The 56658-nt window shown below is 62.0% G+C and carries 52 protein-coding genes (2 of these 52 cut by a window edge); 21 read left to right on the top strand and 31 right to left on the bottom strand.

Translation table 11 applies throughout. The annotated features are described in order from the left end of the window. Together BLQ55_RS10320 and pdxH are read left to right on the top strand one after the other, a co-directional pair. Positions 1-534: the 3' portion of an OmpA family protein gene (locus BLQ55_RS10320; RefSeq protein ID WP_092253703.1), read on the top strand. The gene continues 603 nt to the left of window position 1, outside the view; the window shows 534 of its 1137 coding nt (coding positions 604-1137); its start codon lies beyond the left edge, outside the window; the stop codon is at positions 532-534. A gap of 24 nt (positions 535-558) precedes the next feature. Next, on the top strand, positions 559-1206 hold the full coding sequence (gene pdxH, locus BLQ55_RS10315; protein ID WP_092205462.1) for a pyridoxamine 5'-phosphate oxidase: 648 nt from the start codon (positions 559-561) through the stop codon (positions 1204-1206). Here the strand turns inward: pdxH and BLQ55_RS10310 are convergent. Then, positions 1154-1438, bottom strand: coding sequence for a hypothetical protein (locus BLQ55_RS10310; RefSeq protein WP_092253700.1), 285 nt, complete (start codon positions 1436-1438; stop codon positions 1154-1156). The two genes, pdxH and BLQ55_RS10310, sit on opposite strands and share 53 nt — an antisense overlap. Before the next feature lie 171 nt (positions 1439-1609). On the opposite strand from BLQ55_RS10310, the gene BLQ55_RS10305 reads away from it, so the two are divergent. Further along, complete coding sequence (locus BLQ55_RS10305; RefSeq protein ID WP_047228399.1) at positions 1610-2074, top strand: outer membrane lipoprotein; 465 nt, start codon at positions 1610-1612, stop codon at positions 2072-2074. Between the two features lie 214 nt (positions 2075-2288). Here BLQ55_RS10305 and nhaA read toward each other — a convergent pair whose 3' ends face one another. Continuing rightward, complete coding sequence (gene nhaA / locus BLQ55_RS10300) at positions 2289-3476, bottom strand: Na+/H+ antiporter NhaA (protein ID WP_092203981.1); 1188 nt, start codon at positions 3474-3476, stop codon at positions 2289-2291. 269 nt (positions 3477-3745) lie between these two features. Here nhaA and BLQ55_RS10295 point away from each other — a divergent pair, with 269 nt between their 5' ends. Then, positions 3746-4840, top strand: coding sequence for a PLP-dependent cysteine synthase family protein (locus BLQ55_RS10295; protein WP_092253698.1), 1095 nt, complete (start codon positions 3746-3748; stop codon positions 4838-4840). A 123-nt stretch (positions 4841-4963) separates the two neighbouring features. On the opposite strand, the gene BLQ55_RS10290 is transcribed toward BLQ55_RS10295, so the two are convergent. The 3 genes from BLQ55_RS10290 to BLQ55_RS10280 all read right to left on the bottom strand — a co-directional run bounded on the left by BLQ55_RS10290 (position 4964) and on the right by BLQ55_RS10280 (position 7986). Next, a complete protein-coding gene (locus BLQ55_RS10290) occupies positions 4964-6577 on the bottom strand; it encodes an NAD(P)/FAD-dependent oxidoreductase (protein WP_092203977.1) in 1614 nt (537 codons plus the stop codon). Positions 6578-6650: 73 nt separating this feature from the next. Then, positions 6651-7325 (bottom strand): COG3650 family protein, encoded by a 675-nt coding sequence (locus BLQ55_RS10285; RefSeq protein WP_092203985.1) that lies wholly within the window; start codon positions 7323-7325, stop codon positions 6651-6653. A 61-nt stretch (positions 7326-7386) separates the two neighbouring features. Then, positions 7387-7986, bottom strand: coding sequence for a short chain dehydrogenase (locus tag BLQ55_RS10280; RefSeq protein WP_092253696.1), 600 nt, complete (start codon positions 7984-7986; stop codon positions 7387-7389). Between the two features lie 104 nt (positions 7987-8090). Between BLQ55_RS10280 and BLQ55_RS10275 the strand changes: the two genes are divergently transcribed. Then, positions 8091-9005: a LysR family transcriptional regulator gene (locus BLQ55_RS10275; protein ID WP_092203973.1), complete on the top strand. Its 915-nt coding sequence runs from the start codon at positions 8091-8093 to the stop codon at positions 9003-9005. A 133-nt stretch (positions 9006-9138) separates the two neighbouring features. Here BLQ55_RS10275 and BLQ55_RS10270 read toward each other — a convergent pair whose 3' ends face one another. From BLQ55_RS10270 to BLQ55_RS10230, 9 genes are all read right to left on the bottom strand, one after another. Then, a complete protein-coding gene (locus BLQ55_RS10270) occupies positions 9139-9618 on the bottom strand; it encodes a DoxX family protein (protein ID WP_092253694.1) in 480 nt (159 codons plus the stop codon). Then, on the bottom strand, positions 9615-10373 hold the full coding sequence (locus BLQ55_RS10265) for an HvfC/BufC N-terminal domain-containing protein (protein WP_092253692.1): 759 nt from the start codon (positions 10371-10373) through the stop codon (positions 9615-9617). The genes BLQ55_RS10270 and BLQ55_RS10265 overlap by 4 nt, the downstream gene beginning before the upstream one ends. Further along, positions 10370-11239 (bottom strand): MNIO family bufferin maturase, encoded by an 870-nt coding sequence (locus BLQ55_RS10260; protein ID WP_092253690.1) that lies wholly within the window; start codon positions 11237-11239, stop codon positions 10370-10372. The genes BLQ55_RS10265 and BLQ55_RS10260 overlap by 4 nt, the downstream gene beginning before the upstream one ends. A gap of 25 nt (positions 11240-11264) precedes the next feature. After that, positions 11265-11570, bottom strand: coding sequence for a BufA1 family periplasmic bufferin-type metallophore (locus BLQ55_RS10255; protein WP_092203965.1), 306 nt, complete (start codon positions 11568-11570; stop codon positions 11265-11267). Positions 11571-11847: 277 nt separating this feature from the next. Further along, complete coding sequence (locus BLQ55_RS10250; RefSeq protein ID WP_003184675.1) at positions 11848-12549, bottom strand: ABC transporter ATP-binding protein; 702 nt, start codon at positions 12547-12549, stop codon at positions 11848-11850. Next, positions 12550-13317, bottom strand: coding sequence for a high-affinity branched-chain amino acid ABC transporter ATP-binding protein LivG (livG, locus tag BLQ55_RS10245; RefSeq protein ID WP_060738896.1), 768 nt, complete (start codon positions 13315-13317; stop codon positions 12550-12552). Next, positions 13314-14570, bottom strand: a complete 1257-nt coding sequence (locus BLQ55_RS10240) for a high-affinity branched-chain amino acid ABC transporter permease LivM (protein ID WP_060738895.1) — start codon at positions 14568-14570, stop codon at positions 13314-13316. The genes livG and BLQ55_RS10240 overlap by 4 nt, the downstream gene beginning before the upstream one ends. Then, positions 14567-15490, bottom strand: a complete 924-nt coding sequence (gene livH, locus BLQ55_RS10235; protein WP_060738894.1) for a high-affinity branched-chain amino acid ABC transporter permease LivH — start codon at positions 15488-15490, stop codon at positions 14567-14569. The genes BLQ55_RS10240 and livH overlap by 4 nt, the downstream gene beginning before the upstream one ends. Before the next feature lie 230 nt (positions 15491-15720). Then, on the bottom strand, positions 15721-16848 hold the full coding sequence (locus BLQ55_RS10230; protein WP_092203963.1) for a branched-chain amino acid ABC transporter substrate-binding protein: 1128 nt from the start codon (positions 16846-16848) through the stop codon (positions 15721-15723). A 340-nt stretch (positions 16849-17188) separates the two neighbouring features. On the opposite strand from BLQ55_RS10230, the gene BLQ55_RS10225 reads away from it, so the two are divergent. Next, positions 17189-17494, top strand: a complete 306-nt coding sequence (locus BLQ55_RS10225) for a DUF2288 domain-containing protein (protein WP_092203961.1) — start codon at positions 17189-17191, stop codon at positions 17492-17494. 274 nt (positions 17495-17768) lie between these two features. Here the strand turns inward: BLQ55_RS10225 and BLQ55_RS10220 are convergent, their stop codons facing one another. Next, complete coding sequence (locus BLQ55_RS10220) at positions 17769-19946, bottom strand: hypothetical protein (RefSeq protein ID WP_092203959.1); 2178 nt, start codon at positions 19944-19946, stop codon at positions 17769-17771. Between the two features lie 360 nt (positions 19947-20306). Here BLQ55_RS10220 and BLQ55_RS10215 point away from each other — a divergent pair, with 360 nt between their 5' ends. Beyond that, positions 20307-21656, top strand: a complete 1350-nt coding sequence (locus BLQ55_RS10215) for a spinster family MFS transporter (RefSeq protein ID WP_092203957.1) — start codon at positions 20307-20309, stop codon at positions 21654-21656. Between the two features lie 133 nt (positions 21657-21789). Here the strand turns inward: BLQ55_RS10215 and BLQ55_RS10210 are convergent, their stop codons facing one another. After that, the gene (locus BLQ55_RS10210; RefSeq protein ID WP_371128526.1) at positions 21790-23325 is read right to left on the bottom strand and encodes an MDR family MFS transporter; all 1536 of its coding nucleotides are present in this window, start codon (positions 23323-23325) and stop codon (positions 21790-21792) included. A 51-nt stretch (positions 23326-23376) separates the two neighbouring features. Continuing rightward, positions 23377-24567 (bottom strand): 4-hydroxybenzoate 3-monooxygenase, encoded by a 1191-nt coding sequence (pobA, locus tag BLQ55_RS10205; RefSeq protein ID WP_092203953.1) that lies wholly within the window; start codon positions 24565-24567, stop codon positions 23377-23379. 175 nt (positions 24568-24742) lie between these two features. Between pobA and BLQ55_RS10200 the strand changes: the two genes are divergently transcribed. Next, on the top strand, positions 24743-25636 hold the full coding sequence (locus BLQ55_RS10200) for a helix-turn-helix domain-containing protein (RefSeq protein WP_092203951.1): 894 nt from the start codon (positions 24743-24745) through the stop codon (positions 25634-25636). A 7-nt stretch (positions 25637-25643) separates the two neighbouring features. Here BLQ55_RS10200 and BLQ55_RS32140 read toward each other — a convergent pair whose 3' ends face one another. The 6 genes from BLQ55_RS32140 to arcD (BLQ55_RS10175) all read right to left on the bottom strand — a co-directional run bounded on the left by BLQ55_RS32140 (position 25644) and on the right by arcD (BLQ55_RS10175) (position 31354). Further along, complete coding sequence (locus BLQ55_RS32140; RefSeq protein ID WP_162843733.1) at positions 25644-25820, bottom strand: hypothetical protein; 177 nt, start codon at positions 25818-25820, stop codon at positions 25644-25646. Between the two features lie 234 nt (positions 25821-26054). Beyond that, a complete protein-coding gene (locus tag BLQ55_RS10195; protein ID WP_092203948.1) occupies positions 26055-26414 on the bottom strand; it encodes a DUF5064 family protein in 360 nt (119 codons plus the stop codon). Positions 26415-26477: 63 nt separating this feature from the next. Continuing rightward, complete coding sequence (gene arcC, locus BLQ55_RS10190; protein WP_092253686.1) at positions 26478-27407, bottom strand: carbamate kinase; 930 nt, start codon at positions 27405-27407, stop codon at positions 26478-26480. Between the two features lie 149 nt (positions 27408-27556). Further along, on the bottom strand, positions 27557-28567 hold the full coding sequence (locus BLQ55_RS10185; protein ID WP_060738885.1) for an ornithine carbamoyltransferase: 1011 nt from the start codon (positions 28565-28567) through the stop codon (positions 27557-27559). Between the two features lie 71 nt (positions 28568-28638). Continuing rightward, positions 28639-29895, bottom strand: coding sequence for an arginine deiminase (arcA, locus tag BLQ55_RS10180; protein WP_092203944.1), 1257 nt, complete (start codon positions 29893-29895; stop codon positions 28639-28641). A 31-nt stretch (positions 29896-29926) separates the two neighbouring features. After that, entirely contained in the window at positions 29927-31354 is a 1428-nt protein-coding gene (arcD, locus tag BLQ55_RS10175; protein WP_092203942.1) for an arginine-ornithine antiporter, read from the bottom strand. Positions 31355-31744: 390 nt separating this feature from the next. Between arcD (BLQ55_RS10175) and arcD (BLQ55_RS10170) the strand changes: the two genes are divergently transcribed. Beyond that, positions 31745-33172, top strand: coding sequence for an arginine-ornithine antiporter (gene arcD, locus BLQ55_RS10170; protein ID WP_092203940.1), 1428 nt, complete (start codon positions 31745-31747; stop codon positions 33170-33172). Positions 33173-33303: 131 nt separating this feature from the next. On the opposite strand, the gene BLQ55_RS10165 is transcribed toward arcD (BLQ55_RS10170), so the two are convergent. The 7 genes from BLQ55_RS10165 to gap form a co-directional block, all read right to left on the bottom strand. Continuing rightward, positions 33304-34659: a CoA transferase gene (locus BLQ55_RS10165; RefSeq protein WP_092253684.1), complete on the bottom strand. Its 1356-nt coding sequence runs from the start codon at positions 34657-34659 to the stop codon at positions 33304-33306. Between the two features lie 34 nt (positions 34660-34693). After that, positions 34694-35137 carry a YbaN family protein gene (locus tag BLQ55_RS10160; protein ID WP_092203936.1) on the bottom strand — a complete coding sequence of 148 codons (444 nt, stop codon included), beginning with the start codon at positions 35135-35137 and terminating at the stop codon, positions 34694-34696. A 120-nt stretch (positions 35138-35257) separates the two neighbouring features. Next, on the bottom strand, positions 35258-35848 hold the full coding sequence (locus tag BLQ55_RS10155) for a biliverdin-producing heme oxygenase (protein WP_092253682.1): 591 nt from the start codon (positions 35846-35848) through the stop codon (positions 35258-35260). Between the two features lie 169 nt (positions 35849-36017). After that, positions 36018-38612: a TonB-dependent receptor gene (locus tag BLQ55_RS10150; protein WP_092253680.1), complete on the bottom strand. Its 2595-nt coding sequence runs from the start codon at positions 38610-38612 to the stop codon at positions 36018-36020. A gap of 118 nt (positions 38613-38730) precedes the next feature. Next, positions 38731-39636 (bottom strand): FecR family protein, encoded by a 906-nt coding sequence (locus tag BLQ55_RS10145; RefSeq protein ID WP_092203930.1) that lies wholly within the window; start codon positions 39634-39636, stop codon positions 38731-38733. Between the two features lie 143 nt (positions 39637-39779). Continuing rightward, on the bottom strand, positions 39780-40286 hold the full coding sequence (locus BLQ55_RS10140) for an RNA polymerase sigma factor (RefSeq protein ID WP_092166018.1): 507 nt from the start codon (positions 40284-40286) through the stop codon (positions 39780-39782). Between the two features lie 204 nt (positions 40287-40490). Then, positions 40491-41492: a type I glyceraldehyde-3-phosphate dehydrogenase gene (gene gap, locus BLQ55_RS10135; RefSeq protein WP_092203928.1), complete on the bottom strand. Its 1002-nt coding sequence runs from the start codon at positions 41490-41492 to the stop codon at positions 40491-40493. 230 nt (positions 41493-41722) lie between these two features. On the opposite strand from gap, the gene edd reads away from it, so the two are divergent. The 11 genes from edd to BLQ55_RS10080 all read left to right on the top strand — a co-directional run bounded on the left by edd (position 41723) and on the right by BLQ55_RS10080 (position 55437). After that, positions 41723-43549, top strand: coding sequence for a phosphogluconate dehydratase (gene edd / locus BLQ55_RS10130; protein ID WP_092203926.1), 1827 nt, complete (start codon positions 41723-41725; stop codon positions 43547-43549). Next, positions 43546-44505: a glucokinase gene (locus BLQ55_RS10125; RefSeq protein ID WP_092253678.1), complete on the top strand. Its 960-nt coding sequence runs from the start codon at positions 43546-43548 to the stop codon at positions 44503-44505. Before edd ends, BLQ55_RS10125 begins: the two co-directional genes overlap by 4 nt. A 185-nt stretch (positions 44506-44690) precedes the next feature. Then, on the top strand, positions 44691-45422 hold the full coding sequence (locus BLQ55_RS10120) for a response regulator (protein WP_060738873.1): 732 nt from the start codon (positions 44691-44693) through the stop codon (positions 45420-45422). After that, positions 45412-46881, top strand: coding sequence for an ATP-binding protein (locus BLQ55_RS10115; RefSeq protein WP_092203922.1), 1470 nt, complete (start codon positions 45412-45414; stop codon positions 46879-46881). The genes BLQ55_RS10120 and BLQ55_RS10115 overlap by 11 nt, the downstream gene beginning before the upstream one ends. 226 nt (positions 46882-47107) lie before the next feature. After that, positions 47108-48367 (top strand): D-mannose isomerase, encoded by a 1260-nt coding sequence (locus BLQ55_RS10110; protein ID WP_092253676.1) that lies wholly within the window; start codon positions 47108-47110, stop codon positions 48365-48367. A 116-nt stretch (positions 48368-48483) separates the two neighbouring features. Continuing rightward, positions 48484-49785: an ABC transporter substrate-binding protein gene (locus BLQ55_RS10105; RefSeq protein WP_092203918.1), complete on the top strand. Its 1302-nt coding sequence runs from the start codon at positions 48484-48486 to the stop codon at positions 49783-49785. Positions 49786-49931: 146 nt separating this feature from the next. Then, entirely contained in the window at positions 49932-50840 is a 909-nt protein-coding gene (locus BLQ55_RS10100) for a carbohydrate ABC transporter permease (protein WP_092203916.1), read from the top strand. Then, complete coding sequence (locus BLQ55_RS10095; RefSeq protein ID WP_092253674.1) at positions 50833-51678, top strand: carbohydrate ABC transporter permease; 846 nt, start codon at positions 50833-50835, stop codon at positions 51676-51678. Before BLQ55_RS10100 ends, BLQ55_RS10095 begins: the two co-directional genes overlap by 8 nt. Positions 51679-51680: 2 nt before the next feature. After that, positions 51681-52841 (top strand): ABC transporter ATP-binding protein, encoded by a 1161-nt coding sequence (locus tag BLQ55_RS10090; protein ID WP_092253672.1) that lies wholly within the window; start codon positions 51681-51683, stop codon positions 52839-52841. A gap of 130 nt (positions 52842-52971) precedes the next feature. After that, positions 52972-54318 (top strand): carbohydrate porin, encoded by a 1347-nt coding sequence (locus BLQ55_RS10085; protein WP_092253670.1) that lies wholly within the window; start codon positions 52972-52974, stop codon positions 54316-54318. A 264-nt stretch (positions 54319-54582) separates the two neighbouring features. Then, positions 54583-55437, top strand: coding sequence for a D-hexose-6-phosphate mutarotase (locus BLQ55_RS10080; protein WP_092253668.1), 855 nt, complete (start codon positions 54583-54585; stop codon positions 55435-55437). Between the two features lie 158 nt (positions 55438-55595). On the opposite strand, the gene BLQ55_RS10075 is transcribed toward BLQ55_RS10080, so the two are convergent. Continuing rightward, positions 55596-56456 (bottom strand): MurR/RpiR family transcriptional regulator, encoded by an 861-nt coding sequence (locus BLQ55_RS10075; protein ID WP_170842276.1) that lies wholly within the window; start codon positions 56454-56456, stop codon positions 55596-55598. 196 nt (positions 56457-56652) lie between these two features. Between BLQ55_RS10075 and zwf the strand changes: the two genes are divergently transcribed. Further along, a protein-coding gene (gene zwf / locus BLQ55_RS10070) for a glucose-6-phosphate dehydrogenase (protein WP_092203908.1) crosses the window boundary here: on the top strand, positions 56653-56658 show its start. 1464 nt of this gene lie beyond the right edge of the window; only the first 6 of its 1470 coding nucleotides appear in the window; the start codon lies at positions 56653-56655; its stop codon lies beyond the right edge, outside the window.

The following is a 56658-nucleotide window of genomic DNA, read 5'->3' as shown; positions in this document are numbered from 1 at the left end:
GCCGACCCGAAGACTGCCGTGCTGATCCTTGGTCACGCCGACACCTCGGGCGCCGTACCGGCCAACCTCAAGCTCAGTCAGGAGCGTGCCCAGGCCGTGGCGGCGATTTTCCGCCTCAGTGGCCTGCAGCGTGATCGCCTGATGCTGCGTGGCATGGGCGCAGTGGCGCCACGCGCGGCCAACGACAGCGTTGAGGGGCGCGCCTTGAACCGTCGTGTGGAATTGCTGGTCACGCCGGCCAACACCATGGTTGCGCTGCTGAGCAAGTACAACATGCCGGCCCCGGCTCCAGTGACGATGGTTGCCGCCCAGGATGTGAAGCCTGCCGCCCCGGCGCCTGCGCCTGCGGCTAAAAAAGCGGTGGCCTCGACCACCAAAGCCGCAGCCAAGAAAGCACCGGCCAAGAAAGCCGCGACCAAGGTGCCTGCAAAGAAGGTCGCGGCCAAGCCCGCTACCCCAGCCAAGAAGCCCCAACCGGCCAAAGCCGCCACCGATACCAAGAAAGTCGCGGCCGCCGATACCCCCAAGCAGTGATGGGCTAACCACAAGGAATGCGCCATGACCCAAGCGCTGGCTGATATGCGCCGCGACTACACCCGCGATGGCCTGACCGAGGCGCAAGCCCCGGCCGAGCCGTTCGCCCTGTTCCACCAATGGTTCGCCGACGCGGTAAAGACCGAACAGGCCCCGGTGGAGGCCAACGCCATGACCCTGGCCACGGTGGATGAGCAGGGACGTCCGCACTGCCGGATCCTGCTGCTCAAGGGCCTGGATGCCCAGGGCTTCACGTTCTTCACCAACTACGACAGCGCCAAGGGCCAGCAACTGGCTGCGAACCCGTTTGCGGCCATGACGTTTTTCTGGCCGACCCTTGAGCGCCAGGTGCGCATCGAGGGCAAGGTGGTGAAGGTCACGGCGCAGGAATCGGACGCCTACTACCAAGTCCGTCCGCTGGGCAGCCGCTTGGGCGCCTGGGCGTCACCCCAGAGCCGGGTGATTGCCGGGCGCGGCGAACTGGAAGACCTGCTCAAGGCCACCGAGCAGCGCTTCAGCGACAGCCAGCCACACTGTCCCGAGCATTGGGGCGGTTATCGCCTGCTGCCCGAACGCATCGAGTTCTGGCAGGGCCGTCCGAGCCGCCTGCACGATCGCCTCAACTATCGCCTGCAAGGGGCGCAGTGGGCTCGCGAACGTCTGGCGCCTTAGCATCGGGATAACCTGCCGCGGCGCTCTGGAGCCATTGCGGCAGGTCGCGGCGCTTGATGCCTTGTGCCTGGGCGCGGGCCAATTGTTGCAACATGTAGGTTTTCTTTTGCCCATCCGGCCCCGCCAGTGAAAGCGCCAGATCGCGATCCACCCAGCGTTTGATCCGCACGTACAGCCACCAGTGGAAATACAAACCGGCCACGGTGGTGGCGACGATAATGAAATAATCCATGAAAAATTCCAGGGTTGATGACGCAGGTTTCGGAAATTGACGCTACTGTTTGGTGAATTTTTCGGGCGCGCCTGTATCCCACCTGAATGAAAGCAATTTTATCCCGGCGAGGCCGTGACAGGCGTCAAGCTGCGGAGTTTAATGAATCCCTGTCTTTTGGAGTTTGATGCTATGCGTAAGTCTGTTTTGCTGGTTGCTTCCTTTTCCACGATGGCGATGTTGCTCACTGGCTGTCAGTCGAGCCTGACCGGTGACTCCTACTCCCGTGACGAAGCGCGTCGCGTGCAGACGATTCGCATGGGCACGATCGAAGCCTTGCGTCCGGTCAAGATCGAAGGCACCAAGACCCCAATCGGCGGTGCGGCCGGTGCTGTGGTCGGTGGTGTAGGCGGCAGCGCCATCGGTGGTGGTCGTGGCAGCATCGTCGCTGCCGTGATCGGCGCCGTGGCGGGCGGCCTGATTGGTTCCGCCACTGAAGAAGGCCTGACTCGTACCCAGGGTGTGGAAATTACCGTTCGTGAAGATGACGGCAGCATGCGTGCCTATGTGCAGCAGGTTCAGGAAAACGAGGTGTTCCGTGTGGGTGAGCGGGTTCGTATTTCCACTGTGGATGGTACGAGTCGCGTATCGCACTAAGTGGGAGTCAGGTAAGAAAAAACGGCGCTTTCTCCTGAATGGGAAAGCGCCGTTTTTGTTTCTTGGGGCTCGATACTTGTTGGTTTTTTTGGGGGGGCATATCCGTTACCGCAGAAACGGATATACACACCAACCATACTTCTACTTGTCCATCAGTTACTGGTAGGGCCGGATATTGAGGACCCGAAACGACTTAAAGACGTGTTGGAAAGTATCAGGAAGGCAATGCCGCCCGCTTGCGACTGGCCGCTGCCGTCACCGCATAACCCAGCAACGCCGCCAGGATCGAACCGGTGAGGATCCCCATCCGGTCCATGCCAGCGTAGTCACTCACACCCGGCTCGAACGCCAGGGAGCCGACGAACAGGCTCATGGTGAAACCAATCCCGCACAGGATCGCCACGCCCAGTACCTGGCCCCAATTGGCGCCGGCGGGCAGGCTGGCGATGCCGATTTTCACGGTCAGCCAGGTCAGGCCGAAGACGCCGACGGTCTTGCCCAGCAACAGGCCGATGGCGATGCCCATCGGCACGTGATGGGTGAAGCTCTCGACGGTGACGCCGCTCAAGGACAGGCCGGCGTTGGCGAAGGCGAACAGCGGCAGGATACCGTAGGCCACCCAGGGATGCAGGGCATGTTCCAGGGTGAGCAGCGGCGAAGTCTCGGCGTTTTTCGTGCGCAGCGGAATGCAGAACGCCAGGGTGACCCCGGCCAATGTTGCATGGACACCGCTCTTGAGCACGCAGACCCAGAGGATCAGGCCCACGACCATGTAGGGCCCGAGCTTGACCACGCCCATCCGGTTCATCGCCACCAGCACGGCGATGCAGGCGGCCGCCAGCATGAGCGACAAGGTCGACAGGGCGCCGGAATAGAAGATGGCGATGATGATAATGGCGCCCAGGTCATCGATGATCGCCAGGGTCATCAGGAACAGTTTGAGCGACACCGGCACTCGCTTGCCGAGCAAGGCCAGCACGCCGAGGGCGAACGCGATGTCAGTGGCCGTCGGAATCGCCCAGCCGGCGAGGGCGGCCGGGTTGTCGCGGTTGAGAAACCAGTAGATCAGCGCCGGCACCACCATGCCGCCAATCGCCGCCGCGCCCGGCAAGACGATTTGCGACGGCTTTGATAGTTGCCCGTCGAGTACTTCACGCTTGACTTCGAGGCCGATGAGCAGGAAGAACATCGCCATCAGGCCGTCGTTGATCCACAGCAGCAGGGGTTTTGCGATCTTCAGGGCGCCCACCTGGGCGACCACCGGGGTGTCCAGCAGGCCGTTATACAACCAGGACAGCGGTGAATTGTTGATGACCAGGGCCAGTACGGCGGCGGCGATCAGCAGCAGGCCGCTGGCAGCCTCCAGTTGAAAAAAACGTGTCAGAGAATTGCGTAGAGCCACGATCGCTCTCCATGTATCGAATCAAAAAGATGGCACACCCTAACCCGTACTGTTAGTTGTTAAAACAAAAGTTATATTCTTTTTTGTTATATGTCGTTACAAGGCCTGCGCCACGCGGTCGGCAGTTACGGGTCATATTGGACCTTAGCTGTACCTGTGCGTGATGTCGGTTTTTTCCTAAGCTGTCGTCTGGTTTTTCCGAACTCCAGCCGTGCCTGCACGACCGCGTGATCTCCCCACGCTGAATACGATCAGTGAGCAAACACACCATGAACGACCATCGCCAGTGGGCTCGTGAAGCGATCCGCATCATCGAGGCCGACTTCCAGCGCAGCGCCGATACCCACCTGATTCCGCTGCCGCTGCCTGGCCTGCCGGGCATCGAGCTGTACTTCAAGGATGAGTCCAGTCATCCCACCGGCAGCCTCAAGCATCGGTTGGCCCGCTCGCTGTTTCTCTATGCGTTGTGTAACGGCTGGCTCAAGCCAGGTGCGCCAGTGATCGAGGCCTCCAGTGGCTCGACGGCGATTTCCGAGGCTTACTTCGCCAGGTTGCTGGGCCTGCCGTTCATTGCGGTGATGCCGGCGACCACCTCCAGGGAAAAAATCGCACAGATCGCTTTCTATGGCGGTCAGAGCCACCTGGTGGATGATCCTACGCAGATCTACGCCGAATCCGAGCGTCTGGCCCGCGAGCATGACGGGCATTTCATCGACCAGTTCACCTATGCCGAGCGGGCCACGGACTGGCGGGCCAATAACAACATTGCCGAATCGATCTTCCAGCAGATGCGCTTCGAGCGGCATCCGGAGCCCACATGGCTGATCTCCAGCCCCGGCACCGGCGGCACCACGGCCACCCTGGGACGCTATGTCCGTTACCGCCAGCACGGCACCCGTGTGCTGTGTGCCGACGCCGAGCGTTCGGTGTTCTTCGATTACTACCGCAGTGGCGACGCCAGCCTGCGCCTGGATTGCGGTTCACGCATCGAGGGTATCGGCCGGCCGCGAGTCGAAGCGTCGTTCCTGCCGAACGTCATCGATGCGATGGTCAAGGTGCCGGACGCCTTATCGCTGGCGGCCATGCATTACCTGGCCGGGCGTCTGGGACGACGGGTCGGCGGGTCCAGCGGCACCAACCTGATCGGCGCACTCATGGCGGCCCGGCAGATGGCGGATGCAGCGGAGTCGGGGTCGATCGTGGCGATCTTGTGTGACGGCGGCGAGCGCTACGCCACGACCTATTACGACCCGACATGGCTCAAGGCCCAAGGCTATGAGTTGAGCGGGCTGATGGACATCGTGGCGGCGAGTGTGGAGCGGGGCGAGGCACTGCCGGAGAGTGTGTTGCGGGCCAATATCTGAATCTTGAAAACCCCGGGGTCCCTTGTGGGAGCGAGCCTGCTCGCGATAGCGGTGGATCAGCCAACATCTGTGTTGAATGCCAGGCCGCCATCGCGAGCAAGCTCGCTCCCACAGGGCCAACTGTCAGGCTTCGAGGCCGAGAATGTTTCGCGCCACCGCTTCGGCAATCCGAATCCCATCCACCCCCGCCGACAGGATCCCGCCCGCATAACCGGCGCCTTCACCCGCCGGGAACAGGCCTTTGACGTTCAGGCTCTGCAGCGATTCGTTGCGGGTGATGCGCAGGGGCGATGAGGTGCGGGTTTCGATGCCTGTCAGCACGGCGTCGTGCAGCGAGTAGCCGCGAATCTGTTTCTCGAATGCCGGCAAGGCTTCGCGGATGGCTTCGATGGCGAAGTCCGGCAAGGCCAGGGCCAGATCCCCCAGGGACACCCCAGGCTTATAGGACGGTTCGACGCTGCCCAGTGCCGTAGACGGCTTGCCGGCGATGAAATCGCCCACCAGTTGCGCCGGGGCCTCGTAGTTGCTGCCGCCGAGCACGAACGCGTGGGACTCCAGGCGTTCCTGCAACTCGATACCGGCCAGCGGGCCACCCGGATAATCCACTTCCGGGGTAATGCCGACGACGATGCCAGAGTTGGCGTTGCGCTCATTGCGCGAATACTGGCTCATGCCGTTGGTGACGACGCGGTTCGGCTCGGACGTCGCCGCTACCACGGTGCCGCCCGGGCACATGCAGAAGCTGTACACCGAGCGGCCATTCTTGGCGTGGTGCACCAGTTTGTAGTCGGCGGCGCCGAGTTTCGGATGGCCGGCGTACTTGCCCAGGCGCGCGCTGTCGATCAGCGATTGCGGGTGTTCGATGCGGAAACCCACCGAGAACGGCTTGGCTTCCATGTACACGCCACGGCTGTGGAGCATACGGAACGTGTCTCGGGCGCTGTGGCCGAGGGCGAGGATCACGTGTTTCGAATGAATGCGTTCACCGCCGGCCAATTCGACGCCGACCAGTTGGCCGTCTTCGATCAGCACATCGGTGACCCGTTGCTGGAAGCGTACTTCGCCGCCCAGGGCGCGAATCTGCTCACGCATGGTTTCCACCACGCCTGTCAGGCGGAACGTGCCGATGTGCGGCTTGCTGACGTAGAGGATTTCTTCCGGCGCCCCGGCCTTGACGAATTCGTGCAGGACCTTGCGGCCAAGGAATTTCGGGTCCTTGATCTGGCTGTAGAGCTTGCCATCGGAAAACGTCCCTGCGCCGCCTTCACCGAACTGCACATTGGACTCGGGGTTGAGCACACTTTTGCGCCACAGGCCCCAGGTGTCCTTGGTGCGCTGGCGCACTTCCGGGCCGCGTTCGAGGATGATCGGCTTGAAACCCATCTGCGCCAGCAACAGGGCGGCGAAAATCCCGCACGGGCCGAAGCCGACCACGATCGGCCGCTCGTTCAAGTCGGCCGGGGCCTGGCCCACCACTTTGTAACTGACATCCGGCGCTTCGTTGACGTTACGGTCATCGGCGAACTTGCGCAGCAGGCTGGCTTCATCACGCACCGTCAGGTCGATGGTGTAGATGAAGCACAGTTCGGAGGATTTCTTGCGCGCATCGTAGCTGCGCTTGAACAGGGTGAAGTCGAGCAGGTCATCGCTGGCGATGCCCAGGCGCTGCACGATGGCAGGGCGCAGGTCTTCTTCGGGGTGATCGATTGGCAGCTTGAGTTCGGTGATTCGTAACATGGCGGGGTCCGGTTCGCGGGATGCACAACTGCACCAGGGCGTGAACCGGCGATTATAAGCCAAAAGCTGCGAATCAGTCGTCGCGCGCGCCGCCGAAGTAGGCACAGCCGCGTTGGACCTGGCCGTTGACCCGCAACTCGGCGCTCATGTGTTGCACGCTGTCGCTGACACTGTCGACACAACGCGCAGGTGTGACCCAGAGCTCGACTTTCTGGCCGTTGGCCTCGGTGCCCAGGTTGAAGCGGCCATCGCCCAATTGCTCCTCGACGTAAGGCACCGCCAGCGGCGGCTGGCCTTCGCGGTCCAGCACCAGGCCCTTGCCACTGGCCTTGAGCGTCCATTCCGGGCTGTGCCCCGCGGCGCGCAGGATCACTCGTTTGAAGTCGACGTCTTCGCAAGCCGTTCCCGAGCGCTCCAGGCGATATAGCTGTTCAACGTCCAACTGACTGTCGGTGCCGGCCGCTGCGCTGGAAACGATACGGCCACGTACATCGGCAAACAGCTTGCCCCGGTCATCGGCCAGGCTGGCGGCCTGTTGCAGCACGCTGGTGCCACCGCTGTCGTTGACGATGTAGCGGCGCTGTTCCTGGCACGGCTGGAACACCAGTTTGCCATCGGCCGCCGTGAGTTCGCCTTGCAGGCGTGTCTGGCCGGCGTGGGAGGCGCTCTGACGTGGGGTGTCGAGCAATTGGCAGCCGGTGAACAGCGGCAGGAGGGCGACAAACAGCAGGGAGCGGGCGGCACGCATCATTGGGTCTCCAGACAAGTGCCGCCACGTTACTCAGACTGATCCTGCATCACAAGGGGTGTTAGCCCACGTGAAAGGTCTGACCGGTTTGTAGGCCTTCGACGCTCTTGGCGTAGGCCAATGCCACATCCACTGCGGGTACGGGTTTGAAACCGCGGAAATAAGGCGCGTATTTGTCCATGGCTTCCAGCAGCACGTTCGGGCTCACCGTGTTGACCCGCAGGCCCCGTGGCAACTCGATTGCCGCGGCGCGCACGAAACTGTCCAGGGCGCCGTTGACCAGGGCCGCCGAAGCACCGCTCTTGATCGGGTCGTGGCTGAGCACGCCGGTGGTGAAGGTGAAGGACGCGCCGTCATTGGCGAATTCGCGACCGATCAGCAGCAGGTTGACCTGGCCCATCAGCTTGTCTTTCAAGCCCAGGGCAAAGCTGTCTTCGGTCATGTCGGCCAGGGGCGCAAAGGTGACGTTGCCGGCGGCACAGACCAGGGCGTCAAAACGGCCAGTCTTCTCGAACAGGGCGCGAATCGAGGCGCTGTCGCTGATATCCACTTGCAATTCGCCGCTGTGGCGGCCGATCCGAACGATTTCGTGGCGGGGCGACAGTTCTTTATCAATGGCCGAACCGATAGTGCCGTTGGCGCCGATCAAGAGGATTTTCATGAGCTGTTCCTTAATGGGTTGAATGAGTTTTCAGTCTAGAGGGGTTCTTTCCAGTGATAATCATGCTAATAGGCAACCTTTGGTTTTCATTTGGAAACAATCCAATGAGCGAAATGGATGACCTGGCGGCGTTCGCCGTGTTGATGGAGGCCGGCAGTTTTACCTTGGCGGCCCAGCAATTGGGGTGCAGCAAGGGCCAGTTGTCCAAGCGCATCAGCCTGTTGGAGAATCGGTTTTCGGTGGTATTGCTGCAACGCACCACTCGGCGCTTGAGCCTCACGGCGGCCGGGGCGGCGCTGTTGCCTCAGGCCCAGGCGCTGCTGGTGCAGGTGGAAAGGGCACGTCAGGCATTGGCTCGGTTGAAGGATGACATTTGCGGGCCGGTGCGTATGACGGTTCCGGTTTCGTTGGGTGAAACCTTCTTCGAGGGCTTGCTGATGGAGTTCGCTCGCACGTACCCCAATGTGCAGATCGAACTGGAGCTCAACAACGGTTACCGTGACTTGAGCCGCGATGGTTTCGACCTGGCGATCCGTTCCGACGCCGCCATCGATGAGCGGCTGGTGGCCCGGCCATTGTTGGCGTGGCACGAAATGACCTGCGCCAGCCCGGCCTACCTCGAACACTATGGCGAGCCTGAGACGCCCCAGGCCCTGGCCGAGCACCGCTGTCTGCTCAACAGTCACTACAGCGGCCGGGAAGAATGGCTCTACCACCAACAACACGAACTGTTGCGGGTCCGAGTGTCGGGACCGTTCGCCAGCAATCACTACAGCCTGCTGAAAAAAGCCGCCCTGGCCGGTGCCGGAATCGCCCGGCTGCCGTCGTACCTGCTGCATGAAGCGTTGGCGGACGGACGCCTGCATTGGCTGCTGCGCGACTACCAGACCCGGCGCATGCCGATGTACCTGGTGCACCCGTACCAGGGCGGCCTGCCCAAGCGCACCCAGGTGCTGGCCGACTATTTGATCGACTGGTTCAAGCGCAGCGGCGAGGCGCTGGATCGGCTACAGCGATAACCCGGCCATTTGATATCCCTTGTGGGAGCGAGCTTGCTCGCGAAGGCGGTGGTACATCCGGTATTCGTGCAAGCTGACCCACCGCTATCGCGAGCAAGCTCGCTCCTACAGGGGGCTGTGAGGGGATCTGTGTTCAGTCGTGGGCGTAACGCTTGGCTATCAGGTGATCGATCGACAACACCCCCGGTCCACGGGCCATCAGGTAGAGCAAGACCGCCGCCCAGGTGCCATGGGTCGGGTAGGCGTCCGGGTAGACGAACACCTGAATGGTCAAGGTCATGCCGAGCAAGGCCATTGCCGAAAAGCGTGTCGCCAGGCCAAACAGAAGCAGTACCGGGAAGACATGCTCGGCAGAGGCCGCCAGGTGCGCGGCCAGTTCCGGCGACAGCAGCGGCAGGGCATATTCGCTTTTGAACAGGGGGATGGTCGAGTCCGCCAGCCGCGGCAGAGCGATCTGGAAGGTGCCGTCGAACAGGTCGATGGCCAGTCCTTCGATTTTGGTCTGGCCGGATTTCCAGAACACGGCGGCAATCGAGAAGCGTGCGACGAAGGCGATCAGGCTGTGGGGGATTTTCTCCAGCCATTGAATGAAACCGGCAATCAGGGCGTTCATGGGGATACCTGTTCGGCTAGGAGATGGGTGATGGCCTGGTGGCGGATGAGCCCCGCCAGGGTCTGTTCCAGGTCAAGATCGATTGAGGCTTCGATGGCCGCCGTCAGGGAAGACCCTTGTTGCAGGGCTGCGATGAACCCATGGGCAGCGTGACTGATCGCAAACACCTCTACGTCCAGGCCGTTGCGCAGCACCAAGGCGTTTTGCGGGGGAAACGTTTCGAACGGTACGGGCGCCTGGTGCTGATGAGCGGCCCAGATCGTCACCACGGCGTAGGGGGATTGCAGCAGCCGCAGTGACGGGTGAAGCCCGATCTTCAGGTGCCCCGCCAGCGCGGGGGACGACAGCGCCGCCACGATTCGTTCTTGCGCCATGGGCTCGGCGTCGGCGGCATGCCAGGCTTGCACATGCAGTCGCTCCAGCCGAGCGACGTCCGCCAGGTAAGGCACACTGGCGGCGGGTTCGAAGTGTTCGATGAACTCGGCAAAGTCGCCCCCGTAGTCGTTCATCACCGGGCTGCGCGGCGGCGTCGATTGGGCATAGACCCCGGCCATGGCCCGGAAGAATTCTTCGCCCACCAGTTGCGCCACCACCGGGTAGTTGTCGGCCAGGGCGTTGATCAATGAGCTGAGCACGTTGTTGCGGTACACCGCGAAACGGCTTTCCGGGCCCGCTCCATTGGTGCTGACCAGGCCGGACGGACACGCCTTGCGCGGGTCGAGCAGGGCGGCGGCAAATGCGTGCTGGTTGCTCATGGCCGGGCTCCGGCGGCGCTCAACAGTTGATCGGCCTGGCGTGCTTCGGCCAGCAGCACCTCCCATGCCGGGACATGGTTGTCGCGTTCGATCAAGGTGGCGATCGGCCCGGTCCGCTCCAGTGCCTGGAGATACAGTTGCCAGACCGCGTGGTCGATGGGGGCGCCATGATCGTCTATCAACAAGCGCTCGCCGAGGCTGTCGGAATCTTCGGCAAAGCCGGCCAGGTGAATTTCGCCGGTCGCTTGCAGAGGCAGGGCGTCGAGGTAGGCCAATGGATCGCGGCAATGGTTGATGCACGAAACGTAGACGTTGTTCACATCCAGCAGCAGGCCGCAGCCGGTGCGACGGATCACTTCGCTCATGAACTGTGGCTCGTCGAAGGTCGAGGTTTCAAAGGCCAGGTAGGTGGCCGGATTTTCCAGTAACAGCGTGCGCTTGAGGCTGGACTGCACCTGGTCGACATGTTCGCAGACCCGGTCGAGGGTTGCTTCGTCATAGGCCAGGGGGAGCAAGTCATTGAGGAACACCGGGCCGTGGCTGGACCAGGCTAGGTGTTCGGAAAAGGATTGGGGCTGATAGCGTTCGATCAAGGCGGCCAGGCGCTGCAAATGCGCAACATCCAGCGGCTCCTCTCCACCGATCGACAGGCCGACGCCGTGCAACGACAGCGGGTACTGTTCGCGTATCAGCCCCAGGAAGTGATGAAGCGGCCCGCCGGCCACCATGTAGTTTTCCGCGTGCACCTCGAAGAAACCCAGGTCCGGTCGGGTCTGGAGCACCTCACGAAAATGCGCACTCTTGAGCCCCAACCCTGCTCTTGGCGGCAGCCGGGTATCCGTGGAGAGGGAAGGGACATTCGACATGGCGGCAGGCCTCAGGCAGAGGTGATCAGGACTTGGCTTTGAACGCTTGGAGTTGGCCGAAACCGGTGGGGGACGTCTTGCTTTCAAGGGTGGTGCAAGTGCCTTTAGGGACCGATTTCCAAGCGTTGGGCTGATAGTCCATCTTTGCGGTACCGGCGCAGGTGGTGCCGGCACCGGCGGCGCAGTTGTTCATGCCTTTGAGGGCGACGCCGAAGCATTTTTCCATGTTGTCGTCGGCTGCGTGAGCGGTCGAGACGGCAGTCATGCTCAGGGCAGAACCCAGGGCCAGGACCAAGGCAGCGGCGGACAGGGTGCGAGTCGAAGCAGTCATGGTGATTCTCCAGTCTTCAGGGAAATGAACCGGCGTTAGCGCCGGTCTGCTGAACTAGAGAAGGGAGGTGGGAAAGCGTTACAGCGCGATCTCATTATTTTTTAGATACGCGTAACCCTGTGGCGAGGGAGCTTGCTCCCGCTCGGTTGCGCAGCAACCGCAAAATCTTGGGGCCGCTGCGCAGCTCAGCGGGAGCAAGCGCCCTCGCCACAGGGGATTGCGGGCGGTCCGAGCAAAAAAAAACGGCCCGAAGGCCGTTTCTTTTACTGCGACAGACTCAACCCCCCAGATACGCCTCGCGCACTTTCGGGTCGGTCAGCAACGCCTCGCCGGTGCCTTGCATCACCACCCGGCCGTTCTCCAGCACGTACGCCCGGTCGGCGATTTTCAGCGCCTGGTTGGCGTTCTGCTCCACCAGGAACACCGTCACGCCATCCTTGCGCAGTTGCTCGATGATGTCGAAGATCTGCTGGATGATGATCGGTGCCAGGCCCAGGGAAGGCTCGTCGAGCAGCAGCAGCTTGGGTTTACTCATCAGCGCACGGCCGATGGCGAGCATTTGCTGTTCGCCGCCGGACATGGTGCCGCCGCGCTGGGTAAAGCGTTCTTTCAGGCGTGGGAAAAGGTGCAGGACCTTGTCCATTTGTTCCTGATAGTCGCCCTTGTCGGTGAAAAATCCGCCCATGGCGAGGTTTTCTTCCACGGTCAGCCGGGCAAATACCCGGCGGCCCTCAGGTACCACGGCGATGCTCTTGCGCATGATCCGCGCCGAGTCCTGGCCCACCAGTTCCTCACCCATGTAGCGGATGCTGCCGCTGTGGGCCTGGGGCGAACCGCAGAGCGTCATCAGCAGGGTGGATTTGCCGGCACCGTTGGCACCGATCAGCGTGACGATTTCGCCCTGGCGGACTTCGACGTTGACGCTGTGCAGGGCCTGGATCTTGCCGTAGAAGGTGGAAACGTTTTCGAACTGCAGCATTTACGCTTCCCCCAGGTAGGCTTTGATCACTTCAGGATTGTCGCGGATCTGTTCCGGCGTACCGTCGGCCAGGGGCGTGCCCTGGTTGATGACGACGATGTGGTCGGAAATGCTCATGACCAGCTTCATGTCGTGCTCGATCAGCAGCACGGTGACGTTGTGCTCCTCACGCAGCACGCCGATCAGGGCTTTCAGGTCTTCGGTTTCCTTGGGGTTCAGGCCGGCGGCCGGCTCGTCGAGCATGAGGATCCGCGGACGGGTCATCATGCAGCGGGCGATTTCCAGGCGCCGTTGCTGACCGTAGGCCAGGGTGCCGGCGGTACGGTTGGCGAACTCGGTGAGGTTGACCTTGTCCAGCCAGTACTCGGCGTACTCCATGGCCTCGCGTTCGCTTTTGCGGAACGCCGGGGTCTTGAACAGGCCGGCAAAGAAGTTGGTGTTCAAATGACGATGCTGGGCGATCAACAGGTTCTCGACCGCCGTCATGTCCTTGAACAGCCGCACGTTCTGGAAGGTGCGCACCACACCCTTGCGGGCGATGTGGTGGCCGGGCAGACCCTGGATCGGCTCGCCGTCCAGCAGGATGGTGCCGCCGGTGGGCTGGTAGAAGCCGGTCAGGCAGTTGAACACGGTGGTCTTGCCCGCGCCGTTGGGCCCGATCAGGGCAACCACTTGCTTCTCTTTCACGGTCAGGGCCACGCCGTTGACCGCCAGCAAACCGCCGAAGCGCATGCTCAGGTTTTCGACTTTCAGGATCTCGCGGCTCATTTGCGCAGCTCCATGTGGGGGCGTTGCATAGGCAGCAGACCTTGAGGACGCCAGATCATCATCAGCACCATCAAGGCGCCGAACATCAACATGCGGTATTCGCTGAATTCACGCATCATTTCCGGCAGCAGGATCATCACGATCGCCGCCAGGATCACGCCCAGCTGCGAGCCCATCCCGCCCAGCACCACGATGGCGAGGATGATCGCCGACTCGATGAAGGTGAAGGATTCCGGCGTCACCAGGCCTTGGCGGGCGGCGAAGAAGCTGCCGGCAAAACCGGCGAACGCAGCGCCGAGGGTAAAGGCCGACAGTTTGATCACGGTTGGGTTGAGACCCAGGGCACGGCAGGCGATTTCGTCTTCACGCAGTGCCTCCCAGGCGCGGCCGATCGGCATGCGCAGCAGGCGGTTGATGACGAACAGCGCGGCCAGGGCCAGCAACAGGGCAACCAGGTAGAGGAAGATCACCTTGTTGATCGAGTTGTATTCCAGGCCGAAGTACTCGTGGAAGGTCTGCAGCCCCTCGGCGGCTTTACGCTCGAAGGTCAGGCCGAAGAACGTCGGTTTCTCGATGTTGCTGATGCCGTTCGGGCCGCCGGTGATGTCGGTCAGGTTGCGCAGGAACAGGCGGATGATCTCGCCAAAACCCAGGGTCACGATCGCCAGGTAGTCGCCGCGCAAGCGCAGGACCGGGAAACCCAGCAGGAAACCGAAGGTGGCGGCCATCATCCCGGCGATCGGCAGGCAGATCCAGAAGCTCAGGCCGAAGTAGTGGGACAGCAGCGCGTAGCTGTAGGCGCCGACGGCGTAGAAGCCGACGTAACCCAGGTCCAGCAGGCCGGCCAGGCCTACGACGATGTTCAGGCCCAGGCCCAGCATCACGTAGATCAGGATCAGCGTGGCGATGTCCACCGCGCCGCGAGAGCCGAAGAACGGCCACACCAGGGCCACGACGATCAGGCCCAGCACGATCCAGCGCTGGGTGCTCGGCAGGGTCAGGAAGTGGCTGGCCTTGGCCGGGATCACCGGCAGGCCGGGCGAGGACTTCCACGCCGCGCTGATCTGTGTGCTGAACAGCACGCGCACGAACATCAGCAGCGAGCACACGGCGATGGTCGCCAGGATCGCCGGGCTGGTGCCGTGCACTTCCAGGTTGATGCCGACGATGGTCAGTTTAAGACCCAGTACCGGGTAGGCCACGGCCCAGACCAGCAGGGCGCTGAAAAGCGCCGATTTGAGATGCCTAGTCATACTTTCTCAACCTCCGGGCGGCCCAGGATGCCGGTCGGCCGGAATAACAGAACCAGAACCAACAAGCCGAACGCCACGACGTCCTTGTACTGGTCGCCGAAGATGTCGGCGCCAAAGGCTTCCGCCACGCCCAGCACCAGCCCGCCGAGCATCGCCCCGGGGATGCTGCCGATGCCGCCCAGTACCGCGGCGGTGAAGGCTTTCAGGCCCACGAGGAAGCCGGCGTTGGGGTTGATCACGCCGTATTGCATGCTCAACAGCACCGCGGCGATGGCCGCCAGGGCCGCACCGATGACGAAGGTCAGGGCGATGATGTTGTTGGTGTTGATGCCCAGCAGATTGGCCATCTTGATGTCCTCGGCACAGGCGCGACAGGCGCGGCCGAGGCGGGAACGGGAGATGAACAGCGTGAGGCCGAGCATGGCGACCAGGGTCACCACGAACACCACGATTTGCATGTAGGAAATCAGCACTTCATGTGCCCCGCCTGGCCCGATGGCAAAGTTGCCCGGGATCAGGTTGGGAATGGATTTGTCCTTGGAGTCTTGCGAAAGCAGTACCGTGTTCTGCAGGAAGATCGACATGCCGATGGCGGAGATCAGCGGGATCAGACGGTTGCTGCCGCGCAGGGGGCGGTAGGCGATCCGTTCGATGCTGTAGCCATAGGAGCTGGTGACGACGATGCTCGCGAGAAACGCCGCGGTCATCAACAGCGGGACACTGTCGAGTCCCATCATGCTCAGCCCGGCGATGGCGATGAACGCCACGTAGGAGCCGATCATGTACACCTCGCCGTGGGCGAAGTTGATCATTCCAATGATGCCGTAGACCATCGTGTAGCCGATGGCGATCAAGGCATACGTGCTGCCAACGGTCAGGCCGTTAACCAGCTGCTGGAAGAAGTGATAGATGTCAGGCATTACAGCGCTCCTAAAAACCTGATACGCATTTCACTGGTGGAGTCATTTTCCCGCCCGGGCCCCGTGGATCTGCATCCACTTCGAACACGAGGTTTGCCAGCGAACCGCTGATGACGGTTTTGAGATTTTCAGGTGGGGAGGCTGGCGGATCACGCCAGCGCGGCCCAATACATTTAAAACAAAGCCCACGGCACGCCGTGGGCTTTATTGGCAGTCAGTCAGGCTAGGCCTTACTGAGGCGAAGCTTCGGTTTTAGGTTTGCCGAAATGCCACTCGTAGACCACAAACTTGAAGTCCTTCAGGTCGCCCTTCGCGTCGAAGCTCAGGTCGCCCGTTGGTGTCTTGAAGGTGCCGGCGTGGATGGCTTCGGCCACTTTGCCCGCGTCTTCGCTCTTGGCTGTGGTGATGGCCTGGGCAATCACCTGGACAGCGGAGTAGGACGGGAACACGAACGGACCGCTCGGGTCTTCTTTCTTGGCCTTGAACGCGTCAGCCAGGGCAACGTTGGCCGGATCCTGGTCGAAGGATTTCGGCAGGGTCACCAGCAGGCCTTCGGAGGATTCCTTGGCGATTTGCGAGATGGAGTCGTTACCCACGCCTTCCGGACCCATGAACTTGGCCTTCAGGCCTTTTTCCTGGGCTTGACGCAGGATCAGGCCCAGCTCCGGGTGGTAGCCGCCGTAGTAGACGAAATCGACGTTGGCTTGCTTGAGCTTGGCGATCATCGAGGAGAAGTCCTTGTCGCCGGCGTTCACGCCTTCGAAGACGGCCACTTTCACGCCTTTGCCTTCGAGGGTTTTCTTCACGGCGCTGGCGATGCCTTCACCGTACTGCTGCTTGTCGTGCAGGACCGCAACGATCTTCGGCTTGACGTGGTCGGCGATGTAGTTGCCGGCCGCAGGGCCTTGGGCGCTGTCCAGGCCGATGGTGCGGAAGATCATCTTGTAGCCGCGAGCGGTGATGTCCGGGCTGGTAGCCGCCGGGGTGATCATGACCACGCCTTCGTCTTCGTAGATGTCGGAAGCTGGCTGGGTGGAGCTGGAGCACAGGTGGCCGACCACGAACTTGACGCCGTCGTTGACGACTTTGTTCGCGACCGCGACCGCTTGTTTTGGATCACAGGCGTCGTCGTATTCGACGGCGACGAGCTGCTTGCCGTCGACGCCGCCCTTGGCGTTGATCTGCTCGATGGCCATTTTCGCGCCACTGAACTGCATGTCGCCGTATTGGGCTACAGGGCCGGTCTTGGGGCCGGCGATGCCGATCTTGATGGTGTCGGCGGCAAACGAATGGCTGGCAACCCCGGCCAGAACCATAGCGGCAAACAGTTTGGAAATCTGCTTAGTAGCCTTAGTCATAGTGCTCCACTCATGCTGTTGTAGTTTTTATAGTCCTGGCGCCGTAGCAGCAGAACCGGGTCAGATATCTTGGATACCCTCGCGGAAAATGCCCCCGGCAACTGTACCGGTACAGTGTAGAGCGCCCATTGTTGGCAAGGGAAGCTGGCGCTTGGGGGCAAAACCTGGGGGTGTCGCTTAATTGAAAGAAAAAGACAGAATAGCGGCGGGGGTTGTCCGGTCGTTTCGGCAATCCTTGGCTTTCCTGCGCTTTTCAATCGGTACCGCAATTTGCTACCGGGTTTTTCTGCCAGACCACCGACGTTATCATTCGCGCCGATTTCTTTTCCGGACAGGTCCCATGAATCAAGAACCTAGCACCCTCTATGCCAAGCTGCTTGGAGAAACCGCATCCATCACCTGGAAAGAGCTGGAGCCGTTCTTTGCCAAGGGTGCCCTATTGTGGGTCGATCCGGCACTGGATTTGATCGCCGCCGCCGAGGCCGTCGCCCGGGACGAAGGTACCAAAGTCGCCGCCTGGCTGGCTGCCGACCAGCTCGCCAAGCTGTCTGAAACGCGGGCGCTGGATTTTCTGAAGCGCGATCCGCAGCTTTGGGCGGTGGTGGTTTCGCCGTGGATTATGATCCAGGAAAGGGCGTCGAATTGATCGGTGCACCAAGTTGGTTCGTGTTTTTGTGTTTGTAAAAGTGTGTAGGTGAGTAGCGTGATAGCACCCTGCCGTGGCGAAACGCCACAGGGCAGGGTGACGTATACGTAACGGGAACAGTTCATGGAGCAGCCTTTGGGCTGCTCAATTGTTTCTGGATATTGAGAAGCGCAAAAGATCGCAGCCTGCGGCAGCTCCTACAGGGGTGCCGCGGTTTCATGTGAACCGCAGCCCGTAGGAGCTGCCGAAGGCTGCGATCTTTTAAGGCAACACCTCAGTAAGTCCTGCCAGTGTGGTTATTCAGAGAAATGACCTTGGTCTTGCCAATGCGGTGACGGTAGATCTCGCGCAGGTACTTGATGGATTTCTTCACGCAGTCGCGGGACAGGCGGATGTCGTTGATCGAGACGAACTTGTCCTTGTCATTGATCAGCTCGCGGTACTTCTTCTCGTACATCGGCTTGATCGCGTACCAGTTGGTGTCGAGGATCTTCGCCGGGTTTTCGAATTCGTTGAGCAGGTCGTCGATGCGTGCTTCGTCGAAGTCTTCATTGATGATGAAGTCCAGGATCGAGTTGTCCAGGGTGTCGTCGAAACGGTACGGGGTGCGGGCGAAGCAGCGTTTGATGAAGGCCACGATCAAGGTCAGGAAATCATCCGACAGGCACGGGCTCTTGGCGATCAGGGTGGTCAGCGACAGGTTCGCCGAGGCGCCGATCACCAACGCGTAACGCTTGAGCGTGGTGTTGGGGAACAGGCTGTTGAGGTGGGTCTTGAGCCGGTTCAGGTCCATGTAGGACAGCTTGTAGTCCTTGGGCAAGGAGACGATGGACACCACCGACGAGCAGTTCTTGAAGAAGTGCAGGTCATGCAGGGCCGCGGCGTCGTAGCCGGAATTCTTGTATTGCTCCAGCGAGGCGCGGTAGCGCTTGGATTCGATCGGCAACAGGCTGATGCCTTCGATGGCCTGGGTGACTTTGTTGAAGTGCGGCAGGTCGATGGAGCGGAAGAACAGGTCGTCGATGTTCAGGCGCGGCGGCTCTTTCTCGAACACCTTGAACTTGTCGCCGCTCGGTGCCGGGGTTTCCGGGACGACAGACTCGGCGTAGGCGATTGCCACCGGGCCGGCCAGGCTCATGAACAGGTCGTTGGCGTCCAGGCGAATGGTTTCGCCGATGTCGATGCCGGCACGGCGGAAGTAATTCTGGTCGTAGTCGGTGGTGACGGCCTGGGCCGTCAGGATGTTGAAGATCTGCTGGGAGATGTACTGGTTGGCGTGCTTCTCCATGGCGTTGACATCGATGTTCTGGATGTTGCCGTCATCGCTTTCTTCGGCGTAGCGCATGATGTCGTTGGAGATCAGCATCATCGCGTTCCACGGGCGGATACGGCCCATCACGCTGGCTTCGCTGCTGTCTTCGTTGGCGAAGTTGTACGAGAAATCCCATTCTTCCGACAGGTACTTGCACAGCAGGCGTCCGGCGTTGATGTGCAAGGCTTCGGACATTTCGCTGCGGTGGTCGGAAATGTTCGGCAGCACGCAGATGCCGCTGGTGAAGATCGGCTCGAAGACGAAGGAGTGGCCGCTCTTGCTGTCGTGTTCGTCCATCGGCTTGGTGTCGAACGTCTTGTTCATGTACGAGTACTGCTGGGCCAGGCCGAACTCCGAGGCCATGCCCGAACCGGTACCGCCGCCAGCGCTGAAGATCGAGAAGTACAGGCGCGATTGGTTGGCCTTGATGCCGCAGCTGTCGATCAGGTACGAGTGGATCATTTTCCAGTCGGGGCTGGAGAAGCGCTGGGTGTCCTTGTTCAGGATGATCTTGGCCAGGTACTGGCCGAGGATCGGCGCGTTACCGGCGCCACCGGCGTGGACTTCCGACAGGTCCATGATTTTCATCTTGCTGTAGTCGCGCAAGAAGCCGCTTTTTTCGCCCTTGCGCGAGAAACGGATGCGCCCGGCGATGTCCTTGTCCAGGTCGCCGAGCATCACCAGCGGCTCCACCAGGAACACCGGTTTGCTGGCCTTGCTGGTGCCCAGGCGCAGGTTGTTGCGGATCCATTGTGCGGGGCTGTGGCCTTTGTCACTGTAGCCTTTGTCTTCGGCGTTGAATTCGTTGAGGTAGAACTTGCGGGCGTTGTACACCAGCTCGGCCACGTCCAGGGCGATGTTGGAGCCGCAGCGACCCAGACCGATCAGGCACACCGACGGGAATTCCTGTTGCGCGCGGTCGTATTCGTCGTCCACCAGGTGCGGCGGACGCGGGAACACGGTGTCACGCAGGCCGTCGAGGTTATCGAGGATACGGTCGGTGTTGGTTTCGGTGAAATACAGATATTGCTGGGTCGACAGAGGGCGCGGGGGGCTCGATGGCTTCGAGACTTCCGGGCCGTTGGCGGCGGGGCTCAAGGTCAGATCGGATACCGCAGTGGCTGTTTTTTTGGAAGTCATTGTGCGCCATGTGCCTGAACTGGTGGCTCGACGAATGCGGTCATCGAACACTCGCGGATGGGAGTTCGCGCCTGGATAAACGCGAAAATCGGTCCAAGCGGCCAGGGCTGCGGCCTGAGCAGCGCTTGGGATAATCTTTTTCCTGATCACGTTGAATCGGCCACCGGACTTCGATCTTTAACCAGCAAAAGGCAAAATGGTGGCAATTGTTACAGAAGCTTGATGGGCATCAAGAAATACGCCGCGTCCCATGGGGGGGTATCAGTCTTGCGAATGATTGGAGACAGCTCCCGTAGCGCTGTCTAGATTGCATATCCAGGCCACGGACCGTTGGCCCATAACAATAAAAGAGACGGACCCATGCAGAACTCGACCCAAGCGGCGAATGCCTGGCGCATTCTGTTCCTGTTGTTCCTGGCCAACCTGTTCAATTTCTTCGACCGCACCATTCCGGCGATCATCATCGAGCCGATCCGCATGGAGTGGAGCCTCAGCGATTTCCAGATCGGCATCATCGGCACCGCCTTCACCATCGTTTATGCCATTGCCGGCTTGCCGCTGGGGCGCATGGCCGATACCGGTTCGCGCAGCAAGTTGATGGGCTGGGGCCTGGCGGCCTGGAGCGGACTGACGGCGGTGAACGGCCTGGTGGGCAGTTTCTGGGCGTTCCTGGTGGTGCGCATGGGCGTCGGCATCGGCGAGGCCAGCTACGCGCCAGCCGCCAACTCACTGATTGGCGACCTGTTCCCGGCCCACCGCCGGGCTCGGGCGATGGGCATCTTCATGCTCGGCCTGCCCCTGGGCCTGCTGTTGGCGTTTTTCACCATTGGCGCGATGGTCAAGGCGTTCGACAGCTGGCGTGCGCCGTTCTTCATCGCGGCGGTACCGGGGCTGGTGCTGGCGGTGTTCATGTTTTTCATCAAGGAGCCCAAGCGCGGTGCGGCGGAAACCGTGCAGGTCTCCCAGGAAAAGATCGACAAGCCGGTGCGCCGGGTGCTGGCGATTCCCACCTTCCTGTGGCTGGTGCTGGCGGGGCTGTGCTTCAACTTCGCCACCTATGCCTGCAACTCCTTCCTGGTGCCGATGCTGCAACGTTATTTCCTGATGCCGTTGCACGAGGCGGCCGTGGCCACCGGGATCATGGTGGGCGTGACGGGGTTGTTCGGGCTCACCCTGGGTGGCTGGGTCGCGGACAAGATTCACCAGCGCGTGCCCAACGGCCGCCTGCTGTTTGCAGCCTTCAGCCTGGCGATTTCGACGGTCACCACGGCCTGGGCCCTGCATGCCGGGCGCATTGAAATCGGCGTGTTCGTGGCGGTGTTCAGCGTGGGTTGGCTGTTTGCCTATAACTTTTACACCTGCGTCTACACCGCGATCCAGGACGTGGTGGAGCCGCGCCTGCGCGCCACGGCGATGGCGTTGTACTTTGCCGGGCTGTATTTGCTCGGCGGCGGCCTGGGGCCGGTGGTGGTGGGCGGCTTGTCCGACTACTTCGCCCGCACGGCCATGGCCACCGCGGGTGTCGACCAGATGACCGAAGCATTCAAGGCCATCGGCCTGCACGACGCGATGTACCTGATCCCGGTGGCGCTGCTCTTGACCATGGTGTTCCTGTTCCTGGCGTCACGCTGCTTCGTGCGCGATGCCAAGCGGATGAAGGACGGGATGAGCGCGCAGGTGATGCCAGAGGGTGTCGCGGCGACGGCTTGATAGCATTTGTGCGAGCAAGGCTTGTGTGGGAGCAAGGCTTGCCCGCGATGAAGGCGATGCGGTCTTTCAAAAAACCGAGGTGCCTGTTTCGCGAGCAAGCTTTGCTCCCACAATCCTTCTTCACCGATACAGGTTACCCAGCCTTCTCATCCCGCCCACGCAGCAAGCGATTGGGCATCGCCACCGCGGCCGCCAGCCCCAACAGCGATACCGCCGCGCTGATCAACAGCAAATGCCGGAATGTCGCCTGCAATGCCTGGCGCAAGGCGTTCCGGGCCTCGCCCGGGGCGGCGTTGAGGCCGTCCAGCAAGACGTTGCCGGCATGTCCTTCACCGATCAATGACGCGCCGGCGAGTTGGGCCAGGCTTGAGTCCTGTAGCAAGGCCAGCAGCAAGGCCGACATCAACGCCACGCCCACCGCGCCGCCGAGGGAGCGGAACAGGTTGGTGGTGCTGGTGGCGACGCCGATGTCCTGTTGGTGGACGGCGTTCTGTGACCCCACCAGCGACGTGGGGAACTGCATGCCGGAGGCGATGCCGCAGAGCAGCATGAACAGGCTGCTGAGCCAGAGCGCGTCAGGCGCAGTGAAGGCCATGCCGAGGATGGCGAAGGGAAAGAGCAGTGCGCCGCTGAGGATCATCGGTTTGTAGCGCCCCGTGACCGAGGTCCGGCGGCCGGCGATATACGCGCCGAGCGGCAGCCCTATGGCCAGCGGCAGCAAGTGCAACGCCGCACTGTCGGCACCGGCGCCGGTCATGCTCTGGAAGCGCAACGGCACCAGCACCGTCAGGGAAATCGCCTGGAAACTGGTGAAGAACACCGTGCACCAGCACAGCACCGCGCTGCGGTTGGCGAACAGGTGCATCGGCAGCAACGGTTCCCGCGCCCGGCGCTCGTGCCAGGCGAACACCCCCAGGGCTATCCCCGCGCAACCCAGTAATCCCAGCACTTCACGGCTGTGCCAGGCATGGCCCTGGCCGACCTCGGTGATCCCCAGCAGCAACGCCGTCAGGCCAATGATCAGCAACACGGTGCCCAGGTAATCGATGATCGGCGTGCGTTGCGGTACGGGCAGCCCCACCAGGGTGCGTCGGGCCACCCACCAGGCCGTGAGGCCCAGCGGCAGGTTGATCCAGAACACCCAGCGCCACGACAAGTATTCGGTCATGTAGCCCCCGAGTACCGGCCCGGCCACGCTGGCCACCGCGTACATGCTGCTGAAATACCCTTGGTAGCGACCCCGCTCGCGGGGCGGGATGATGTCGCCGATGATCGCCTGGCTCACCGAAATCATCCCGCCGGCGCCGATGCCCTGGACGATCCGCGCCAGCACCAGTTGCTCCATGTTTTGTGCCAGGCCACAGAACAGCGAGGCCAGGGTGAACAGGCCCATGCCGAACAGCATCAACGGCCGGCGTCCGTAGAGGTCACCGAGCTTGCCGTAGATGGGCACCGCCACGGTCATGGCGACCATGTAGCCGGAAATCACCCAGGCCAGCAGGCTGACGTCGGCAAATTGTGCGGAAATGGCCGGCATCGAGACGGCGACGATGGTCTGGTCCAGCGCACCCAGGAAAATCGCCAGCATCAGGGCCACCAGCACGCTGCGGATGGCCGGTTTCGGAGCTTGGAGTGTATTGAGCTGAGTCACGGCAGAACCTGCGGGCATTGCGCTGAAGAGGCGAATGGGATGAAGCCCGCAGTTTAAGTCGGTAGGCGGCTATTCGATAGCCTCGTAAGGAAGTCCGACGTAATTTTCCGCAATGGTTTTTCGGCCGGCCTCGGAGTCGAGGAAGTATTCCAGCTCGGCTTCGCTGATGCGCTGGTTGAACGCATCGTCGTCGAAGCGGTGCAGCATCGAAGTCATCCACCACGAGAACCGTTCGGCTTTCCAGACGCGCCGCAGGCAGATGGCCGAATACTGTTCCAGCAAGTCCACACGGCCGTCGCGATAGACCTTGAGCAGGATGTTGAACAACGTGCTGACATCGCTGGCGGCCAGGTTCAGCCCCTTGGCCCCGGTCGGTGGGACGATGTGGGCCGCGTCGCCCACCAGGAACATCCGCCCGTACTGCATCGGCTCGACCACGAAGCTGCGCAGCGGCGCGATGCTTTTCTCGATGGACGGGCCGGTCACCAAGGCCTCGGCCAGGTCGGTGGGCAGGCGGTTTTTCAGTTCATGCCAGAAACGTTCGTCCGGCCAGTCGGCCACTTGCTCCTCGGCGGGGACTTGCAGGTAGTAACGGGTGCGGGTCTTGGAACGCATGCTGCACAGGGCAAAACCGCGGGCATGCCGAGCGTAGACCAGCTCTTCATGAACCGGCGGGGTGTCGGCCAGCACGCCGAGCCAGCCAAACGGGTAGACGCGTTCGAAAACCTTGAGTTTTTCCGCCGGAATGGACTGTCGCGCCACGCCGTGGAAACCGTCGCAACCGGCAATGTAGTCGCAGTCCAGGCGCAAGGTTTGCCCGTCATGCTCGAAGGTCACGAAAGGGTGCTCGGTTTGCATATCGTGGGGCTGGGCGTTGCTGGCCAGGTACAACGTGCGGGCGCCGGCGGCTTCGCGGGCGGCCATCAGGTCACGGGTCACTTCGGTCTGGCCGTAGACCATAACGTTTTTACCGCCAGTCAGGCCCTTGAGGTCGATGTGCACCCGCCGGTCGTTGAGCACCAGTTCAAAGCCGTCATGGGGCAGGCCTTCGGCGTCCATGCGTTGACCGACGCCGGCCTGGCGCAGCAGTTCGACCATGCCTTGCTCCAGCACACCGGCGCGGATGCGGCCCAGTACATAGTCCGGGGTCTGGCGTTCGAGGATGACAGTGTCGATGCCGGCGTTGTGCAGCAACTGGCCGAGCAGCAGGCCAGAGGGGCCGGCGCCGATAATAGCGACTTGGGTCTTGAGTGTTTTCATTGTTCTTATGACTCGCACGAAGCACGCGACCAGGGTCGGTGTTGATTATTAGAAATCGAGTGCCTACATTTTTCGCTTGCGGACCTGTCAGTTGAAGGGGAAAACTGAGCCGATACCTGTACTTTCTGCCAATTGGTGCGATTATCGCCCGCAACCCCAGGCCCGGATCCACGTTATGAAAAAACCTGACCTGCCTTCGATCCCGGTGTTCAAGCTCTACGGTGAGAGCCAGGAATGGCCGACCCCGGACCTGCTGCACTGCGAAACCATCTCCAAGCGCAGCCGCGAGCATCACTGGGAAATCAAACCCCATCGGCACGCCGACCTGTGCCAGTTGCTGTTTGTCTTCAAGGGCCAGGCGGAACTGGAAATCGAAGGTCGGCGCACGCAGCTCACCGAGCCGGCCGTGCAGATCCTGCCGCCGCTGTCGGTCCATGGCTTTCGTTTTTCCGAGGATGTGGAAGGTTACGTGGTGACGCTGGCGGCGCCGCTGGTCACGCACCTGCAAGCGCAACTGGGGCATTCGGTCAATGTGCTGGCCCAGGCCGAAAGCTACCCCGCCCTCGAGAATGCCGAGTACCTCAACAGCCTGTTCAGCGCCCTGCAGAATGAATACATGGGGCACCAGCCAGCTCGGGAAATGCTGATGCATGCGCTGGTCAGCGTGATCATGGTCTGGGTCAGCCGCCAGGTGATGCAGCGACACACCCAGGCCCAGCGCCCGCAACGGGCCCGGGAATACCTCAACGGGTTCATTCAGTTGGTGGAAGAAACCTATCGCGAGCACGTCAAGGTCGAAGACCTGGCCCATCGCCTGGGCATTTCCGTGTCGCACCTCAACGGCACCTGCCGGGAGCTGGCGGGGCAACCGGCGTTGCAGATCATGCACGAGCGCCAGCTGTTGGAAGCCAAGCGCCTGCTGACCTACACCGGCATGACCATCTACGAGATTTCCGAACTGCTCGGGTTTTCCGACCCGACCAACTTCACCCGGCTGTTCCGCCGGCGCGTCGGGATCTCGCCCAAGGCGTTCCGGGACCGGCTCAAGACCGATCAGCAGGACGACTGACCACGCCTCAGCGCAGGGCGTTCAGGGTTGCGCTGTGGGGGATGCAGCGTTCGAAGTTGCAGCTGGCGTATTCACGGGGCAGTTGCCTGGCCTGCTCGACCCGGTAGGCCGCGGTGCCATACAGCGCAAGCGTGGCGGCGCAGGTGACGAAAATAGCGAGGCGTCTTCTTGTTTTGATGTTCATGGCGGTGACCTCTGAACGAATACCCGGGGGTACTACTTTCAGCATAGGTCAGCCGTGGCGGGTTGCCAGCCAGGCAGTGAGTGTGTTTAACCCACTATTCAGAACACTGATAGCTCTTGTGGGAGCGAGCTTGCTCGCGATGAGGGTGGGTCAGTCACTATGTGTCTCGACTGATCTACCGCTATCGCGAGCAAGCTCGCTCCCACAAGGGATTGGGGTGGTCTTTTAGCCAGGTTATGCCAAGTGTTCCGGCTTCATCGGATCGCCCGGCTTGACGTCCAGTTGCTTGCGCACGTCTTCGAACATTTTGTCGTAGTACTCGTGCATCGAGCCGATGCTGGCGGTCTTGGGCAGGCCGTATTTCTGGGCGATGCGCGTGGCGTGGCGGGCGAAGTCGAAGGCCTGGTCCTTGGCCAGGAAGAAGGTCTCGTCCAGGGATTTGTCCTCCACCTTGCCATGCACCCGGAACGACATGCCGGTGCCTTCCTTGGGGTCTTGCTCAACCTTGTAGTCGATGCACAGGTTGTAGCTGAAGTCATTCTTGTTCAGCGCGTGGCGTTCCATGTGCAGGTGACCGGGTTCGAACATGGCCATAAACGACTCTCCTCGAAGGCGTGGGTGTAGGGCAGACCCTGGATCCGCCCTGCAAGTTTCCTGTTATCGATAAGCGATGCCAGGTGTCGACGTGCTGATGCGGGTGCCGGCCTGACCCTGGACGATAGCATCGATGTCCGACAGCGACCCGATCACCGCGACCTTGCCCGTGTTGCGCGCGAACTCGCAGGCGGCCTGCACCTTCGGCCCCATGGAGCCGGCGGCGAAGCCGAGCTTTTCCATTTCGTCGGGGTGGGCCTGGGCGATGGCTTTCTGGGTCGGCTTGCCGAAGTCGACGAACGCGGCGTTGACGTCGGTGGCGATCACCAGCAGATCGCTTTCCAACTGTTCGGCCAGCAGCGCCGAGCACAGGTCCTTGTCGATCACCGCTTCCACGCCCTGCAGCTTGCCGTCGGCGTCGTACATCGTCGGAATACCGCCACCGCCGGCGCAGATCACGATGCTGCCTTTTTCCAGCAGCCACTTGATCGGACGGATCTCAAAGATGCGCTTGGGCCGTGGGCTGGCGACCACCCGGCGGAACTTGTCGCCGTCCGGGGCGATGGTCCAGCCTTTTTCAGCCGCCAGCTTCTGCGCCTCTTGCTGGCTGTAGACCGGGCCGATGGGCTTGGTGGGGGTCTGGAAGGCCGGGTCGTTGCCATCCACTTCGACCTGGGTCAGCAGTGTGGCGAAGGGGACTTCGAAGTCCAGCAGATTGCCCAGTTCCTGTTCGATGATGTAGCCGATCATGCCTTCGGTTTCGGCGCCGAGCACGTCCAGCGGATACGGTGTGACCGCGGTGTAGGCCGCCGCCTGCAACGACAGCAGGCCGACCTGCGGGCCGTTGCCGTGGGCGATGACCAGTTGGTTGCCGGGGTGGATCCTGGCGATCTGTCCGGTCGCGGTGCGGATGTTGCTGCGTTGGTTGGCAGCGGTCAGGGGTTCACCCCGACGCAGGAGGGCGTTACCGCCCAGGGCAACGACGATGCGCATGGTGCTGTCCTTTCAAAAATGGATCGGGAACGCAGTCCTCCCTGTGGGAGCGAGCTTGCTCGCGATGACGGCGGCACATTCGACATCCGCGCAAGCTGACACTCCGCCATCGCGAGCAAGCTCGCTCCCACAAGGGAACTGCGTTGGCTTCAGATATCCGCCAACGCCGACACCAGGATCGCCTTGATGGTGTGCATGCGATTCTCCGCCTGCTCGAACGCGATGTTGGCCGGGGACTCGAACACCTCTTCGGTCACTTCCACGCCATTGGCCAGGTTCGGATAGCGGGCGGCGATGTCCTTGCCGACCTTGGTTTCGCTGTTGTGGAACGCCGGCAGGCAATGCATGAATTTCACCCGTGGGTTGCCCGAGGCTTTCATCATTTGCGCGTTGACCTGGTAGGGCAGCAATTGCTCGATGCGTTCATCCCAGGCTTCCACCGGTTCGCCCATGGACACCCAGATATCGGTGTGGATGAAGTCCACGCCCTTGACGGCGGCCTTCGGATCCTCGGTGATGGTGATGCGCCCGCCGCTCTCGGCGGCGAAGGCCTGGCACTGGTCGATGAAATCCTGATGCGGCCACAGGGCTTTCGGCGCGCCGATGCGCACGTCCATGCCCAGTTTGGCGCCGATCATCAACAGCGAATTGCCCATGTTGTAGCGGGCATCGCCCAGGTACGCGTAGCTGATGTCATGCAGCGGCTTGTCGCTGTGTTCGCGCATGGTCAGGGTGTCGGCGATCATCTGGGTGGGGTGGAATTCGGCGGTCAGGCCGTTGAACACCGGCACCCCGGCGAACTTGGCCAGTTCCTCGACGATCTCCTGTTCGAAGCCCCGGTATTCGATGGCGTCGAACATCCGCCCCAGGACCCGGGCGGTGTCTTTCATGCTTTCCTTGTGGCCGATCTGCGACGACACCGGGTCGATGTAGGTGACGTGGGCGCCCTGATCGTGGGCCGCGACCTCGAAGGCACAGCGGGTGCGAGTCGAGGTCTTCTCGAAGATCAGCGCGATGTTCTTGCCCTTGAGGTGCGGTTGTTCGGTGCCGGTGTACTTGGCACGCTTGAGGTCGCGGGACAGGTCCAGCAGGTAGTGCAGCTCGCGGTTGGTGTGGTGCATCAAGCTCAGCAGGCTGCGGTTGCGCATGTTGAAAGCCATGATATGGATCTCCTCAGGTGTAGGTTATCCCCTGGGCGGCTATCGGCTCGATACCGGCCCAGGCTCAAAGGTCAGTAGTCGATCGGGTCGCGGATGATCGGGCAGGTCATGCAGTGGCCACCGCCGCGGCCGCGGCCCAGCTCGCTGGCGCTGATGGTGATGACTTCCACCCCGGCCTTGCGCAGCAGGGTGTTGGTGTAGGTGTTGCGGTCATAGCCGATCACCACGCCCGGCTCCACGGCCACCACGTTGTTGCCGTCGTCCCATTGTTCGCGCTCGGCGGCGAAGCTATTGCCGCCGGTTTCCACCACGCGCAAGGCCGGCAGCTTGAGGGCGGCGGCCACGGTGTCGAGGAAGCTGCCTTCTTCGCGGCGTACGTCGATGCCGCCGGGCTTGCTTTCGTCAGGGCGCAGGGAGAAGGCGACGATCTGGCCCACCACTTCCGGGAAAACCGTGACCAGGTCGCGGTCGCAGAAGCTGAACACCGTGTCCAGGTGCATGGCGGCGCGGGATCTTGGCAAGCCGGCGACGATCACCCGCTCCACGGCCTTGTGCTTGAACAGGTTCAGCGCCAGTTGGCCGATGGCCTGGCGGGACGAGCGTTCGCCCATGCCGATCAGCACCACGCCGTTGCCAATGGGCATCACGTCGCCACCTTCGAGGGTGGCGTTGCCATGCTCCTGGTCCGGGTCGCCGTACCAGATCTGAAAGTCAGCCTGGGTGAACTCGGGGTGGAACTTGTAGATGGCAGTGGTCAGCAGGGTTTCCTGGCGTCGCGCCGGCCAGTACATCGGGTTCAGGGTCACGCCGCCGTAGATCCAGCAGGTGGTGTCACGGGTGAATTGGGTATTGGGCAGCGGTGGCAGGATGAAGCTGGAGTGCCCGAGGAAGTCGCGGAACATCTGGATGGTCTTGCCACCGAAGCTGTCCGGCAGGTCGTCGGCCGAGACGCCGCCAATCAGGAACTCGGCGATATGGCGTGGCTCCAGGCTGCGCAGCCACGAACCGACTTCGTTCACCAGGCCCAGGCCCACCGAGTTGGCGGTGATCTTGCGCTGCAGGATCCAGTCCAGGGCTTCGGGGACGGCGACGATGTCGGTCAGCAGGTTGTGCATTTCCAGCACCTCGATGTCACGCTCGCGCATCTTGGTGACGAAATCGAAATGGTCGCGTTTGGCCTGGTTGACCCAGATCACGTCGTCGAACAGCAGCTCGTCGCAGTTGTTCGGGGTCAAGCGTTGATGGGCCAGGCCTGGGGAGCACACCATGACTTTACGTAATTTACCGGCTTCGGAATGAACGCCGTACTTCACTTTTTCCGTGGTCATTACAAATCCTCCTGTTAAAACAATCAGCCAGCTACAAGGTCAGGAAGCCGTCGTAGAGCCCATAGGCGGCCACCAGGGCGCCTGCGATCACTGCGGCGAAAATCAGCTTCTCGACAGAGGTGAAAACCGGTTTGCCCAACTCGCGCTTGGCCTTGGCGAACAGAATCGCGCCGGGGGCATAGAGCAGGGCGGAGAGCAGCAGGTACTTGATCCCGCCGGCATAGAGCAGCCACACCGCGTAGATCAGGGCGATGGCGCCGATGACCAGATCCTTGCGCCGCTCGGCCGCGAAGCCTTCGTAGGTCTCGCCGCGCACTGCCAGCAGCACGGCGTAGGCCGCCGACCACAGGTATGGCACCAGGATCATCGAGGTGGCGAGGTAGATCAGTGACAGGTACGTGCTGGCCGAGAACAGGGTGATGACCAGAAACAGCTGGACCATCGCGTTGGTCAGCCACAGGGCGTTGGCCGGTACGTGGTTGGCGTTCTCCCGGCGCAGGAACTCGGGCATGGTGTGGTCTTTGGCGGCGGCGAACATGATCTCGGCGCACAGCAGCACCCAGGACAGCAGGGCGCCGAGCAGCGAGATGATCAGGCCGACGCTGATCAGCACCGCGCCCCAATGGCCCACCACGTGCTCCAGCACGGCGGCCATGGACGGGTTCTGCAGCTTGGCCAGTTCAGGTTGGGTCATGATGCCCAGTGACAGCACGTTGACCAGCACCAGGAACAGCAGCACGGTGATGAAACCGATGACCGTGGCCTTGCCGACGTCGGAGCGTTTCTCGGCCCGTGCCGAGAAGATGCTGGCGCCCTCGATGCCGATGAACACCCACACGGTGACCAGCATCATGTTGCGCACCTGGTTCATCACGCTGCCCAGGTCCGGGTTCATCGTGCCCCAGATATCCCTGGTGAAGATATCCAGCTTGAAGGCGAACACGGCGATGAGCACGAACAACACCAGTGGCACGACCTTGGCGATGGTGGTCACGAGATTGATGAATGCCGCTTCCTTGATGCCGCGCAATACCAGGAAATGCACCGCCCACAACAACACCGAGGCGCCGATCACCGCGGCAACGGTGTTGCCTTCACCGAAAATCGGGAAGAAGTAGCCCAGGGTACTGAACAGCAGTACGAAGTAGCCGACGTTGCCCAGCCAGGCGCTGATCCAGTAGCCCCAGGCCGACGAGAAACCCATGTAGTCGCCGAACCCGGCCTTGGCGTAGACATACACGCCGCCATCCAGGTCGGGCTTGCGATTGGCCAGGGTCTGAAAGACAAAAGCGAGGGTCAGCATGCCGACAGCGGTAATGGCCCAGCCAATCAGTACCGCACCGACATCGGCGCTGGCGGCCATGTTTTGTGGCAGGGAAAATATCCCGCCGCCGATCATGGAGCCGACAACCAGTGCAACTAGCGCACCCAATCGAAGTTTTCCGGGGGTATCAGACATTTGCGAGACTCCAATGCAGGAGAAGAGAGTCGACAGAATAAGTCGATTTAAATGTTGAATACCTGATCTGGATCAGTACATGACAACATTCCATTGTTAATGAAGAGGTTAAGTGCCTTTCTTCATGTCCATAAGTTGCCGTGAGGCCCGTTTTAGAGGCTTCGGCAAGGTGCTGCGAGGCGGGATTCATCCCGTAGGACTATTCACGCTAGTTGATTTTTTCTGAACCGCAACTATTTTGTATTTGTTTTCATGACAAAGATAATCGTCTGGCGTGGCCTTTCTTATTGCTGTCCTGAATAATGGCCGGGGTAATAATCCCTCGGACTTTGTGCGCGTGACGTTATTTATAAACGTTATGACGCATTATTTACTTAATGAGCGAGAAAGATGCCGCAGCCGATTGAAAAGTTACGACTCGGTGCGCTGGTGGCGCTGGTGGTGGGATCGATGATCGGTGGCGGGATATTTTCCCTGCCACAAAACATGGCGGCCCGGGCCGACGTTGGCGCGGTGCTGATCGGTTGGGCCATCACCGCCGTCGGCATGCTGACCCTCGCTTTTGTCTTTCAGACCCTGGCCAATCGCAAGCCCGAACTGGACTCGGGTGTCTATGCCTACGCCAAGGCCGGTTTCGGCGACTACATGGGCTTCTCTTCCGCGTGGGGGTACTGGATCAGTGCCTGGATGGGCAACGTCGGCTACTTCGTATTGCTGTTCAGCACCCTGGGGTATTTTTTCCCGGTGTTCGGCCAGGGCAACACGCCGGTGGCCATCGCCTGCGCATCATTGCTGCTGTGGGCGGTGCATTTCCTGGTATTGCGCGGCATCAAGGAGGCGGCGTTCATCAACCTGGTGACCACCATCGCCAAAGTGGTGCCCTTGGTGATGTTCATTGTCATCGCCGCGGTGGCGTTCAAGGCCGAGGTGTTCACCCGGGACATCTGGGGCGAGATGAACCCGGACCTGGGCAGCGTGATGGACCAGGTGCGCCACATGATGCTGGTCACGGTGTTCGTGTTCATCGGCATCGAGGGCGCCAGTGTCTATTCGGCGCGGGCGGAAAAACGCGCGGATGTCGGGCGTGCGACGGTGATCGGTTTCCTCGGGGTCCTGGCGCTGCTGGTGCTGGTGAACGTGTTGTCCCTGGGGATCATGAGCCAGCCTGTACTGGCGCAATTGCAGAACCCGTCACTGGCCGGCGTGCTGGAATATATCGTCGGGCCTTGGGGCGCGTTGTTGATCAGCCTCGGTCTGGCGGTGTCGTTGTTGGGCGCGCTGTTGTCCTGGGCGCTGTTGTGCGCGGAAATTCTCTATGCCACCGCCAGGGACAAGACCATGCCGGCGTTCCTGACCAAGGAAAACGCCAACCAGGCGCCGGTCAACGCGTTGTGGCTGACCAATGGCATGATCCAGTTGTTTTTGCTGATTACCCTGTTCTCCGCGGGCACCTATACCAGCCTGATCTACCTCGCTTCATCGATGATCCTGGTGCCGTACCTGTGGTCGGCAGCCTATGCGGTGTTGCTTTGCGCACGGGGCGAAACCTATGGGCAGGCCTCGGCCCGGCGCATGAAGGACCTGTGCATCGGTGGCGTTGCGCTGTGCTATGCGGTGTGGCTGCTGTATGCCGGCGGCGTGAAGTACCTGCTGCTGTCGGCGTTGTTGTACGCGCCGGGGGTGATCCTGTTTGCCCAGGCCAAGCGCGAACAGCGCCAACCCTTGTTCACCCCTGTGGAAAAAGGTGTCTTTGCGTGTGTGATGTCCGGGGCGGGCTTGGCGGCGTATGGGTTGTACAGTGGGTTTTTGACGCTGTGAGGCTTACCGCGAGGTTGAGGTGACGCCTTGTGGCGAGAGGGTTATGTGGGAGCAAAGCTTGCTCGCGAAACAGGCGCCTCGATTTCTGAGAGACTGCGTCGCTTCCATCGCGGGCAAGCCTTGCTCCCACATCAAGCTCCTTGCCACCGTGGCCGATGGGCGCCCAGCTCTGCCGCTGGCAAGGTCCATTGCAGGGGCGTCCCGGTGATTTTCAACGGCACCTGCAGGCGGTGGGCTGGGCCCCATGGGGTTTGTTCGACCACCAGGCCCTGATCGTTATCGTCTTCGGCGCGCAATGGCGTCGGGTCCCCTGGGCCTCGCTCGATCAACAGTTTCGCCGTGCGTGCCAGTGACAGGCGTGCCGAACCGCCCTGGCCGTTCGTCAGGCGGCGGGACAACAACACAACGGCACTGGCCGCCATCAGGTACCCGGTGCCGTGGTCCAGTGCCTGCACCGGCAGCGGTGCCGGTTTGTCGGTGTGTTTCCAACCCATGCCGGCTTCGGCAATGCCGCTGCTCATCTGCACCAGGCTGTCGAAGCCACGACGGTGCTGCCACGGGCCGCTCCAGCCATAGGCGTTGAGGCTCACGTCGATCAGCCCCGGGGCGACTCGCTGGCGTTGATCGGCGTCATAGCCCAGGCGTTCGAGAGCGTCGGCGCGATAGCCATGCAGGAGGATGTCGGCGTCCTTGAGCAGTGCCTCGAATACCGCGCGATCATCGGGCCGATGCAAGTCGAGGCGGGCGCAGCGTTTGCCCAGGGTGACTTCCGGGACCACGCCGGGTTCATTCCAGGTCGGCGGGTCGATGCGCAGCACGTCGGCCCCCAGGCCGGCGAGGAAGCGGCTGGCGACGGGGCCGGCCAGCACGCGGGTCAGGTCCAACACCTTGAGGCCCGCCAGTGGCTGGGTCACGGAGCCGAGCCAGGGCTTGCGCTGTTCGGCAGTCGTTTCACTCAGCTGCACCAGCGGTTCGGCATTCACCGCCATGCCTTGGGGATGGGCCTGCCAGGACTGCCACGAGCGCATCTCGGCGGCGCAACCGCCGGCATCGACCACGGCCTGTTCCAGCTCGGCCTTGTTCCAACGGGCCACCCTCGCCGCCATGTCGGCGCGGTCGGTGCAGGTGCCGAGGACTTTTTCCGCGGCCAGGCGATGATGCGGTGCGTTGGTGTGCAGGCGAATCCAGCCGTCGGCGCAGGCGTAGTCACCGGCCACCGGGTCCCACATCGGCGGCACGCTCCAGCCGATGGGGCGCAGGGAGGTGGAGAACCAGAACGACGCCAGGCGCCGGTCGACCTCGACGGGCGGAAGGCGGCCGGTTTGCTGGTGGATGAGCGCGGCGGCCGCCTGGCCCGCCACGGCGGTGCTGGCGCTGGCCAGTTCCGTGACGGCGAACGCCGAGGGCAGGGCGCCTTCGCCGCTGAAGGTGATTGGGGTCGTGGGCAAGCCAAGTGCGGTTTGCATGGACGTGAGCAGATCTGACATCGAAAGCCCTCCAGTACGAGAGGGCGATCATAGATCAAAAATCCGTTGGGGGCCGCTTCGCGCCCCAGCGGGAGCAAGCGCCCTCGCCACAAGTGCCCTGTGCCTGTTCCGGCCGCGACCAGATCCACAGGTTGCCCAGGCCCATGCCCACGAGCGCCAGGTAAACCGGCCAGCCGTGGTCGAGCATCACCAGCATCAGCCCGGCACACAGCAGCATGCTGGCGGTGGCAGCCACCTTGGCCCGGCGCGGGATGACCTTGCCGTTGCGCCAGTTGTGCAGCATCGGCCCGAACAACCGATGGTTCTCCAGCCAGGCGCTCAGGCGCGGCGAACTGCGGGTCGCCGCCCAGGCGGCCAGCAGGATGAACTCGGTGGTCGGCAGGCCGGGCACGACGATGGCGACCAGGCCGATGGCCAGGCTGGTGTAGGCGAGCAGGGCGAAGAGCAGTTGGGTGAGTCTGGAGGGCGTGCGGCTCATGTATTTCTATCCGACATGCACTTTACCTTGTGGGAGCGAGCTTGCTCGCGATAGCGGTGTATCAGGCAGCCAATAAGGTGGCTGAAAGTCCGCCATCGCGAGCAAGCTCGCTCCCACAGATCAAGCCGGCTCGGCCGCATAAGCCTGTTCCAGTAGCACGGTAAAGCGGTTGAACGCATCCAGCGCGCCTTTATCCGCCTCGGCTTCCTGCTGTTCGGTGAAGGCCAGGCCGTCGAGGGTGCGGGTGAAGGTTTTCCAGCCTTCGGCGCGCCCGCCGGCAGGTTCCGCCAGGTGCCGGGCGCCGAAGGTTTCGCTCAGCCCCAGGCCCACGGCACGCTTGATCAGGAACGCGGCGCCGAGCTTGGAACCTTCGGAGACGAACAACCAGCCCAGGGCTTCGGCCTGGGTCGGGTTGTTCACCGCACCGGCCACCGGCGCGGGGACTTCGGTGTCCAGGTCGGCGAGATCCGCCCTGGCTGCATCGGCCCGGCAACGGGCCGGCAGGTCGGGAATCAGGGCGGACAGCTCGGCGTCGTTGTACAGCGCCACCAGTTCCGACTGGAACAGGTACTGGGCGACGACGAAACGGGCGAAGCTGGCCGGGGTTTCGAACGGGGCGTGGGCCTTGACCAGGGCGTCGAGCTTGCTGTGAGGCTCGTGGGTGATCTGGTTCAGGCGTTGGGAACGTGAAGCGGGGCGTTGTGTGGTCATGAACAGTTCCTTCGAATTAGATTGTTTTGACGAGGGGCTGTGGGAGCAAAGCTTGCTCGCGAAACAGGCGCCTCGATCTCTGGAAGACCGCATCGTCTTAATCGCGGGCAAGCCTTGCTCCCACATGACTCTCCTCGCCACAGATGTTTGTGTTGCCTGGGAAATCGGGTCAGATATCCCAGATCAGGTTCACCGCGAAGTTACGCCCGGGCGCGGTCAGGCGGTCGAGGTTGGCGGGGCTCAGCACGGCCGCTTCGCCGACGCTGTCGTAGCCGCGCACGTCATCCCACAGCCAGTATTTTTTGTCGGTGAGGTTGTAGAGGCCGCCGCTGACGGTCACGTCGCGGGTCACCTTGTAGAAACCCGTCAGGTCGAGGATGCCGAAGCCTGGCGTCTTGAACTGGCTGCTCACGCCATCGGGCGAGTTGAAGTTGCTGTCGTCGACGCGGTCCTTTTTCTTGACCAGGGTCCAGCTGAGCAACGTGCCGAACTGCTCCTGGTCGTAGCCCAGGCCGAACACGCCGGTCAGCGGGTTGACGCTGTTGAGCGGCTCGCCGGTGTCGTTGTTGCGACCGTAGGCGTAGGCCAGCGAACCTTGGGTGTACAGGCCCTTTGGCGCGCCCAGCACGTCCAGCTCAAGGCGTCCCTTGACTTCGGCGCCCTTGATGGTGGCGTGCTTGATGTTGTTGCTCTGGAAGGTCAACTGGTCGGCACCGGGGGTGATGGCGTCCTCGTTGATGAAATCGCGGTACTTGTTGTAGTACACAGTCACATCGAACGAGCCGGAGTCGAAACGTCCACGCAGGCCGGTTTCGTAGCTTTTGCTTTTTTCCGGTTCCAGGTCGGCGTTGGGCTCCACGCTATAGCCGGCGCCAGGGTTGTCGAAACGGCCATACAGGGCCTTGGCGGTCGGGGTGCGGAAACCCTCGGCGTACTGCCCGTACCAGGTGTACTGGTCGGTCAGGGCATAGGTCACGCCGAATTTCGGCGAGACGCGGTGCCAGGTCTTGTTCTTGTCGCTGACCTCACCACCGCTGGTGGGGTCCACGGTGTTGAGGAATTCCTCGGTCAGGTGCGGCTTGAGTTGGGTGTAGTCGTAGCGCAGGCCGGGCGTGAAGGTCCATTTGTCCCAACTGATCTGGTCCTGGGCGAACAGGGCGTAGCTGTTGATGGTCGGGTCCGGGAAATCACTGGCTTTTGCCAGCACGTCCCGGGTACTGATGGCGCCCACCGCAGAGCAACCGACACCCACCGCCAGGCACACGCCATTGCCGCTGCGCGAGCCGGTGACTTTCTGTTGCTTGATCGTGGTGCCGTAGGTCAGCGCGTGATCGGTGTCGGCAATGCTGAAGGCCTTGTCCAGTTGCGCATCGAAGACCCACTGCTTTTCTTCGTAGAGGGTATCCCGGGTGCGCAGGACTTGGCGGGTGATCGGGAAATAGAACTCGGCGGTGCTCTGGTCGGTCTTGGCGACCTGGTGATTCAGGCTCCACTTGATGTGATCGGCCAGCAGGCTGTCGAGGGCGAAGCTGTGCTCCAGGCCGAAACGCTCGCGGGTGATGGTGTCGTTGCCGGTGCGCCACTGGTACATGCCGCCGGGCAATACAAAGTCGGGGATCGCCGGCTGGCCGTTGGCGTAGGGGCCGCCGTAGGCGCTTTTCAGGTCGCTGTCGCGGTCGTCCTTGTATTTCTCGTAGACCAGGCCAAGGCGCGCGTCATCGCTGTAGTTCCAGCCGAGCTTGGCCAGCACGTTATTGGCGCGCACGTCTTCCGGGTTGGCGGCGGTGCGGTCCAGGCCGGTGCCGTTGTGGCTGCCGTAGGATTCGGTTTCGTGACCGTCGCGCTGGCTGTAGTGCAGCAGGCCGTCGAATGGGCCGCTGCGGCCGGCGACGGTGGCGGACTTGAGCCAGCTCTCGTCGGCGGAGCTGTAGCCGGTCTTCAGGCGGGCGCCAACGTCCTGGCCGGGCTTGATAATGTCGTCCGGATCGAGGGTGAAGTAGCTGACGGCACCGCCTATGGCATTGCTGCCGTACAGCACCGAGGCCGGACCGCGGAGGATTTCCACGCGCTTGATGATTTCCGGGTCGACGTAATTGCGCTGGGTCTTGGCGTAGGGGCCGTTGAAGAAACCGCCGGGTACTTCCACGCCGTCGACCTGGGTCAGGATCCGGTTGCCGTCGATGCCACGAATGTTGTAGCCACTGATGCCGCCGCGCTGGCCCGCACCGCCCACCGACACGCCCGGTTCATAGCGCACCAGGTCCTTGAGGGTATTGACGTTGTTGCGGTCCAGTTCCTGGCGGTCGTGGACGGTGACCGTGCTGGGTACGCTGGTGATGTCCTGTTCCTGGCGGGTGGCGCTGATGGTCACCTGTTGCAGCTCCAGCGCGCTGCCGCTGCTGCGCCTTTCCAGCACGATGCTGTTGTCGCCCAGCTTGCGGTAGTCCAGGTGGGTCCCCACCAGCAGGCGTTCCAGGGCTTTTTCAGGCGACAGCGAGCCGTTCACCCCTGGTGACGCGACGCCTTCGGCCAGTTCCGCCGGCATGCCGACTTGCCAGCCGGTGACCGCGGTGAATGCATTCAAGGCCGAGACCAGTGGCTGCCGGGCGATGGCGAAGGTGTAGTCGCCCATGTTGCGGGCAGGGGGCTGCACGGTGGTGGCAGCCAGGGCGAGCGGCGCGGTGCCAGCCATCAGGATGGCAGCGGTGAGCAGTGACAGCGTGCAAGAGGGGGCAAGAAACCGGCAAGTAAGGCGAGAGGACATCGATAGCGCTCCGTGTCGCATCTGTTATAGGTGCAGATCGCATCGCTGGATGCGAATCAATTGCATTGGCTATAACGAGACGAACCAGCGGAGCCTATCGAGTAAAAATAATTCTCATTTAGTTCAAGATCACCAGCGCCGGGAATTCCTGAAGCCGTGCCGAGGTGATATGGGCCAGGGAGCGGACCACGTCCAACGGCTGATCGAGGCGGTAATTGCCGGTCACCGCGACACTGGCCAACTGTTCGTTATTGTTGATGATCCAGCCGGGGTAGTAGCGGCGCAGTTCGGCCAGTACCTGGCTCAGCGGCCGGTTCTCGAACACCAGCCGACCCTGGACCCAGGCCAGGTCGGTGTTGGCATCGAGGCGGGCCGGCCGGTCGAAGCCGTTGGGGCCGATGCGGATACTCTCCCCAGCCGACAGCCGCACATGGGTGTCGTTGCGATTGGCCCGCAGATCCACATCGCCGCGCTGCACCTGGACCTGGGCCACGCCGTCGAGGTAACGCACGGCGAACGTGGTGTCGCTGACGCTGGCGGTGACTGGGCCGGCGTCGATTTCCAGCGGCAGGGTGCGGTTGCCCGGGACCTCGAAGAAGGCCTCGCCCTTGTACAAGCGGGCCACGTACCGTTGTTCGTTGAACGTGCTGGAGAACGCCGAGTCGGTGTTGAGCAGGACCTTGGAGCCGTCTTCCAATTGCAGGCGCTGGCGCTCACCGACCACGGTCAGGTGGTCGGCCTGCAAGCGCAGGGGCAGGTCGCTGAAGTTGAACAGGCCGAGAAACAACACGGCGGCGGTGGCCAGGGGTTTCCAGTGGGCACGCAGGCGCGACAGCGCGGTGACCTTGGGCGCGGTTTCAAGTCGGCGGGCACTCTCCATCACCTGGGGGCCGTCCCAGATCGCCTGGGCCCGGGCGAAGGCCTCGCCATGACGTGGATCGGCCGCCAGCCAGGCCTGGAACTGCCGCGTCTGTTCCTCGCTGGGGCTGTCCAGCAGGATCAGCCAGTCCAGCGCCTGCTCCATGGCATGGGCGGTTTCCGGCGTCGGCGCAGGAGAAGGGGAGTTGTCCGTCACGGTGGGGTCTCGTTTCTCGGTTCAGCGGCAAGTTACAAGTTTCAAGCTTCAAGTCGCAAGCACAAGCCTGCACACAACTTGCAGCTTGAATCTTATAGCTGAAGTTGTCCCACACAGATCGCCATGATCAGTTTCAGTTCCTTTTGCACCGTGCTCAGGGACACGCCCAGCCGTTCGGCGATTTCCTGGTAGCTGTGGCCATGCAGGCGGCTGAGGATGAAGATCTGTCGTTGTCGCGGGCTCAGGGCCTGCAGGCTGACGTTCAGGCGCTCGAGCAGTTGCTGGGCATGGGCGGCGTCCTCGGCACTGCTTTGGGGGGCGACGACGTTTTGGACGACTTCCAGCGGCACGTCATCGAGCAGGGTCCGGGCCTGGATGCGCCGGGCACGCAAATGGTCCAGCGCCAGGTTGCGGGCGGTCTGGAAAACAAAGGGTTCGAGGTGCTCGACCGTGCGTTCGGCCAGTGCACGGGTGACACGCAGGTAGGTTTCCTGAAGCAGGTCTTCGGCGGTACTGGGGTTGCTGACCATGCGCTCGAGGGTGCGCAGCAGCGGCGTGCGCTGGGCAAGGAAGACGTGATGAAAGCGCGATTGACTCACGGTAGGGCCCGATCCGGTTCGAGTTGATGATAATGCTTATCATCAACGTTGCCGGTCAAGCCTTCATTCATTTCACGAATGTGAGCCCTTGTGGGAGCGAGCTTGCTCGCGATGATGGCGTGTCAGTCGCCATCGATGTTGGCTGATACACCGCTATCGCGAGCAAGCTCGCTCCCACAGAAAAGCTCGATACTGCCGTGTCAGTTATTCGGCGTTACACAACGCCAGGCAGTTATCCAGCATGCGGTTGGAGAAACCCCATTCGTTGTCATACCAGGCCAGTACCTTGAGCAGCTTGCCGCTGGCCTTGGTGTGGTTGGCGTCGAAGATCGACGACAGCGGGTTGTGGTTGAAATCGCTGGAGACCAGCGGCAGGGTGTTGTAGCCGAGGATCTTCGAATGCTGGCTGGCCTGGCGCAGCAGTTCGTTGACTTCCTCGGCCGACGCTTCGCGCTTGAGCTGCACGGTGAGGTCCACCAGCGAGACGTTGATCACCGGTACGCGCACCGCCATGCCGGTCAGCTTGCCGGCCAGTTCCGGCAGCACCAGGCCCACCGCTTCGGCGGCGCCGGTCTTGCTCGGGATCATGTTCTGGGTGGCCGAGCGAGCGCGGTACGGGTCGGTGTGATAGACGTCGGTCAGGTTCTGGTCGTTGGTGTAGGCATGAATGGTGGTCATCAGGCCGCTTTCGATGCCCAGCTCGCGGTGCAGCACCTGGGCCACCGGAGCCAGGCAGTTGGTGGTGCACGAAGCGTTGGAGATGATCTGGTGGGACTGGCGCAGGATATCGTGGTTCACGCCGTACACGACGGTGGCATCGGCGCCCTTGGCCGGGGCCGAGATGATGACCTTGCGGGCGCCGGCGCTGATATGGGCGGCTGCCTTGGAGCGGTCGGTGAACAGACCGGTGCATTCGAACACGACGTCGATCTTCTCGGCCGCCCAAGGCAGTTCGGCCGGGTTGCGGATGGCGCTGACCGAGATGCGGTCGCCATTGACCGTCAGGCTTTCGTGATCGTGCTGGACATCGGCGTCGAAGGTGCCATGCACGGTGTCGAACTTGAGCAGATGAGCATTGATCGCACTGTCGCCCAGGTCGTTGATGGCGACGATCTGCAGGTCGCGACGATAGCCTTGGGTATACAGTGCACGGAGGACGTTGCGGCCGATGCGGCCAAAACCATTGATTGCGATTCGAAGAGTCATTAACTGCGCCGCCGTCGATTTGTTGTTGGAATTACAAGATTATTCGCATAAAAATAGAAAACAAGCCTTTTTAGTGGCAATATTTTGTTTTATCTACAACGAGTGACCTGAATCAACTGGTCCGAATGGTCAAAAACCGTCTGTCGCCTCGCCTTCCATACAGCGTGCAGCGGGCTTTTGACCAGCATAGACAATCAGGTCGCCACACCCGTTAGCCTGGAGTTCTACACATGCATCCCCGCGTTCTTGAGGTCACCGAACGGCTTATCGCCCGCAGCCGCGCCACGCGTCAGGCTTACCTTGCATTGATCCGTGGTGCCGCCAGCGACGGTCCGATGCGCGGCAAGCTGCAGTGCGCCAACTTCGCTCACGGCGTGGCCGGTTGCGGCACCGAAGACAAACACCACCTGCGGATGATGAACGCCGCCAACATCGCCATCGTGTCGTCCTATAACGACATGCTCTCGGCCCATCAGCCCTACGAAACCTTCCCGGAACAGATCAAGAAAGCCCTGCGCGAGATTGGCTCGGTCGGCCAGTTCGCCGGAGGCACGCCGGCGATGTGCGACGGCGTGACCCAGGGCGAGGCGGGGATGGAACTGAGCCTGCCGAGCCGCGAAGTGATCGCGCTGTCCACGGCGGTGGCGCTGTCCCACAACATGTTCGACGGCGCACTGATGCTCGGCATCTGCGACAAGATCGTCCCGGGCCTGATGATGGGCGCGCTGCGCTTCGGTCACTTGCCGACGATCTTCGTGCCAGGCGGGCCGATGGTCTCGGGCATTTCCAACAAGGAAAAAGCCGACGTGCGCCAACGCTACGCCGAAGGCAAGGCCAGCCGCGAAGAGCTGCTGGAATCGGAGATGAAGTCCTACCACAGTCCCGGCACCTGCACCTTCTATGGCACCGCCAACACCAACCAGTTGCTGATGGAAGTGATGGGCCTGCATTTGCCGGGCGCCTCGTTCGTCAACCCGAACACGCCGCTGCGCGATGCCCTGACCCGTGAAGCGGCGTTCCAGGTGACGCGCATGACCAAGCAAAGCGGCAATTTCATGCCCATCGGCGAAATCGTCGACGAGCGCTCGCTGGTCAATTCCATCGTTGCGCTTCACGCCACCGGCGGCTCCACCAACCACACCCTGCACATGCCGGCCATCGCCATGGCGGCGGGTATCCAGTTGACCTGGCAGGACATGGCCGACCTCTCCGAGGTAGTGCCGACCCTGAGCCACGTCTACCCGAACGGCAAGGCCGACATCAACCACTTCCAGGCGGCCGGCGGCATGTCGTTCCTGATCCGTGAGTTGCTGGAAGCCGGCTTGCTGCATGAAAACGTCAACACCGTGCTCGGCCACGGCCTGAGCCGCTACACCCAGGAACCGTTCCTGGAGGATGGCGAATTGGTGTGGCGCGACGGCCCGATCGAAAGCCTCGACGAAAACATCCTGCGCCCGGTGGCCCGCGCGTTCTCGCCGGAAGGTGGGTTGCGGGTGATGGAAGGCAACCTGGGCCGTGGGGTGATGAAGGTCTCGGCCGTGGCCCTGGAAAACCAGATTGTCGAAGCCCCGGCCATGGTCTTCCAGGACCAGCAGGACCTGGCGGACGCATTCAAGGCCGGCCTGTTGGAAAAGGATTTTGTCGCGGTGATGCGCTTCCAGGGCCCGCGCTCCAACGGCATGCCGGAGCTGCACAAGATGACGCCATTCCTGGGGGTGTTGCAGGACCGTGGCTTCAAAGTGGCGCTGGTGACCGACGGGCGCATGTCCGGCGCGTCGGGGAAAATCCCGGCGGCCATTCATGTCAGTCCCGAAGCTTATGTCGGTGGTGCGTTGGCCCGGGTGCAGGAGGGCGATATCATCCGTGTCGATGGCGTCAAAGGCACTTTGGAATTGAAGGTGGACGCCGAGGAATTCGCCGCGCGCACGCCGGCCAAGGGCCTGTTGGGCAACAACATCGGCACCGGCCGCGAGCTGTTCGGTTTCATGCGCATGGCCTTCAGCTCGGCGGAGCAGGGCGCCAGCGCCTTCACATCTGCCCTGGAGACGCTTAATTGAAACTGGCTTTGGTCGGTGACATCGGTGGGACCAACGCACGCTTCGCGCTGTGGAAAAACCACACCCTGGAAAACATCCAGGTGCTGGCAACGGCGGATTACGCCTGCCCGGAAGATGCCATCCAGGTGTACCTGAGCGGCCTGGGCCTGAAACCGGGCGCCATCGGCTCGGTGTGCCTGTCGGTGGCCGGTCCCGTGAGCGGCGATGAGTTTCGCTTTACCAACAATCACTGGCGCCTGAGCAATCTGGCGTTCTGCCAGACCCTGCAGGTAGAGAAGCTGTTGCTGGTCAACGACTTCTCGGCCATGGCCCTGGGCATGACCTGCTTGCGTCCCGATGAGTACCGGGTCGTGTGCGAAGGCACCCCGGAGCCGATGCGTCCGGCGGTAGTGATCGGGCCGGGTACCGGGTTGGGCGTCGGCACGCTGCTGGATCTGGGGGAGGGCCGTTTCGCCGCGTTGCCGGGGGAGGGCGGCCATGTCGACCTGCCCCTGAGCAGCCCGCGGGAAACCCAGCTGTGGCAGCACATCTACAACGAGATCGGCCACGTCAGCGCCGAAACCGCCTTGAGCGGCAGCGGTTTGCCTCGGGTGTACCGGGCCATTTGCGCGGTGGACGGCCATGTGCCGGTACTCGACACCCCCGAATCCATCACCGCGGCCGGCCTGGCCGGCGACCCCATCGCCCTGGAAGTGCTCGAGCAGTTCTGCCGCTGGCTGGGGCGCGTGGCCGGCAACAACGTGTTGACCCTGGGCGGACGCGGCGGCGTCTACATCGTCGGTGGCGTGGTCCCGCGCTTTGCCGATTTCTTCCTCGAGAGCGGTTTCGCTCGCTGCTTCGCCGACAAGGGTTGCATGAGCGATTACTTCAAGGGCATTCCGGTCTGGCTGGTGACCGCGCCATACTCCGGGCTGATGGGCGCGGGCGTGGCGCTGGAGCAATCCGCCGCCGCCTGAGGTTCGATAGGTACCCCACCTGTGGGAGCGAGCTTGCTCGCGATGACGGAGTGTCAGTCGCCATTGAGGTTGACTGTTGCACCGCTTTCGCGAGCAAGCCCGCTCCCACAGAGTTTTTGTGGTGTGTTTGTAGGCCTTGTCCATCAGGCATAATCGCCCCAATCCAAACAACAAGGACGAGGCCCGTGAGTTCAGTAAACAAATCGATTTTGTTGGTCGACGACGACCAGGAGATTCGCGAACTGCTGGACACCTACCTCAGCCGTGCGGGGTTTCAGGTGCGGACCACGCCCGACGGCGCCGGGTTTCGCCAGGCGTTTAACGATGCACCGAGCGACCTGGTGATCCTCGATGTGATGCTGCCCGATGAAGACGGTTTCAGCCTTTGCCGCTGGGTTCGCCAGCACCCACGCCAGGCTCATGTGCCGATCATCATGCTGACCGCCAGTTCCGACGAGGCCGACCGGGTCATCGGTCTTGAGCTGGGCGCCGATGATTACCTGGGCAAGCCTTTCAGCCCGCGTGAATTGCAGGCGCGCATCAAGGCGCTGCTGCGCCGGGCGCAATTCGGCCAGGAACGCTCCGGCGGTGAAGTGCTGGCCTTCGATGAATGGCGGCTGGACATGGTCAGTCATCGGCTGTTCCACACCGACGGTGAAGAAGTGATTCTCTCCGGCGCCGACTTCGCCCTGCTCAAGCTGTTTCTCGATCATCCCCAGGAAATCCTCGACCGCGACACCATCGGCAATGCGACCCGTGGCCGTGAGTTGATGCCCCTGGACCGGATCGTCGACATGGCGGTCAGTCGCCTGCGCCAGCGCCTGCGTGACACCGACAAACCACCGCGGCTGATTCGCACGGTGCGTGGCAGCGGTTATCAACTGGCGGCCAGTGTGGTTGCCAGCAATGGGCATTGACTGGATCAGGAAAATCGCCCGGCGGGTACCGGTCCCGCACTCGTTGCTGGGCCGGATGCTGCTGCTGACCTTGCTGGTGGTGTTGTTCGCCCAGACCTTGTCCAGCCTGATCTGGGTCTCGCAACTGCGCGCCACCCAGCTCGAAGGCCTGGTCACCAGCGCCCGTAGCCTGGCCCATTCGATGACCGCCAGCGTCAGTTACTTGCGCTCGCTGCCGGTGGCATACCGGCCATTGGTGCTGGACCAGCTGCGCAGCATGGGCGGTACGCGGTTCGTCGTCACCCTCAACGACAAGCCCCTGGGCATGGATGTGCTGCCGGTAACACCGCGCAAGCAGGCGGTGCTCAAGGCCGTGGATGAAGTGCTGCGTCGCTCCTTGGGCGCTAACGCCGATATCTCGGTGACGTTTGTCAGCCCCGACGACCTGCGGATTTTCAACGCCGGGCTCAAGCTCGATGAGCTGCCCCGTTCGTGGGCCCACTATGCCCTGACGCTGGAACCGGTGAATCCGCCGGTGCTGGTCACGCAGATCCAGATGGCGCCGGGGGAATGGCTGTACATCGCCTCGCTGCTGCCCGAACCCTACACCAGCCTCGAAGAACAAGACTTGCCCAAGCAACAGGTCGGTTTCATCGTGCTCACCAGCAGCCTGTTGTTGCTGTTCATCGGTTTGCTGGTGCATTGGCAGAGCCGGCCCCTCAAGCGTCTGGCCCGGGCCGCCCGTGACATGTCCCTGGGCGCCGAAGTGGAACCGGTGGCCGAGGGCGGTGGCAGCGAAGTGGTGGAAGTGGGGCGAGCGTTCAATGCCATGCGCGAACGCATCAGCCGCTACCTGACGGAGCGCAGCCAGTTGTTCAGCGCGATTTCCCACGACTTGCGCACACCGATCACTCGATTGCGGCTGCGGGTCGAGCTGCTGGAGGATGAAAACCTGCAAGCCAAGTTCGGCCGTGACCTGGATGAACTGGAGCTGCTGGTCAAAGGCGCGCTGCAATGCGTCAAGGACACCGACATCCACGAAAACATCGAGCCGGTGGACCTCAACCATGTACTCGATTGCCTGGTGGAGCCTTACCTGGCGCCCAACGGCAATGGCCGGGTGACCCAGGATGGCCGGGCGCTGGCGCCGTATCCCGGCAAGCCGCTGGCCCTCAAGCGCTGCATCGGCAACCTGATCGACAATGCCTTGAAATACGGGCAGAACGCCCACCTGCACATCGATGACGATGAAACCGCGTTCATCCTGCACGTCGACGATGAAGGGCCGGGGGTGCCGGAACAGCGCCTGGAGCAAGTCTTCGAACCGCACTTCCGTCTCGCCGGGCAACAGCAGGGATATGGCCTGGGCCTGGGCATCGCCCGCAATATCGCCCACAGCCATGGGGGGGAGGTGAGCCTGCAAAACCTGCGTGAGGGTGGGTTGCGGGTGACGTTGCAGTTGCCTCGCAGTGTGGATTGATCAGACCGCGTCATCGTTCATCGCGAGCAGGCTCGCTCCCACAAGGATTGTGAATGCCGAAGACCCAGTGTGGGAGCGAGCTTGCTCGCGATGACGCCAGTCGTCCCAACCCATCTTTCCCCATCAAATGTCACAAGCCGGTGACATAACTCGCCCCTTTCGTTACCTGCCGCCGGCCATCCCTTGTTTAGACTCCCTGCGTCAAAACAACAAAAAAGGTACCTCGATGGACACCTTCCAACCGGCCTTCAGCAGTTGGCTGAACGCCCCTGCCCACCAGCAATGGCTTGCCGATGAAGGCTTGCGGCTGCTGGCGTTCGCCAAGGCCTCGAAGCTGCCGGACGGCTTTGGCAACCTGGATGAGCTTGGCCGCCTGCCGGCCGATGCCCGGGCCGAAACCATGAACACCGCGCGCATGACCCACAGCTTCGCCATGGCTCACATCCAGGGCCTGCCGGGTTTTGCCGAGTTGGTGGACCACGGCATCCAGGCCCTCAGCGGCCCCTTGCGCGACGCCGAGCGCGGTGGCTGGTTCGCCACGACGCGGCCTGATGAAGACGGTGCTGGCAAGGCGGCCTACCTGCATGCCTTCGTTGCCCTGGCGGCCAGTTCCGCTGTGGTGGCCCGGCGTCCTGGCGCTACGGCGTTGCTGGACGAAGCGGTGCGGATCATCGATGAGCATTTCTGGTGTGAGGAGGAGGGTGCGTTGCGCGAATCCTTCAACCGCGACTGGAGCGAGGAAGAGGCCTATCGCGGCGCCAACAGCAACATGCACGCCACCGAAGCCTTCCTGGCCCTGGCCGATGCCACCGACGATCCTCGTTGGCTGGCCCGTGCCCTGCGTATCGTCGAACGGGTGATCCACGGCCATGCAGCCGCCAACGACTACCTGGTGGTGGAGCATTTCGACCGCCACTGGCAGCCGCTGCGCGAATACAACCAGGACAATCCTGCCGATGGTTTCCGCCCCTACGGCACCACCCCCGGCCACGGTTTCGAATGGGCGCGGCTGCTGCTGCACCTTGAAGCCGCACGGGTCCAGATTGGCATGCTGACCCCGGGGTGGCTGGCCCAGGACGCGCAAAAACTCTTCGACCAGAACTGCCGCCATGGCTGGGATATCGATGGCGCGCCGGGCATTGTCTACACCCTGGACTGGGACAACCGCGCCGTGGTTCGCCACCGCCTGCATTGGGTCCACGCCGAAGCGGCGGCCGCTGCCAGCGCCTTGCTCAAGCGCACCGACGAGGCGAAGTACGAAGCCTGGTACCGGTGCTTCTGGGAATTCTGTGACAAACATTTCATCGATCGCTGCAACGGCAGCTGGCATCACGAACTCGATCCGCAAAACCGTCCCAGCGCCGATATCTGGCCGGGCAAGCCGGACCTGTATCACGCCTGGCAGGCGGTCTTGATTCCGCGCCTGCCCCTGGCACCGAGCATGGCGTCAGCCCTGGCGCGGTTATCCAGCCCTGCGGCTGTGTAACCATGTCGTGACATTTGCACGTCCCTTCGTTACCTGCGAAGGGATTCCCTCTGATTAGAATCCATGCAGCGCAAGCACCAGACTTGCATGCATAACAACAAGAAAGGTAATTCTAGATGAATGCGATTTCTCGCCTCGCTACTGTCATTTCTCTTGCTTCCCTGCTTCCCGTCGCAGCCTTCCCTGTCACTACCCTTGCCGCCGAATCCAAAGGTTCCGTGGAAGTCGTCCACTGGTGGACGTCGGGTGGTGAAAAAGCCGCGGTCGATGTGCTCAAGGCCCAGGTAGAGAAAGACGGCTTTACCTGGAAGGACGGCGCTGTCGCCGGTGGTGGCGGTTCCACTGCCATGACCGTGCTCAAGAGCCGTGCCGTGGCCGGCAACCCACCGGGTGTCGCCCAGATCAAGGGCCCGGACATCCAGGAGTGGGCGTCCACCGGGCTGCTCGACACCGACATCCTCAAGGACGTTGCCAAGGCCGAGAAGTGGGACAGCCTGCTCGACAAGAAAGTCTCCGATACCGTGAAGTACGACGGTGACTACGTCGCCGTGCCGGTGAACATCCACCGCGTCAACTGGCTGTGGATCAACCCGGAAGTCTTCAAGAAAGCCGGTATCACCAAGAACCCGACCACCCTCGAGGAATTCTACGCGGCCGGCGACAAGCTCAAGGCCGCGGGCTTCATTCCGCTCGCCCACGGTGGCCAGCCTTGGCAGGACAGCACCGTGTTCGAAGCCGTGGTGCTCTCGGTGATGGGGGCCGATGGCTACAAGAAGGCCCTGGTCGACCTGGACAACAAGGCCCTGACCGGTCCGGAAATGGTCAAGGCCCTGACCGAATTGAAGAAAGTCGCGACCTACATGGACGCCGACGGCAAGGGCCAGGACTGGAACCTGGAGGCGGCCAAGGTCATCAACGGCAAGGCCGGCATGCAGATCATGGGTGACTGGGCCAAGAGCGAGTGGACCGCGGCGAAGAAAGTCGCCGGCAAGGACTACGAGTGCGTGGCCTTCCCGGGCACCGACAAGGCCTTCACCTACAACATCGACTCCCTGGCGGTGTTCAAGCAGAAGGACGCGGGCACTGCGGCTGGCCAGCAGGATATCGCCAAGGTCGTGCTGGGCGAGAACTTCCAGAAGGTCTTCAGCATCAACAAGGGCTCGATCCCGGTGCGCAACGACATGCTGGGCGACATGGCCAAGTACGGTTTCGATTCCTGTGCCCAGACCGCGGCCAAGGACTTCCTGGCGGACGCCAAGTCCGGCGGCCTGCAACCGAGCATGGCGCACAACATGGCGACCACGCTGGCGGTACAGGGTGCGTTCTTCGATGTGGTGACCAATTACATCAACGACCCGAAAGCAGACCCGGCTGATGCAGCCAAGAAGCTGGGTGCTGCGGTTCAGTCTGCCAAGTAATTTGCGCCGCGGTCCCTTGTGGTGTGGGAGCGAGCTTGCTCGCGATAGCGGAATGTCAGGCAGCAGAGAGTCACTGACACACCGTCATCGCGAGCAAGCTCGCTCCCACAAAGGGATGCCCTTGTAACCTTGTTTTGGATCTTCCCATGAGTTCTGTTGCTGTGTTCAGCAAGGCCTCGCCGTTCGATGTATTGCAGCGCTGGCTCCCGAAACTGGTGCTGGCGCCGAGCATGTTCATCGTTCTGGTGGGCTTCTATGGCTATATCTTGTGGACGTTCGTCCTGTCGTTCACCACCTCGACGTTCTTGCCGAACTACAAATGGGCCGGCCTGGCGCAATACGCGCGGCTGATGGACAACGACCGCTGGTGGGTGGCGAGCAAGAACCTGGTGCTCTTTGGTGGCATGTTCATCGGCATCACCCTGGTGATCGGCGTGCTGCTGGCGGTGTTTCTCGACCAGCGCATTCGTCGCGAAGGTTTCATCCGCACCATTTACCTGTACCCGATGGCGCTTTCGATGATCGTCACCGGTACGGCCTGGAAATGGCTGCTCAACCCGGGCATGGGCCTGGACAAATTGTTGCGTGACTGGGGTTGGGAAGGCTTCCGCCTGGACTGGCTGATCGACCCGGACCGCGTGGTGTACTGCCTGGTGATCGCGGCGGTGTGGCAGGCCTCGGGCTTCATCATGGCGATGTTCCTGGCCGGCCTGCGGGGTGTCGATCAATCGATCATCCGTGCCGCGCAGATCGATGGCGCGAGCATGCCGCGCATCTACTGGAAAGTGGTGTTGCCGAGCCTGCGCCCGGTGTTCTTCAGCGCCGTGATGATCCTGGCGCACATCGCGATCAAGAGCTTCGACCTGGTGGCGGCGATGACGGCCGGTGGCCCGGGTTATTCCTCCGACCTGCCAGCGATGTTCATGTATTCCTTCACCTTCAGTCGCGGCCAGATGGGCATGGGCTCGGCCAGTGCAATCCTGATGCTCGGTGCGATCCTCGCAATCATCGTGCCCTACCTGTACTCCGAGCTGAGGACCAAGCGTCATGACTAGTCTCGCTGCCAAACCTTCCATCAGCCTGAGTCGCATCGCGATCTACGCGGTGCTGATCGTCGCCGTACTGCTTTACCTGGTGCCATTGGTGGTCATGTTGTTGACCAGCTTCAAGACGCCGGAGGACATCAGCACCGGCAACCTGCTGAGCTGGCCGACCGTGGTCAGCGGCATCGGCTGGGTCAAGGCGTGGGCCACGGTGGACGGCTATTTCTGGAACTCGATCAAGATCACCGTCCCGGCGGTGCTGATCTCTACCGCCATCGGTGCCTTGAACGGCTACGTGTTGTCGATGTGGCGTTTTCGCGGTTCGCAGTTGTTCTTCGGCCTGTTGCTGTTCGGGTGCTTCCTGCCGTTCCAGACGGTCCTGCTGCCGGCCTCGTTCACCCTCGGCAAGATGGGCCTGGCCAGCACCACCACCGGCCTGGTGTTCGTGCACGTGGTCTATGGCTTGGCGTTCACCACGCTGTTCTTCCGTAACTACTACGTGAGCATTCCCGACGCACTGGTGAAGGCGGCGCGACTGGACGGTGCGGGTTTCTTCACCATCTTCCGGCGGATCATCCTGCCGATGTCCACCCCGATCATCATGGTGTGCCTGATCTGGCAGTTCACGCAGATCTGGAACGACTTCCTGTTCGGCGTGGTGTTCTCCAGCGGTGATTCGCAGCCCATCACAGTGGCGCTGAACAACCTGGTCAACACCAGTACCGGGGCCAAGGAATACAACGTGGACATGGCGGCGGCGATGATCGCCGGGCTGCCGACCCTGCTGGTCTATGTGGTGGCAGGCAAGTATTTCGTGCGCGGCCTGACGGCCGGCGCAGTCAAGGGGTAATCATGGCAACGCTTGAACTTCGCAACGTAAACAAGACCTATGGTGCCGGCCTGCCGGACACCCTGAAGAACATCGAGTTGTCGATCAAGGACGGTGAGTTCCTGATCCTCGTTGGCCCTTCGGGCTGCGGCAAGTCGACGCTGATGAACTGCATCGCCGGCCTCGAGACCATCACCGGCGGCGCGATCATGATTGGTGACCAGGATGTCAGCGGCATGAGCCCGAAGGATCGTGACATCGCCATGGTGTTCCAGTCCTACGCGCTGTACCCGACCATGAGCGTGCGCGAGAACATCGAGTTCGGCCTGAAAATCCGCAAGATGAACCAGTCGGCCATCGACGAAGAAGTCAACCGCGTGGCCAAGCTGCTGCAGATCGAGCACCTGCTCAATCGCAAGCCCGGGCAGCTTTCCGGCGGCCAGCAACAGCGCGTGGCCATGGGCCGGGCGCTGGCGCGGCGGCCGAAGATCTACCTGTTCGACGAACCGCTGTCCAACCTCGACGCCAAGCTGCGGGTCGAGATGCGTACCGAAATGAAGCTGATGCACCAGCGCCTGAAGACCACCACGGTCTACGTGACCCACGACCAGATCGAAGCCATGACCCTGGGCGACAAAGTGGCGGTGATGAAGGACGGGATCATCCAGCAGTTCGGTACCCCGAAAGACATCTACACCAACCCGGCCAACCTGTTCGTGGCGAGCTTCATCGGTTCGCCGCCGATGAACTTCATCCCGCTGCGCCTGCAACGCAAGGACGGCCGCCTGCTGGCGCTGCTCGACAGCGGCCAGGCCCGTTGCGAACTGCCGATGGGCATGCAGGACGCCGGCCTGGAAGACCGCGAAGTGATCCTGGGCATGCGCCCGGAGCAGATCATGCTGGCGGGCAGCGAGCCCAATGGCTTGCCGACCATTCGCGCCGAAGTCCAGGTCACCGAGCCTACCGGGCCGGACACCCTGGTGTTCGTCAACCTCAACGACACCAAGGTTTGCTGCCGCCTGGCACCGGACGTGGCGCCGCAAGTCGGGGAGACCCTGACGCTGCAATTCGATCCATCGAAAGTGCTGCTGTTCGATGCCCAGTCCGGCGAACGCCTGGGCGTGGCCGGCCAGCCGCAAGCTGACGTACGCAGCGCCAACGTGGCGCAGTTCAAAGGCCGATGAAGAACACATGTGGGAGCCAGCGTGCGCCCATCAAGAAGGAGTATGCGGTGAGTGGGGGACCACCCGCCGCAATCGTTGTAAACCGCGTTAGATAAAAACAGTTAATAACAATAAAGACGAGGATGTAGGGATGAAGAAGAAAAACAACGCCCAGCTAATCTGCCAGTTGTCAGCCGTTGCGGCGATGATGCTGGCCGGTAGCGCACACGCGGACGAGGCGTTCAGCGCCGACTCGAAGTGGATGACGGGTGACTGGGGCGGTGAACGGACCAGGCTGATCGAGCAAGGTATCGACATCAAGGCCGACTACGTCGGTGAAGTCGGTGGCAACCTGCATGGCGGCTACAACAACGACAAGACCGCGCGTTACTCCGACCAGTTTGGCCTGGGCGTGGCGCTGGACCTGCAAAAGCTGTGGGGTTGGGATAACACCCAGGCCAAGATCCAACTGACCAATCGTAATGGCGAGAACATCTCCAACGACCGTGTCGGCGATCCGCGTGCCGGGACCTTGAGCTCCTCCCAGGAAGTCTACGGCCGTGGTCACATGGTCCGTCTCACCCAGTTGTGGATCAAGCACCAGTTCCTCGACGGCAAGCTGGACGTCAAGGCCGGTTACTTCGGCGAAGGCGAAGACTTCAACACCTTCCCTTGTGAATTCCAGAACCTGGCCTTCTGCGGCTCCCAGGTCGGTAACTGGGCCACCAATATCTGGTACAACTGGCCCGTCAGCCAGGCGGCGATCCGCGTGAAATACAACCTCACGCCTGAGTTCTTCATGCAGATCGGTGCGTACAACCAGAACCCTTCGCAACTGGAACACGGCAACGGCTTCAAGCTCAGCGGCAGCGGTACCAAGGGCACCGTGATCCCGGTCGAACTGGTCTGGTCGCCGAAGGTCAACAGCCTGCCGGGTGAGTACCGTGTGGGTTACTACAAGAGCACGGCCGATGCCAATGACGTCCGTGAAGACGACAACGGCGACGATGCCGCGACCACCGGTAACGCCTATCGCAGCCACAATAGCAAGCACGGCTACTGGTTCGTGGCACAGCAACAACTCACCACTCACAACGGTGACGCGTCCCGCGGCCTGAACATCGCCGCCAACGCGACCTTCCACGACAAGGACACCAACGTCGTCGACAACTACCAGTCGCTGATGTTCGTGTACAAGGGGCCATTCGATGCGCGTCCAAAAGATGACATCGGCATCGGTTTCTCCCGCATCCATGTCAACGATGACGTGAAGAAAAACGCCGAGCTGACCAACGCTGCCAATGGCGTCAGCGACTACAACGACCCACTGTTCGCGCCGTTGCGTGACACCGAGTACAACTACGAGCTCAACTACGGTGTCCACGTGACCAACTGGCTGACCGTGCGTCCGAACCTGCAGTACATCACTCACCCGGGCGGTGTGGATGAAGTCGACAACGCGCTGGTGGCCGGCCTGAAAATTCAGTCGGTGTTCTAACGCTGTTGCGATAAGCTCCTCTCTATGTGCGCATATTTGCGGACGGCCAAGGCTGTCCGCTTTTTTTTGGGGAGCGCATGGTCAATGCGGAACCTGTGGTGAGGGGATTTATCCCCGCTGGGGCGCGCAGCGGCCCTAAAACAGGCTCCTCGGTGTTTCAGTTCACTGCTTTGGGACTGCTTCGCAGTCCAGCGGGGATAAATCCCCTCGCCACAAAAGCTGTCGCATCAATTGAGAGTTCAATGATTTCCAGGACCGCGGCCCATGCATGAGCATCCGCTACAACGCTTTTTCAGATCCTTGCGCGAGCGCCCGGTGTTCGCGTGGGAGCGCTATCGGCAACGCGATGTGTTGGTGATCGATCATCCGTTGTGCCAGGCGGTGTTCAGTCGCCAGGGCGCGCAGTTGCTGCACTTCCAGCCGCGCGGCCAGAAGCCGTGGTTGTGGTGCGCGGCCAAATGGCCACACGTCGGTGCGATCCGTGGCGGAGTACCGGTGTGCTGGCCGTGGTATGGCCGTCATCCCATCGAAAACGCCTGGCCGTCCCATGGTTGGGCGCGGTTGATCGATTGGAAGCTGCTCGACAGCCGCAGTGATGAAGACGGTGTGCATCTGCACTGGCAACTGCAATTGTGCGACTGGCAAGTGGACTTGCACGCCGACCTGGGTGAGCGCATGGAATTGCGCTTGAGCACCGAGCACCAGGACAGCCTGCCGTGCCAGTTGAGCCAGGCCTTGCACGCCTATTGGCGTATTGGTGACGTCGGTGAGGTAGCGCTGTCTGGGCTTGAAGGCGCCCAGGGTTATGACCAGTTGAGCCGCGCGGTTTGCCAGCAGGAAGGCGAGTTGCGGGTCGAGGGCGGCTGCCAGCGGGTGTTCCAGCATGAGGGTGAATTGCAGCTCAAGGATCACGCCTGGCAGCGCGAATTGCGTATCGACACCGGCGACAGTGCCGACACCGTGGTCTGGCATCCCGGCACGCGGCCGTTGCTGGGGGTGAGTTGGGATGAGGTCAGCGAATTCGTCTGTGTCGAAGCGGCCAGTGGCGGCACCGACAGCCTGTGCCTGGCGCCGGGGGAGCGGGCGCATTTGAGTTTGCAGGCGTGGGTGGGGGCTTGATTCAGGATGTGGGATGCGGCTGCTGGCCCCATCGCGAGCAGGCTCGCTCCCACATTAGCTCTGCGTCGAACACAAAGATTGTGTCCTGTGAAGATCTATTGTGGGAGCGAGCCTGCTCGCGATGACGGACTACCCGGCAGCGAGGATTCTGGATCGAATCAGTTGAACTCATCCCCCACCGGATACCGGCTGGCATTCAGGCTTTCCTTGATCTTGCGCAGATGCGGCTGGAAGTCCACGCCCCGACGCAGGGTCATGCCGGTGGCGAGCACGTCCAGTACGGTGAGTTGGATGATCCGCGAGGTCATCGGCATATAGATGTCAGTGTCTTCGGGCAGGGGGATGTTCAGGCTCAGGGTACTGGCCTTGGCCAGCGGCGAGCCTTCGGCGGTCAGGCCCAGTACCGAGGCGCCGTTTTCCCGGGCGATGCGCGCCACTTCCACCAACTCGCGGGTGCGGCCGGTGTAGGAAATGATCACGAACAGCTCGCCGGTATGGGCCACCGACGCAATCATGCGCTGCATCAGGACGTCGGCGTGGGCGGTCACTGCCAGGTTGAAGCGGAAAAACTTGTGCTGGGCATCCAGGGCCACCGGGGCGGAGGCGCCGAGGCCGAAGAAGTGGATCTGCCGGGCCTGGATCAGCAGGTCCACGGCGCGACTGATCAAATTGGGATCAAGGGCCTGGCAGGCGCTGTCCAATGAGGCAATGGCACTGCCAAAGATCTTGCGGGTGTAGGCTTCCGGGTTGTCATCGGCTTCTACCGCGCGGCTGACATAAGCGGCGCCGCTGGCCAGGCTCTGGGCCAATTGCAGTTTGAGTTCCGGGTAACCGCTGACGCCGAACGAGCGGCAGAAGCGGTTGACGGTCGGTTCGCTGACCGAAGCCGCCTGGGCGAGGGCGGCGATGCTGAAGCGGGTCGCCTGCTGCGGATTGAGCAGGATGATCTCGGCCACCTTGCGTTCGGCCTTGTTCAGGTCTTCAAGGCGACTCTGGATCTGTTCCAGTAAGTTTCGCACGCGGTCCATACAAGATTCCTAGGAAGACGGGTCTTTGATACGACCCTTTGCGGTGGCCTATCCTACTGATGGCTCCGGCGGACCACCACTCGGAATCGGTATTTTCGGAAAATGTTGTGTTTATTACTACATTTTTCCTTGAGTGATACCTTGAAAAAAGGTATTTGTAGTTTAACTTGATAAAAGAACAAACATCATGCCT

It is taken from the genome of Pseudomonas sp. NFACC13-1 (assembly GCF_900104425.1).
Taxonomy (GTDB): Bacteria; Pseudomonadota; Gammaproteobacteria; order Pseudomonadales; family Pseudomonadaceae; genus Aquipseudomonas; species Aquipseudomonas fluorescens_AA.
The sequence above is the reverse complement of the archived record's forward strand: the minus strand, read 5'-3'. Positions and strand labels throughout refer to the sequence as shown.

Excerpts from the sequence above, each read along its gene's own strand:
- pdxH (WP_092205462.1), top strand. The coding sequence starts at position 559 with ATGACCCAAGCGCTGGCTGATATGCGCCGCGACTACACCCGCGATGGC.
- BLQ55_RS10310 (WP_092253700.1), bottom strand. The coding sequence starts at position 1,438 with ATGGATTATTTCATTATCGTCGCCACCACCGTGGCCGGTTTGTATTTC.
- BLQ55_RS10305 (WP_047228399.1), top strand. The coding sequence starts at position 1,610 with ATGCGTAAGTCTGTTTTGCTGGTTGCTTCCTTTTCCACGATGGCGATG.
- BLQ55_RS10295 (WP_092253698.1), top strand. The coding sequence starts at position 3,746 with ATGAACGACCATCGCCAGTGGGCTCGTGAAGCGATCCGCATCATCGAG.
- BLQ55_RS10290 (WP_092203977.1), bottom strand. The coding sequence starts at position 6,577 with ATGTTACGAATCACCGAACTCAAGCTGCCAATCGATCACCCCGAAGAA.
- BLQ55_RS10285 (WP_092203985.1), bottom strand. The coding sequence starts at position 7,325 with ATGCGTGCCGCCCGCTCCCTGCTGTTTGTCGCCCTCCTGCCGCTGTTC.
- BLQ55_RS10280 (WP_092253696.1), bottom strand. The coding sequence starts at position 7,986 with ATGAAAATCCTCTTGATCGGCGCCAACGGCACTATCGGTTCGGCCATT.
- BLQ55_RS10275 (WP_092203973.1), top strand. The coding sequence starts at position 8,091 with ATGAGCGAAATGGATGACCTGGCGGCGTTCGCCGTGTTGATGGAGGCC.
- BLQ55_RS10270 (WP_092253694.1), bottom strand. The coding sequence starts at position 9,618 with ATGAACGCCCTGATTGCCGGTTTCATTCAATGGCTGGAGAAAATCCCC.
- BLQ55_RS10265 (WP_092253692.1), bottom strand. The coding sequence starts at position 10,373 with ATGAGCAACCAGCACGCATTTGCCGCCGCCCTGCTCGACCCGCGCAAG.
- BLQ55_RS10260 (WP_092253690.1), bottom strand. The coding sequence starts at position 11,239 with ATGTCGAATGTCCCTTCCCTCTCCACGGATACCCGGCTGCCGCCAAGA.
- BLQ55_RS10255 (WP_092203965.1), bottom strand. The coding sequence starts at position 11,570 with ATGACTGCTTCGACTCGCACCCTGTCCGCCGCTGCCTTGGTCCTGGCC.
- BLQ55_RS10250 (WP_003184675.1), bottom strand. The coding sequence starts at position 12,549 with ATGCTGCAGTTCGAAAACGTTTCCACCTTCTACGGCAAGATCCAGGCC.
- livG (WP_060738896.1), bottom strand. The coding sequence starts at position 13,317 with ATGAGCCGCGAGATCCTGAAAGTCGAAAACCTGAGCATGCGCTTCGGC.
- BLQ55_RS10240 (WP_060738895.1), bottom strand. The coding sequence starts at position 14,570 with ATGACTAGGCATCTCAAATCGGCGCTTTTCAGCGCCCTGCTGGTCTGG.
- livH (WP_060738894.1), bottom strand. The coding sequence starts at position 15,490 with ATGCCTGACATCTATCACTTCTTCCAGCAGCTGGTTAACGGCCTGACC.
- BLQ55_RS10230 (WP_092203963.1), bottom strand. The coding sequence starts at position 16,848 with ATGACTAAGGCTACTAAGCAGATTTCCAAACTGTTTGCCGCTATGGTT.
- BLQ55_RS10225 (WP_092203961.1), top strand. The coding sequence starts at position 17,189 with ATGAATCAAGAACCTAGCACCCTCTATGCCAAGCTGCTTGGAGAAACC.
- BLQ55_RS10220 (WP_092203959.1), bottom strand. The coding sequence starts at position 19,946 with ATGACTTCCAAAAAAACAGCCACTGCGGTATCCGATCTGACCTTGAGC.
- BLQ55_RS10215 (WP_092203957.1), top strand. The coding sequence starts at position 20,307 with ATGCAGAACTCGACCCAAGCGGCGAATGCCTGGCGCATTCTGTTCCTG.
- BLQ55_RS10210 (WP_371128526.1), bottom strand. The coding sequence starts at position 23,325 with ATGCCCGCAGGTTCTGCCGTGACTCAGCTCAATACACTCCAAGCTCCG.
- pobA (WP_092203953.1), bottom strand. The coding sequence starts at position 24,567 with ATGAAAACACTCAAGACCCAAGTCGCTATTATCGGCGCCGGCCCCTCT.
- BLQ55_RS10200 (WP_092203951.1), top strand. The coding sequence starts at position 24,743 with ATGAAAAAACCTGACCTGCCTTCGATCCCGGTGTTCAAGCTCTACGGT.
- BLQ55_RS32140 (WP_162843733.1), bottom strand. The coding sequence starts at position 25,820 with ATGAACATCAAAACAAGAAGACGCCTCGCTATTTTCGTCACCTGCGCC.
- BLQ55_RS10195 (WP_092203948.1), bottom strand. The coding sequence starts at position 26,414 with ATGGCCATGTTCGAACCCGGTCACCTGCACATGGAACGCCACGCGCTG.
- arcC (WP_092253686.1), bottom strand. The coding sequence starts at position 27,407 with ATGCGCATCGTCGTTGCCCTGGGCGGTAACGCCCTCCTGCGTCGGGGT.
- BLQ55_RS10185 (WP_060738885.1), bottom strand. The coding sequence starts at position 28,567 with ATGGCTTTCAACATGCGCAACCGCAGCCTGCTGAGCTTGATGCACCAC.
- arcA (WP_092203944.1), bottom strand. The coding sequence starts at position 29,895 with ATGACCACGGAAAAAGTGAAGTACGGCGTTCATTCCGAAGCCGGTAAA.
- arcD (WP_092203942.1), bottom strand. The coding sequence starts at position 31,354 with ATGTCTGATACCCCCGGAAAACTTCGATTGGGTGCGCTAGTTGCACTG.
- arcD (WP_092203940.1), top strand. The coding sequence starts at position 31,745 with ATGCCGCAGCCGATTGAAAAGTTACGACTCGGTGCGCTGGTGGCGCTG.
- BLQ55_RS10165 (WP_092253684.1), bottom strand. The coding sequence starts at position 34,659 with ATGTCAGATCTGCTCACGTCCATGCAAACCGCACTTGGCTTGCCCACG.
- BLQ55_RS10160 (WP_092203936.1), bottom strand. The coding sequence starts at position 35,137 with ATGAGCCGCACGCCCTCCAGACTCACCCAACTGCTCTTCGCCCTGCTC.
- BLQ55_RS10155 (WP_092253682.1), bottom strand. The coding sequence starts at position 35,848 with ATGACCACACAACGCCCCGCTTCACGTTCCCAACGCCTGAACCAGATC.
- BLQ55_RS10150 (WP_092253680.1), bottom strand. The coding sequence starts at position 38,612 with ATGTCCTCTCGCCTTACTTGCCGGTTTCTTGCCCCCTCTTGCACGCTG.
- BLQ55_RS10145 (WP_092203930.1), bottom strand. The coding sequence starts at position 39,636 with ATGGAGCAGGCGCTGGACTGGCTGATCCTGCTGGACAGCCCCAGCGAG.
- gap (WP_092203928.1), bottom strand. The coding sequence starts at position 41,492 with ATGACTCTTCGAATCGCAATCAATGGTTTTGGCCGCATCGGCCGCAAC.
- edd (WP_092203926.1), top strand. The coding sequence starts at position 41,723 with ATGCATCCCCGCGTTCTTGAGGTCACCGAACGGCTTATCGCCCGCAGC.
- BLQ55_RS10115 (WP_092203922.1), top strand. The coding sequence starts at position 45,412 with ATGGGCATTGACTGGATCAGGAAAATCGCCCGGCGGGTACCGGTCCCG.
- BLQ55_RS10110 (WP_092253676.1), top strand. The coding sequence starts at position 47,108 with ATGGACACCTTCCAACCGGCCTTCAGCAGTTGGCTGAACGCCCCTGCC.
- BLQ55_RS10105 (WP_092203918.1), top strand. The coding sequence starts at position 48,484 with ATGAATGCGATTTCTCGCCTCGCTACTGTCATTTCTCTTGCTTCCCTG.
- BLQ55_RS10100 (WP_092203916.1), top strand. The coding sequence starts at position 49,932 with ATGAGTTCTGTTGCTGTGTTCAGCAAGGCCTCGCCGTTCGATGTATTG.
- BLQ55_RS10095 (WP_092253674.1), top strand. The coding sequence starts at position 50,833 with ATGACTAGTCTCGCTGCCAAACCTTCCATCAGCCTGAGTCGCATCGCG.
- BLQ55_RS10090 (WP_092253672.1), top strand. The coding sequence starts at position 51,681 with ATGGCAACGCTTGAACTTCGCAACGTAAACAAGACCTATGGTGCCGGC.
- BLQ55_RS10085 (WP_092253670.1), top strand. The coding sequence starts at position 52,972 with ATGAAGAAGAAAAACAACGCCCAGCTAATCTGCCAGTTGTCAGCCGTT.
- BLQ55_RS10080 (WP_092253668.1), top strand. The coding sequence starts at position 54,583 with ATGCATGAGCATCCGCTACAACGCTTTTTCAGATCCTTGCGCGAGCGC.